Origin of the sequence: Roseovarius sp. MBR-6, from assembly GCF_040547525.1 — a bacterium.
In the GTDB taxonomy this organism is placed as follows: Bacteria; Pseudomonadota; Alphaproteobacteria; order Rhodobacterales; family Rhodobacteraceae; genus Roseovarius.
Genome location: NZ_JBEPPW010000006.1, coordinates 54042 through 108791, shown reverse-complemented (window position 1 = coordinate 108791; position 54750 = coordinate 54042). Strand labels below are relative to the sequence as shown.

57 protein-coding genes, 1 tRNA gene and 1 riboswitch (2 of these 59 running past the window's edge) are annotated in these 54750 nt (G+C 67.4%); of the genes, 31 read left to right on the top strand and 27 right to left on the bottom strand.

Annotated elements, in window-relative coordinates:
• The 6 genes from ABIE57_RS09965 to ABIE57_RS09940 all read left to right on the top strand — a co-directional run.
• A protein-coding gene (locus tag ABIE57_RS09965; protein ID WP_354538863.1) for an N-formylglutamate amidohydrolase crosses the window boundary here: on the top strand, window positions 1-722 show its 3' portion. The gene continues 10 nt to the left of window position 1, outside the view; only the last 722 of its 732 coding nucleotides appear in the window; its start codon lies beyond the left edge, outside the window; its stop codon occupies window positions 720-722.
• Between the two features lie 56 nt (window positions 723-778).
• Window positions 779-1093: a DUF1244 domain-containing protein gene (locus tag ABIE57_RS09960; RefSeq protein ID WP_354538862.1), complete on the top strand. Its 315-nt coding sequence runs from the start codon at window positions 779-781 to the stop codon at window positions 1091-1093.
• A 15-nt stretch (window positions 1094-1108) separates the two neighbouring features.
• Window positions 1109-1786 (top strand): glutathione S-transferase family protein, encoded by a 678-nt coding sequence (locus ABIE57_RS09955; RefSeq protein ID WP_354538861.1) that lies wholly within the window; start codon window positions 1109-1111, stop codon window positions 1784-1786.
• Window positions 1787-1884: 98 nt separating this feature from the next.
• Entirely contained in the window at window positions 1885-3258 is a 1374-nt protein-coding gene (locus tag ABIE57_RS09950; protein ID WP_354538860.1) for an L-serine ammonia-lyase, read from the top strand.
• A 56-nt stretch (window positions 3259-3314) separates the two neighbouring features.
• Complete coding sequence (locus ABIE57_RS09945; protein WP_354538859.1) at window positions 3315-3806, top strand: Lrp/AsnC family transcriptional regulator; 492 nt, start codon at window positions 3315-3317, stop codon at window positions 3804-3806.
• 160 nt (window positions 3807-3966) lie between these two features.
• Window positions 3967-5124, top strand: a complete 1158-nt coding sequence (locus ABIE57_RS09940; protein WP_354538858.1) for a glycine cleavage T C-terminal barrel domain-containing protein — start codon at window positions 3967-3969, stop codon at window positions 5122-5124.
• 81 nt (window positions 5125-5205) lie between these two features.
• Here ABIE57_RS09940 and ABIE57_RS09935 read toward each other — a convergent pair whose 3' ends face one another.
• Together ABIE57_RS09935 and ABIE57_RS09930 are read right to left on the bottom strand one after the other, a co-directional pair.
• Window positions 5206-5586: a hypothetical protein gene (locus ABIE57_RS09935; protein ID WP_354538857.1), complete on the bottom strand. Its 381-nt coding sequence runs from the start codon at window positions 5584-5586 to the stop codon at window positions 5206-5208.
• 83 nt (window positions 5587-5669) lie between these two features.
• Window positions 5670-6929, bottom strand: a complete 1260-nt coding sequence (locus ABIE57_RS09930) for a glycerate kinase type-2 family protein (protein WP_354538856.1) — start codon at window positions 6927-6929, stop codon at window positions 5670-5672.
• Between the two features lie 119 nt (window positions 6930-7048).
• Window positions 7049-7250: riboswitch (cobalamin riboswitch) on the top strand.
• A gap of 75 nt (window positions 7251-7325) precedes the next feature.
• Here ABIE57_RS09930 and ABIE57_RS09925 point away from each other — a divergent pair.
• Window positions 7326-7592 carry a hypothetical protein gene (locus ABIE57_RS09925; protein ID WP_354538855.1) on the top strand — a complete coding sequence of 89 codons (267 nt, stop codon included), beginning with the start codon at window positions 7326-7328 and terminating at the stop codon, window positions 7590-7592.
• A 222-nt stretch (window positions 7593-7814) separates the two neighbouring features.
• On the opposite strand, the gene ABIE57_RS09920 is transcribed toward ABIE57_RS09925, so the two are convergent.
• Window positions 7815-8039 (bottom strand): DUF1127 domain-containing protein, encoded by a 225-nt coding sequence (locus tag ABIE57_RS09920; RefSeq protein WP_354538854.1) that lies wholly within the window; start codon window positions 8037-8039, stop codon window positions 7815-7817.
• A gap of 297 nt (window positions 8040-8336) precedes the next feature.
• On the opposite strand from ABIE57_RS09920, the gene ABIE57_RS09915 reads away from it, so the two are divergent.
• Window positions 8337-8843 (top strand): L,D-transpeptidase family protein, encoded by a 507-nt coding sequence (locus ABIE57_RS09915; RefSeq protein ID WP_354538853.1) that lies wholly within the window; start codon window positions 8337-8339, stop codon window positions 8841-8843.
• Here ABIE57_RS09915 and ABIE57_RS09910 read toward each other — a convergent pair.
• The gene (locus ABIE57_RS09910; RefSeq protein ID WP_354538852.1) at window positions 8834-9487 is read right to left on the bottom strand and encodes a YggS family pyridoxal phosphate-dependent enzyme; all 654 of its coding nucleotides are present in this window, start codon (window positions 9485-9487) and stop codon (window positions 8834-8836) included. The two genes, ABIE57_RS09915 and ABIE57_RS09910, sit on opposite strands and share 10 nt — an antisense overlap.
• Before the next feature lie 133 nt (window positions 9488-9620).
• Between ABIE57_RS09910 and ABIE57_RS09905 the strand changes: the two genes are divergently transcribed.
• On the top strand, window positions 9621-10100 hold the full coding sequence (locus ABIE57_RS09905) for a DUF3576 domain-containing protein (protein ID WP_454283731.1): 480 nt from the start codon (window positions 9621-9623) through the stop codon (window positions 10098-10100).
• 6 nt (window positions 10101-10106) lie between these two features.
• Here ABIE57_RS09905 and ABIE57_RS09900 read toward each other — a convergent pair whose 3' ends face one another.
• Entirely contained in the window at window positions 10107-11345 is a 1239-nt protein-coding gene (locus tag ABIE57_RS09900) for a glycosyltransferase (RefSeq protein ID WP_354538850.1), read from the bottom strand.
• A gap of 149 nt (window positions 11346-11494) precedes the next feature.
• On the opposite strand from ABIE57_RS09900, the gene leuS reads away from it, so the two are divergent.
• The 3 genes from leuS to holA are packed head-to-tail and all read left to right on the top strand — an operon-like array spanning window position 11495 to window position 15541.
• Window positions 11495-14041 carry a leucine--tRNA ligase gene (gene leuS, locus ABIE57_RS09895; RefSeq protein WP_354538849.1) on the top strand — a complete coding sequence of 849 codons (2547 nt, stop codon included), beginning with the start codon at window positions 11495-11497 and terminating at the stop codon, window positions 14039-14041.
• The gene (gene lptE, locus ABIE57_RS09890; RefSeq protein WP_354538848.1) at window positions 14028-14519 is read left to right on the top strand and encodes an LPS assembly lipoprotein LptE; all 492 of its coding nucleotides are present in this window, start codon (window positions 14028-14030) and stop codon (window positions 14517-14519) included. Before leuS ends, lptE begins: the two co-directional genes overlap by 14 nt.
• Window positions 14516-15541, top strand: a complete 1026-nt coding sequence (gene holA / locus ABIE57_RS09885; RefSeq protein ID WP_354538847.1) for a DNA polymerase III subunit delta — start codon at window positions 14516-14518, stop codon at window positions 15539-15541. Before lptE ends, holA begins: the two co-directional genes overlap by 4 nt.
• Before the next feature lie 507 nt (window positions 15542-16048).
• Here holA and ABIE57_RS09880 read toward each other — a convergent pair.
• The 4 genes from ABIE57_RS09880 to ABIE57_RS09865 form a co-directional block, all read right to left on the bottom strand.
• Window positions 16049-16148 (bottom strand) — tRNA-Pro (locus tag ABIE57_RS09880).
• Between the two features lie 71 nt (window positions 16149-16219).
• Window positions 16220-16735: a hypothetical protein gene (locus ABIE57_RS09875; protein WP_354538846.1), complete on the bottom strand. Its 516-nt coding sequence runs from the start codon at window positions 16733-16735 to the stop codon at window positions 16220-16222.
• A 281-nt stretch (window positions 16736-17016) separates the two neighbouring features.
• Complete coding sequence (gene rsmD / locus ABIE57_RS09870; RefSeq protein ID WP_354538845.1) at window positions 17017-17574, bottom strand: 16S rRNA (guanine(966)-N(2))-methyltransferase RsmD; 558 nt, start codon at window positions 17572-17574, stop codon at window positions 17017-17019.
• On the bottom strand, window positions 17571-18773 hold the full coding sequence (locus ABIE57_RS09865) for an NAD(P)/FAD-dependent oxidoreductase (protein ID WP_354538844.1): 1203 nt from the start codon (window positions 18771-18773) through the stop codon (window positions 17571-17573). The genes rsmD and ABIE57_RS09865 overlap by 4 nt, the downstream gene beginning before the upstream one ends.
• A 90-nt stretch (window positions 18774-18863) precedes the next feature.
• Between ABIE57_RS09865 and ABIE57_RS09860 the strand changes: the two genes are divergently transcribed.
• Window positions 18864-19352, top strand: coding sequence for a peroxiredoxin (locus ABIE57_RS09860; RefSeq protein ID WP_354538843.1), 489 nt, complete (start codon window positions 18864-18866; stop codon window positions 19350-19352).
• A 50-nt stretch (window positions 19353-19402) separates the two neighbouring features.
• Here the strand turns inward: ABIE57_RS09860 and def (ABIE57_RS09855) are convergent, their stop codons facing one another.
• On the bottom strand, window positions 19403-19891 hold the full coding sequence (gene def, locus ABIE57_RS09855) for a peptide deformylase (protein WP_354538842.1): 489 nt from the start codon (window positions 19889-19891) through the stop codon (window positions 19403-19405).
• Window positions 19888-20406, bottom strand: coding sequence for a peptide deformylase (def, locus tag ABIE57_RS09850; RefSeq protein WP_354538841.1), 519 nt, complete (start codon window positions 20404-20406; stop codon window positions 19888-19890). The genes def (ABIE57_RS09855) and def (ABIE57_RS09850) overlap by 4 nt, the downstream gene beginning before the upstream one ends.
• A 96-nt stretch (window positions 20407-20502) precedes the next feature.
• Here def (ABIE57_RS09850) and ABIE57_RS09845 point away from each other — a divergent pair, with 96 nt between their 5' ends.
• The gene (locus tag ABIE57_RS09845) at window positions 20503-21672 is read left to right on the top strand and encodes a MalY/PatB family protein (protein WP_354538840.1); all 1170 of its coding nucleotides are present in this window, start codon (window positions 20503-20505) and stop codon (window positions 21670-21672) included.
• Window positions 21673-21734: 62 nt separating this feature from the next.
• Here the strand turns inward: ABIE57_RS09845 and ABIE57_RS09840 are convergent, their stop codons facing one another.
• Together ABIE57_RS09840 and ABIE57_RS09835 are read right to left on the bottom strand one after the other, a co-directional pair.
• Window positions 21735-22508 (bottom strand): EcsC family protein, encoded by a 774-nt coding sequence (locus tag ABIE57_RS09840; protein WP_354538839.1) that lies wholly within the window; start codon window positions 22506-22508, stop codon window positions 21735-21737.
• A gap of 51 nt (window positions 22509-22559) precedes the next feature.
• The gene (locus tag ABIE57_RS09835) at window positions 22560-23042 is read right to left on the bottom strand and encodes a GNAT family N-acetyltransferase (RefSeq protein WP_354538838.1); all 483 of its coding nucleotides are present in this window, start codon (window positions 23040-23042) and stop codon (window positions 22560-22562) included.
• Window positions 23043-23133: 91 nt separating this feature from the next.
• Between ABIE57_RS09835 and ABIE57_RS09830 the strand changes: the two genes are divergently transcribed.
• The gene (locus ABIE57_RS09830; RefSeq protein ID WP_354538837.1) at window positions 23134-23739 is read left to right on the top strand and encodes a flavin reductase family protein; all 606 of its coding nucleotides are present in this window, start codon (window positions 23134-23136) and stop codon (window positions 23737-23739) included.
• Window positions 23740-23847: 108 nt separating this feature from the next.
• On the opposite strand, the gene ABIE57_RS09825 is transcribed toward ABIE57_RS09830, so the two are convergent.
• The 7 genes from ABIE57_RS09825 to ABIE57_RS09795 form a co-directional block, all read right to left on the bottom strand.
• Complete coding sequence (locus ABIE57_RS09825) at window positions 23848-25512, bottom strand: ABC transporter permease (RefSeq protein ID WP_354538976.1); 1665 nt, start codon at window positions 25510-25512, stop codon at window positions 23848-23850.
• Between the two features lie 192 nt (window positions 25513-25704).
• Window positions 25705-26499: a DUF1217 domain-containing protein gene (locus tag ABIE57_RS09820; RefSeq protein WP_354538836.1), complete on the bottom strand. Its 795-nt coding sequence runs from the start codon at window positions 26497-26499 to the stop codon at window positions 25705-25707.
• Window positions 26496-26903 carry a flagellar biosynthesis repressor FlbT gene (gene flbT / locus ABIE57_RS09815; protein ID WP_354538835.1) on the bottom strand — a complete coding sequence of 136 codons (408 nt, stop codon included), beginning with the start codon at window positions 26901-26903 and terminating at the stop codon, window positions 26496-26498. Before flbT ends, ABIE57_RS09820 begins: the two co-directional genes overlap by 4 nt.
• Complete coding sequence (gene flaF, locus ABIE57_RS09810; protein ID WP_354538834.1) at window positions 26900-27277, bottom strand: flagellar biosynthesis regulator FlaF; 378 nt, start codon at window positions 27275-27277, stop codon at window positions 26900-26902. Before flaF ends, flbT begins: the two co-directional genes overlap by 4 nt.
• Before the next feature lie 77 nt (window positions 27278-27354).
• Entirely contained in the window at window positions 27355-28206 is an 852-nt protein-coding gene (locus ABIE57_RS09805) for a flagellin N-terminal helical domain-containing protein (protein WP_354538833.1), read from the bottom strand.
• A gap of 210 nt (window positions 28207-28416) precedes the next feature.
• Window positions 28417-28776, bottom strand: coding sequence for a flagellar protein FlgN (locus tag ABIE57_RS09800; RefSeq protein WP_354538832.1), 360 nt, complete (start codon window positions 28774-28776; stop codon window positions 28417-28419).
• Complete coding sequence (locus ABIE57_RS09795; RefSeq protein ID WP_354538831.1) at window positions 28766-29005, bottom strand: rod-binding protein; 240 nt, start codon at window positions 29003-29005, stop codon at window positions 28766-28768. Before ABIE57_RS09795 ends, ABIE57_RS09800 begins: the two co-directional genes overlap by 11 nt.
• Before the next feature lie 152 nt (window positions 29006-29157).
• Between ABIE57_RS09795 and ABIE57_RS09790 the strand changes: the two genes are divergently transcribed.
• A complete protein-coding gene (locus tag ABIE57_RS09790; RefSeq protein WP_354538830.1) occupies window positions 29158-30612 on the top strand; it encodes a flagellar hook-length control protein FliK in 1455 nt (484 codons plus the stop codon).
• 42 nt (window positions 30613-30654) lie between these two features.
• Window positions 30655-31323, top strand: coding sequence for a flagellar hook capping FlgD N-terminal domain-containing protein (locus ABIE57_RS09785; RefSeq protein WP_354538829.1), 669 nt, complete (start codon window positions 30655-30657; stop codon window positions 31321-31323).
• Between the two features lie 110 nt (window positions 31324-31433).
• Here ABIE57_RS09785 and ubiB read toward each other — a convergent pair whose 3' ends face one another.
• Both ubiB and ubiE read right to left on the bottom strand, forming a co-directional pair.
• Window positions 31434-32966: a 2-polyprenylphenol 6-hydroxylase gene (gene ubiB, locus ABIE57_RS09780; RefSeq protein WP_354538828.1), complete on the bottom strand. Its 1533-nt coding sequence runs from the start codon at window positions 32964-32966 to the stop codon at window positions 31434-31436.
• Entirely contained in the window at window positions 32963-33706 is a 744-nt protein-coding gene (ubiE, locus tag ABIE57_RS09775) for a bifunctional demethylmenaquinone methyltransferase/2-methoxy-6-polyprenyl-1,4-benzoquinol methylase UbiE (RefSeq protein ID WP_354538827.1), read from the bottom strand. Before ubiE ends, ubiB begins: the two co-directional genes overlap by 4 nt.
• Before the next feature lie 96 nt (window positions 33707-33802).
• Between ubiE and mutM the strand changes: the two genes are divergently transcribed.
• Both mutM and ABIE57_RS09765 read left to right on the top strand, forming a co-directional pair.
• A complete protein-coding gene (gene mutM, locus ABIE57_RS09770) occupies window positions 33803-34654 on the top strand; it encodes a bifunctional DNA-formamidopyrimidine glycosylase/DNA-(apurinic or apyrimidinic site) lyase (protein ID WP_354538826.1) in 852 nt (283 codons plus the stop codon).
• A 63-nt stretch (window positions 34655-34717) separates the two neighbouring features.
• Window positions 34718-35494: an enoyl-CoA hydratase gene (locus ABIE57_RS09765; protein WP_354538825.1), complete on the top strand. Its 777-nt coding sequence runs from the start codon at window positions 34718-34720 to the stop codon at window positions 35492-35494.
• A gap of 16 nt (window positions 35495-35510) precedes the next feature.
• Here ABIE57_RS09765 and ABIE57_RS09760 read toward each other — a convergent pair whose 3' ends face one another.
• Window positions 35511-36797 (bottom strand): DUF2793 domain-containing protein, encoded by a 1287-nt coding sequence (locus ABIE57_RS09760; RefSeq protein ID WP_354538824.1) that lies wholly within the window; start codon window positions 36795-36797, stop codon window positions 35511-35513.
• Between the two features lie 88 nt (window positions 36798-36885).
• Window positions 36886-37671 carry a hormone-sensitive lipase gene (locus tag ABIE57_RS09755; RefSeq protein WP_354538823.1) on the bottom strand — a complete coding sequence of 262 codons (786 nt, stop codon included), beginning with the start codon at window positions 37669-37671 and terminating at the stop codon, window positions 36886-36888.
• Between the two features lie 86 nt (window positions 37672-37757).
• Here ABIE57_RS09755 and ABIE57_RS09750 point away from each other — a divergent pair, with 86 nt between their 5' ends.
• Entirely contained in the window at window positions 37758-39230 is a 1473-nt protein-coding gene (locus ABIE57_RS09750) for an NAD-dependent succinate-semialdehyde dehydrogenase (RefSeq protein WP_354538822.1), read from the top strand.
• 111 nt (window positions 39231-39341) lie between these two features.
• Here the strand turns inward: ABIE57_RS09750 and ABIE57_RS09745 are convergent, their stop codons facing one another.
• Window positions 39342-39920 (bottom strand): DUF1285 domain-containing protein, encoded by a 579-nt coding sequence (locus ABIE57_RS09745; RefSeq protein ID WP_354538821.1) that lies wholly within the window; start codon window positions 39918-39920, stop codon window positions 39342-39344.
• Window positions 39921-39989: 69 nt separating this feature from the next.
• On the opposite strand from ABIE57_RS09745, the gene ABIE57_RS09740 reads away from it, so the two are divergent.
• Genes ABIE57_RS09740 through ABIE57_RS09725 form a run of 4 tightly spaced genes read left to right on the top strand, consistent with a single transcriptional unit; the run spans window position 39990 to window position 46675 of the window.
• Window positions 39990-40997, top strand: coding sequence for an AAA family ATPase (locus tag ABIE57_RS09740; protein ID WP_354538820.1), 1008 nt, complete (start codon window positions 39990-39992; stop codon window positions 40995-40997).
• A 1-nt stretch (window position 40998) separates the two neighbouring features.
• Window positions 40999-41880, top strand: a complete 882-nt coding sequence (locus ABIE57_RS09735) for a DUF58 domain-containing protein (RefSeq protein ID WP_354538819.1) — start codon at window positions 40999-41001, stop codon at window positions 41878-41880.
• Window positions 41877-44627, top strand: a complete 2751-nt coding sequence (locus ABIE57_RS09730) for a DUF4159 domain-containing protein (RefSeq protein ID WP_354538818.1) — start codon at window positions 41877-41879, stop codon at window positions 44625-44627. Before ABIE57_RS09735 ends, ABIE57_RS09730 begins: the two co-directional genes overlap by 4 nt.
• Window positions 44624-46675, top strand: a complete 2052-nt coding sequence (locus tag ABIE57_RS09725) for a hypothetical protein (RefSeq protein ID WP_354538817.1) — start codon at window positions 44624-44626, stop codon at window positions 46673-46675. The genes ABIE57_RS09730 and ABIE57_RS09725 overlap by 4 nt, the downstream gene beginning before the upstream one ends.
• A 9-nt stretch (window positions 46676-46684) precedes the next feature.
• Here the strand turns inward: ABIE57_RS09725 and ABIE57_RS09720 are convergent, their stop codons facing one another.
• On the bottom strand, window positions 46685-47257 hold the full coding sequence (locus tag ABIE57_RS09720) for a histidine phosphatase family protein (RefSeq protein WP_354538816.1): 573 nt from the start codon (window positions 47255-47257) through the stop codon (window positions 46685-46687).
• Window positions 47254-47775 carry a bifunctional adenosylcobinamide kinase/adenosylcobinamide-phosphate guanylyltransferase gene (gene cobU / locus ABIE57_RS09715; protein ID WP_354538815.1) on the bottom strand — a complete coding sequence of 174 codons (522 nt, stop codon included), beginning with the start codon at window positions 47773-47775 and terminating at the stop codon, window positions 47254-47256. Before cobU ends, ABIE57_RS09720 begins: the two co-directional genes overlap by 4 nt.
• A 97-nt stretch (window positions 47776-47872) precedes the next feature.
• On the opposite strand from cobU, the gene ABIE57_RS09710 reads away from it, so the two are divergent.
• The 7 genes from ABIE57_RS09710 to ABIE57_RS09680 form a co-directional block, all read left to right on the top strand.
• The gene (locus ABIE57_RS09710) at window positions 47873-48751 is read left to right on the top strand and encodes an RNA polymerase factor sigma-32 (RefSeq protein ID WP_454281260.1); all 879 of its coding nucleotides are present in this window, start codon (window positions 47873-47875) and stop codon (window positions 48749-48751) included.
• The gene (locus ABIE57_RS09705; RefSeq protein ID WP_354538814.1) at window positions 48748-49512 is read left to right on the top strand and encodes a ChaN family lipoprotein; all 765 of its coding nucleotides are present in this window, start codon (window positions 48748-48750) and stop codon (window positions 49510-49512) included. Before ABIE57_RS09710 ends, ABIE57_RS09705 begins: the two co-directional genes overlap by 4 nt.
• Before the next feature lie 68 nt (window positions 49513-49580).
• Window positions 49581-50774: a bifunctional phosphopantothenoylcysteine decarboxylase/phosphopantothenate--cysteine ligase CoaBC gene (coaBC, locus tag ABIE57_RS09700; protein WP_354538813.1), complete on the top strand. Its 1194-nt coding sequence runs from the start codon at window positions 49581-49583 to the stop codon at window positions 50772-50774.
• 36 nt (window positions 50775-50810) lie between these two features.
• Window positions 50811-51266 carry a dUTP diphosphatase gene (gene dut / locus ABIE57_RS09695; RefSeq protein ID WP_354538812.1) on the top strand — a complete coding sequence of 152 codons (456 nt, stop codon included), beginning with the start codon at window positions 50811-50813 and terminating at the stop codon, window positions 51264-51266.
• The gene (locus ABIE57_RS09690) at window positions 51266-52333 is read left to right on the top strand and encodes a HesA/MoeB/ThiF family protein (protein WP_354538811.1); all 1068 of its coding nucleotides are present in this window, start codon (window positions 51266-51268) and stop codon (window positions 52331-52333) included. The genes dut and ABIE57_RS09690 overlap by 1 nt, the downstream gene beginning before the upstream one ends.
• A complete protein-coding gene (locus tag ABIE57_RS09685; protein ID WP_354538810.1) occupies window positions 52311-54323 on the top strand; it encodes a M3 family metallopeptidase in 2013 nt (670 codons plus the stop codon). Before ABIE57_RS09690 ends, ABIE57_RS09685 begins: the two co-directional genes overlap by 23 nt.
• A 206-nt stretch (window positions 54324-54529) precedes the next feature.
• Window positions 54530-54750: the beginning of a tail protein X gene (locus ABIE57_RS09680; protein ID WP_354538809.1), read on the top strand. The gene runs 439 nt beyond the window's last position; 221 of the gene's 660 nt are visible here — the first part of the coding sequence; it begins with the start codon at window positions 54530-54532; the stop codon falls past the right edge of the window.

Here is a 54750-nt window from a genome sequence, read left to right as displayed (position 1 = left end):
CATATGACATCGCGGGCGCCGCGCGCCCCTCCCGCTGGCTTGTGACCTGCGATCACGCCACCAATACCGTGCCCGATTTCGTGGGTGGCGGCAGCCTTGGCATCGCGCCCGAGGACATGGCACGCCACATCGCCTATGACGTGGGCGCGGCGGGGCTGGCGCGGGGGCTGGCCGATGCGCTCGATGCGCCGCTGATCGCCACGAATTTCTCGCGCCTCGTGATCGACCCGAATCGGGGCGAGGATGACCCCACCCTGGTGATGAAGCTCTATGACGGCACGGTCATCCCCGCCAACCGCCATGTCGATGACGCGGATTTCATGCGCCGCCTCAACCGGCTCTACCGCCCCTATCACACCGCGCTGGCAGAGCTTGCCGCGCGCCGGAGCGACACCGCGATTCTCTCGATCCACAGCTTTACCCCGCAATTGCGCGGCCGCCCGCCGCGCCCGTGGCATGTCGGCCTGCTCTATGCCGCCGATGAGCGCCTGGCCAAGCCGCTGCTGGCGCGGCTGCGGGCCGAGCCGGATCTTTGCGTCGGCGATAACGAGCCCTATGGCGGGCACCTGCCCGGCGACAGCATCGCGCGCCACGCCATCGCCCATGAGCGGCCCAATATCCTGATCGAGCTGCGCAACGACCTCATCACCACACCGGCGCAGCAAGAGGCCTGGGCTGCGCGCCTTGCACCGATGCTGCGCGAGGTTCTGGATCATGTCTGACCCCTTGCGCCCCGGCGCATCGGGCCGCATCTTTGGACAAACGACAGGAGAGAGCCATGGACGACCAGACCCGTATCGAACTTGAGGCCGCCGCCTTTCGCAAGCTGCGCCATCACCTGATGGAGAAGCGCACGGACGTGCAGAACATCGACCTGATGAACCTTGCGGGCTTTTGCCGCAACTGCCTGTCGCGCTGGTATCAGGAGGCCGCGCATGAGAAGGGCCTCGGGATGACCAAGGACGAGGCGCGCGAAATCTATTACGGAATGCCCTATCCCGAATGGAAATCGCGCTACCAGACCGATGCCGATGCCGAGAAGCAGATCGCGTTTGACGCCGCCTTCGCCGCCAATGTGGGTGACAAGGCCTGAGCGCGCGCCCGCGCCATGCCCTACCGGCTGCATTACGCGCCCGACAACGCCTCGCTGGTGATCCGGCTGGCGCTGGAGGGCATGGGCGCGCCCTATGAGACCGTGCTGGTGGACCGTGCCACGCGGGCGCAGAAATCCCCCGCCTATCTCGCGCTCAACCCGGCGGGGCTCATCCCCGCGCTGGAAACGTCCGAGGGCGTTCTCTTCGAGACCGGGGCCATTCTTCTCTGGCTTGCAGACCGCCACGGGCAGGGCGCGCCTGCGCCCGATGCGCCCGCGCGGGGCGATTTCCTCAAATGGCTGTTCTACCTCTCCAACACCCTGCATCCCACCCTGCGGATGAGCTTTTACCCCGAGCAATATCTGGATCACAGCGCCGGGGCGCTCTGCACGGCGGCGCAGGCGCGCTTTGCGGGGCAACTGGATATTCTCGAAACCCGTGCCGCGCCCTGGTTCGGGGCCGATCACCCCTCAGTGCTCGACCCCTACCTTGCCTGCCTGATGCGCTGGCGCGCGCTCTATCCCGCCCGCGACCCCGGCCATGATCCGCGCCGCTGGCCGCGCCTTTATGCCATGCTTGAGCGGATCGAACGCAGCCCCGCCACACGCGCCGCCATCGCCGCCGAGGGGCTGGGGCCGCACCCCTTCACCGCACCCGCGCCCCCTGATCCGCCCGAGGGCAGCGCGCTCTGATCGCCCATATGTCACCGCGCGCCCCTTGAAGCGTCGCTTTTGGGCGCGTAGCTCTGGTAAGGTGCGACGATAAGCGCCGCATATCAGGGGGGCGTGCGATGTTTCTGTCGGTTTTCGAGATGTTCAAGGTCGGGATCGGCCCGTCGTCGTCGCACACCATGGGGCCGATGGTGGCCGCCGCGCGGTTTCTCGACCGGATGCGCAATGAGCCGTTCCACTATGCCGGGTTGCGCGGTTCGCTGCATGGCAGCCTCGCCTTTACCGGGGTGGGGCACGCGTCTGACCGCGCCACCATCCTTGGCCTTGCAGGCTTCCTTCCCGAAACCTATGACCATGACCGCGCCGAGGCCACGCTCGACGCCATCCGCGACAGCCACACGATCACGCCGCCCGACCTGCCCACGCTCCGCTTCAGCCCGAAAGAGGACCTGATCTTCGATTTCGGCCCCAACCTGCCCGGCCATGCCAATGGCATGATCCTCATGGCCACCGACGCGCAGGGCGATGTGCTCCTGCAGGAGACCTATTATTCCATCGGCGGCGGATTTGTCATGACCGAGGCGGAACTGTCCGCAGGCAAGGCCACCGACGAAGGCCCTCCCGTGCCCTATCCGTTCAAGTCCGCCGCCGAGATGCTCGACATGGCCGAGCGGTCCGGCAAGACGATCGCCGAGATGAAGCGCGCCAACGAGATTTCGCGGCGCGGGCATGACGGGCTGCGCACCGGCGTGGCCCGCATCTGGCAGGTGATGAACGACTGCATCGAGCGCGGGCTGGAGGCGGAGGGCACGCTTCCGGGCGGCCTCGGCGTCAAGCGCCGCGCCAAGGGCATCCGCGACGCGCTTCTGGCCGAGCGCGGCACCAACCTCACCGCGCCGCACAAGATCAACGACTGGATGAGCGCCTATGCCATGGCCGTCAACGAAGAGAACGCCGCCGGCGGTCAGGTGGTGACCGCCCCCACCAACGGCGCGGCGGGGGTTGTGCCCGCGGTGATCCGCTACTGGCTCGACCATGTGCCGGGCGCGCATGAGGGGCGGGTGGAGGAATTCCTGCTGACCGCCGCCGCCATCGGCGGGCTGGTGAAATTCAACGCCTCGATTTCCGGAGCCGAGGCAGGCTGTCAGGCCGAGGTGGGCAGCGCCGCCGCCATGGCCGCCGCCGGGCTCTGCGCCGTGCTGGGCGGCACGGCGCAACAGATCGAGAACGCCGCCGAAATCGCGCTCGAGCATCATCTCGGCATGACCTGCGATCCGGTCAAGGGCCTTGTGCAGGTGCCCTGCATCGAGCGCAACGGGCTGGGGGCCATCAAGGCCGTCTCGGCCGCCTCGCTCGCGCTGCGCGGCGACGGCACCCATTTCGTGCCGCTCGATGCCTGCATCGAGACCATGCGCCAGACCGGCCTCGACATGAGCGAGAAATACAAGGAAACCTCGCTTGGCGGCCTTGCCGTCAACGTGCCCAATTGCTGAGCGGCGGCACCCGCGCCCCGCACCTGCCTGACATAAACCCGCACACAGGCCCGACGATGAAGAAAACCGGTCTCGATGCCATCGACCTGCGAATCCTCAACGCGGTGCAGCGGCACGGCCAACTCAGCAAGACGCGGCTTGCCGAGATCGTGAACCTGTCGCCCACGCCGTGCTGGGCGCGGCTCGACCGGCTCAAGGCTGCGGGCTTCATTCGCGGCTATCACGGCGATATCGCGCTCGAGCGGGTCTGTGACGTGACCGAGGTTGTCGTCACCGTCTCGCTGTCCCATCACCGCAAGGCCGATTTCGACCGGTTCGAAACGCATATCCGCACCATCGACGAAGTCACCCGTTGCGTGGCCACGGGCGGCGGCGTCGATTACATCCTGACGGTGGCCACCCCCTCGATGGCGGCCTTCCAGACGCTTATGGAGGCCCTGCTGTCGGCCGATCTGGGGATCGACCGTTACATGACCTATTTCACGACCCGCCGAATCAAGTCCACCCAGCCCAACCTCCTGAAACTGGCGCGCGGAGAGGCCCCATAGGATCATGCGACCGGATGTTCCGGGATCGGGGCGAAAATCAGCCCGATCAGTCGCGTTCGAGGGCCATTTTCGGCCCGCGCCGACGCCGCCTCCGATGATATCACCCCGGCCAGACAGACACTGTGCCCGAAATCCGGGCACCTGACCGGGAGGTGACGACATGATGCACTCTGACGATTTCGGCTTCGGCACGCAGATCCGCAAATCCCCGTTCTTCGACGCCACCGTTCGGTGGGGCGCGCAGGGATTTTCGGTTTATAATCATATGTATATTCCGCGCGATTTCGGCGATCCGGAGCAGAACTTCTGGACCCTCGTCAATGACGCGATCCTCTGCGATGTGGGTGTGGAACGGCAGGTCGAGATCACCGGGCCGGACGCCGCGCGCTTCACCCAGATGCTGACGCCGCGCGATCTGTCGGGCATGGCTGTGGGACAGTGCAAATACGTTCTGATCACAAACGCGGAGGGCGGCATTCTCAACGACCCGATCTGCCTCCGGCTGGGCGAAAACCATTTCTGGCTGTCGCTCGCCGACAGCGACATCCTGCTCTGGGCGCAGGGGGTGGCGGTGCATTCCGGGCTGGACGTGACGATCCGCGAACCCGATGTCTCGCCCCTGCAATTGCAGGGTCCGAAATCCGGCGAGATCATGCGTGCGCTCTTTGGCGACGAGATCATGGACCTGCGCTATTACTGGCTGCGCGAGATGGAGCTTGACGGCATTCCCCTGATCGTCTCGCGCACCGGCTGGTCAAGCGAGTTGGGCTACGAGATCTACCTGCTCGACGGCACCCGCGGCGACGCGCTGTGGGAGCGGATCATGGCCGTGGGCCTGCCGTTTGGCCTCAAGCCCGGCCACACCTCGACGATCCGGCGCATCGAGGGCGGGATGCTCTCGTATCACGCCGATGCGGACATGCACACCAACCCCTACGAGCTTGGCCTTGATCGGCTCGTGAACCCCGACATGGAGGCAGAGTTCATCGGCAAGTTTGCCCTGCGCCGCATCCGCGACAGCGGTGTGACGCGCAAACAGGTGGGCCTCGTGATCGACGGCCCGCGCCTTGCCGGACCCAATACGCGGTTCTGGGATGTCGCGCAGGATGGCACGACCGTGGGGCGCGTGACGTCGGCGGTTTACTCGCCGCGTCTTGACCGGAACATCGCGCTTGCGATGGTCTCGGTCGACTGCGCCGACCTGGGCACTCGACTTGATGTCACGACGCCGAGCGGACCGGTCTCGGCCACGGTGGTGGAGAAACCCTTCTTCGATCCGAGGAAAGAGCGCGCAGTCACCGACGCCCGCGTGGGATGATCCCGGGCGCTGTCAGGCGCTGTGCATCACATCGGCCTGCGCGCCCCCGCGTGCAGGCCGCCGCCGGGACAGCGCCCCGCGTCACTCGACCTGCCGCCCCTCCAGCACCCGGAACGGCTCCAGCCGGTCGCCGTTGACCCAGGCCAGCCCGCCGTCTTCGGTGCGCACCAGCGCATAGGGCGTCCAGCCGGTGCTGCGCCACCAGCTCTCGTAATCGTGGGTCTCGGGATTGGTGCGCCAGCGCCCCTCGTCGGGCTTGCCGCCCTCGGGCACATAGAGCGTGGTGCCATCCGGGGCGAAATACTGGCGATAGGACGTGCCGGACCAGGTGCCGACGATGGTATTGCCTGCCAGCAGCGCCTCGACCTCGTCGGCGCCGAGCTTGACGATGGCGGCGCTCACAGGCTGCGCGATCGCCAGCAACGGCGCAGCCAGAAGTCCGAAAATGGCGCGGCGTTTCATGGGCAATCTCCCTCAAATTACTTGTGCAGTATCGCAAAAGCGGGCCCGGGATGCGACTCGATTCCGCGCGCGCGCGCGGAACGTCAGGCGGGCGCAATCAGGATCGCGCGGAAATCATTGACATTCGTCAGCGTCGGCCCGGTTACCACCTGCCCACCAACCGCGCCGAAAAACCCGTGCGCGTCATTGCTTGCCAGCGCCGTTTCGGGGTCTGCGCCCGCCGCGCGCGCGCGCGCCAGGGTCTGTGGCCCGATGACCGCGCCGGCCACCTCGGCCGCGCCATCCACCCCGTCGGTATCGCAGGCAATCGCGTGGATGCCCGCCGCCCCGCCAAGGGCCAGCGCCAGTGCCAGCGCATATTCGGCATTCGGCCCGCCCACCCCGTCGCCGCGCCGCGTCACGGTCAACTCGCCCCCCGAGAGCAGCAGCACCGGTGCGTCACCGGCCTTCAGCGCGCGTTGCACCGCCCGCGCCCGCGCGGCATGGTCACGCGCCACCTCGCGCGCCTCGCCTTCCAGATCGTCGCCCAGGATCTCCACCCGCAGCCCCTCGGCGCGCGCCAGATCCGCCGCCGCCGCCAGCGATTGCGAGGGGGCGGCGTAAATCACGTTTTCCACCCGACTGAGGCGCACATCCCCCGGTGCGACCACCCCTGTCGGGCCGCGCAGCACCGCCTCGGCCGCATTGGGCAGCACGATCCCGTAACGCGCCACGATGGCGCGCGCGTCCTCGGGCGTGCTGGCCTCGCCCACCGTGGGGCCAGAGCCGATCATCCCCGGATCATCCCCCGGCACATCGGAAATCATCAGCGCCAGCATCCGCGCAGGAAAGGCTGCGGCGGCCAATTGCCCGCCCTTCACCCGGCTCAGATGCTTGCGCAAGAGGTTCATTTGACCGATGGGAGCGCCCGAGGCCAGAAGTGCCGCGTTGACCGCCTGTTTCTCGGCCAGCGTGATCGCGCCCGCAGGCTGCACCAATAGCGCCGAGGCGCCGCCCGAGATGAGCGCCAGCACCGTGTCGCCTTCGCCAAGACCCTCGACCAGCCGCAGCATCCGCGCGGTCGCCGCCAGCCCCGCCGCATCGGGCACCGGATGCGCGGCCTCGACGATCTCGATGCCCGCGCAGGGCCGCGCGTAGCCGTAGCGCGTGATCACCAGCCCCTCACAAGGCCCCCATTCGGCCTCCACCGCCTCGGCCATGCGCGCGCTTGCCTTGCCCGCGCCAATGACCACCACGCGGCCCTCGGGGCGGGGCGGCAGATGCGCGGCGAGGCTCTGCATCGGGTCGGCCACGGCCACGGCACGCGCGAAGAGTGCGCGCAAGAAGGTCTCGGGATCGGTCACGGGCGGGCTCCTGAGTTGGGTGGCTCACGCTAGCGTGGGCACGGCCCCTGCAAAAGAGGGCACACGCCGGTTTCTGTCCCGTGTCGCCGCATTTGCGCTTGCCGGGAAAAAACACGCTGGTAGCCTGCGTGGGTCAGGGTGCCGCCCCTCGGGGCGGAGAATTGGGAAGCCGGTGAGAGACCGGCGCTGCCCCCGCAACGGTAAGGGAGGGCGTTTCGGCACGATGCCACTGGGACCACGGGTCTCGGGAAGGCGCCGAAGCGCACGGGCCGGACGGCCCACCCCCCAAGCCCGGAAACCAGCCCCGGCACTGTCGCAATCGCGGGGGGCGATTCGGGCGCGCGCGCCCTTCCCCCTCGCCCCATCCGGTCCGGGGTGCGACCGGGGAGAACCACCATGACACTGACCCGAATCATCGACGCGCTCGAGGAAAGCCCCGCCATCGGCGCACAGGCGCAGGCGCTTGCGCGGCTGGGATTTCTTGAATGGGTATTTGCCACGCCCGGCCCCGTCACCACCGACACGGCGCGCGAGGCGCTCACGAGCGATGCCGCCCAGGGCGCGCAAAGCGCGGCGGCCCGCGCCTTTGTCGATTTTTTGAGCACGGCCGCCCTGCCCTGCCCCGCACCGATGCGGCGCGGGCGCGCGCGCTGGCTCAACTGACGAAAAGCAACCCGGAAAAAGGAAAAGCGGCGACCCCAGGGAGGAGGAGGGGGCCGCCGCTTCCTGACACGTCCGGCCCAGGGAGGAGGAGAGGGCCATTCGCGATCTTGCGGGGCTTGCGCCCCGGTCTTCCGGTCGCGGGCTCCAGGGAGGAGGAGAGGGAACCCGTGACCGTGTCGGCTGCACCCGGGAGGAGGAGAGGTGCCGCCGATCTCTTGAGGTTCAGGCGCGCGCGCCGTAAACCGATTCGTAAGCAACGCGCCGGATTTCGCTGTGATGCAGGCCGAGATCGGCCAGATCATGAGCGCTCAGTTCCGACAATTCGCGGATCGTGCGCCGGTAGGCACGGTAATCGGCGAACCGCTGCATTGCGGCATGGATGGCCCGGCGCAGCTCTTCGCCGACCGAGACGGCGGCGCTGTGGCGCGTGACAATCGACTGTGCCATTTTCGTATCCTTGCGTTTCGTTTCGTTAGAGGGGCAAACCCGCGTCTGCCGCCCTTCGTTGAGACAAAGATAGCTTGTTTCTGCACCTGCACAATACCCACCGTGAACATTTCTGCCATGCAGAAAACGCATGGGCGAAAATTGACCTAAGGTTAACCAATTGAACAGTTTTCAGGCGCATCCGCTGCCTATTTAAGCACAGCACGTATAGTTTGCATGTGCAGCAATAGCGCTAATAAAGGGATGTTCGTTCCCGAAACCGCTGGACCGGCGCACAAGACATGCTAGCAAAAGGGCATGACACCGAAGGATCTGGTTCTCACCCCGCTTGGCCTGCGCTTTCAGGGCCGCCTCTATCCCTGCACCATCGGGCGCGGGGGCATCAGCGCCGCCAAGCGCGAGGGCGACGGCGCGACGCCCGCAGGCAGCCACCGCATCGTGGGAATGCTCTATCGCCCCGACCGCATCGCGCGCCCCGCCGATTGGGCGGTCCCCATCCGCCCCGGCGATCTGTGGTCGGACGATCCGGGGCACGAGGATTACAACCTCATGGTCCGTGCCCCCTACCCGCACAGCCACGAGGCGCTGCGCCGCGCGGATCCGCTCTATGATCTGGTGATCGTCACCGACTGGAACTGGCCCTTTGCCGTGCGCGGGCGCGGGTCCTGCATCTTCATCCACCGCTGGCGGCGACCGGGCTATCCCACCGCGGGCTGCGTGGCGCTCGCCCCCGGCCACCTGCGCACCATCGCCGCCCGCCTCACCTTTGGCGCGCGGTTGATCGTGCGCGCCCCTCACCCGTAGGCGCGGGCGCCAAAGATTGCCGAGCCAACGCGCACATGGGTCGCCCCTTGCGCGATGGCGCGCTCGAAATCGTCGCTCATGCCCATCGAGAGGCCCGAAAGCCCGTTGCGCGCCGCCAGTTTCGCCAGCAGCGCGAAATGCAGGCTCGGCTCCTCGTCCACCGGCGGGATGCACATGAGGCCCACGACCGGCAGATCGAGCGCGCGACACTCGGCCACAAAGGCATCGGTCCCGCCCGGTGCGATCCCCGCCTTCTGTGCCTCCTCGCCGGTGTTCACCTGAATGAACACCTCGGGACAGCGCCCCGCCTCCTGCGCCAGCCGCGCCAGCGCCTGCGCAAGCTTTGGCCGGTCAACCGAGTGGATCGCGTCGAACATCTCCACGGCCTGCCGTGCCTTGTTGGTTTGCAACGGGCCGACAAGATGCAGCCTGACCCCTTGAAAACGCGCCTGAAACGGTGGCCAGCGCTCGGCTGCCTCCTGCACGCGGTTCTCGCCAAAGACACGGTGGCCCTGCGTCAGAACGGCCTCGACCCGCGCCTCGGGCTGCACCTTGGAGACCGCAATCAACGTCACGCTGCCCGGCGCGCGTCCGGCATCCGCCTCGGCCTGCGCGATCCGCGCGGTGATCTCGCTCAACCCCATGTCATGCCTCCGTTGCCCTTGATCCTGTCGCCTGAGTGCCACGCGCGGCGCGGCGCACGCAAGGCCCCGCGCATCGGGCTTGCCCCGGTTGACCGGCTTGGATACTAGGGTGGAAACAATACCGGACGATACCATGATCTCTTCGCGTCTCAAGTTTCTCGGCCTTGCAACAGCATGTCTCGCGGTGCTCGGCGGGTGCAGCGCCTTCCAGAACGCCCGACTGGATGAAGATGCGATGCGCGTCAAGTCGGGCCGCGAACGCACGGTCGATCCCGGCGAGGGCTCGTTGCTCGATGCGTTCCGGGGCGGGCGCGAAACCGTCAAGGTCAACCGGTTCCTGTGGACCGCGTCGCTGGAAGTGCTGAATTTCCTTCCCATTGAAGCCGCCGATCCGTTCACCGGCGTGATCTCCACCGGGTTCGGCGTGCCGCCGGGCGGTGGTCAGGCCTATCGCGCGACCGTGCTCATCAGCGATCCCGCGCTTGACGCGCGTTCGCTCAAGGTTGCGCTCCAGACACAGCGCGGACCGGTCGATGCTGCCACCACCCGCGCCGTCGAGGACGCGATCCTCAACCGTGCGCGGCAATTGCGCATTCAGTCCGGCAAGTTCTGATCCGGCCTACATCGCGGCAATATCCGTGACCCATTCGACCTGACGCGGCAGGCAGATGCCGCGCAGGTCATAACGGGCCTCTATGAGCCGTCGCGCCGCCTGACCGAGCGCGCGCCGCGCCTCGGCATCCTCCAAGAGCGCGCAGACCTCCGCCACCAGCGCGCCGGTGTCGAAGAAATCCACCAGCCGCCCGGTCTCGTCATGCGTGATCACCTCGCGCACCGGCGCGGTATCGCCCGCGACAATCGCCGCCTCGCAGGCCATCGCCTCCATCAGCGACCAGCTCAGCACGAACGGGTAGCTGAGATAGACATGCACGCGGCTCACCTGCAACAGACGCAGGAACCGGTCATAGGGAATGCGGCCAAGGAAATGCACCCGCGCCCAGTCCGGCGTGGCGATGCGCCCGCGCACCTCGTCTATGAAAATCTGCTTCCACGTCTGCCCCTTGGGCGGGCGCGCGCCATAGCTCACCTCGTCGCCCCCCACGATCAGCACCCGCGCGCGGGGCCGCTCGCGCAAAAGCTGCGGCAGCGCGCGCATGAAGATGTGATAGCCGCGGTAAGGCTCCAGATTGCGGTTCACGAAGGTGATCACCTCGTCGTCGCGGGTGAGCGTGCCCGCGCCGTCCACCTCCAGCCGGACATCGGGCATGGGGCAGGCGCTGAGCGTGTCGATGCCGTCATGGCTCACGGTGATGCGCTCGCGGAAGGGCGCGGGGAAGGTATCGGCCTGAAACACGGTCGGGCTGATCCCGGCATGTGCCTCGGCGAAATGCAGGAGGTTGTTGATGTTCTTCATGCGGATGCGCAGCGGCTCGGCCTCGGGGTCGCGGCTCGGAAACTCGGGATCGAAATTCAGGTGCGGCCAGTCGGCGAGATGGTAAAGCTCGCAATAAAGTCCCAGCCGCGCCTCGGGCCACAGGTCGCGCAGGAACAGCGATTCGCCCCAGCCGGGATGGGCAAGGATGAGATCAGGCACATAGCCGCGCTCTTTCAGCGCGCGCGCCGCGCGCCAGCACGCCTCGCCGCGCGTGAGCTTGGTGTCGAAATCCACCAGCCACGGATGGAGCGTCTGACCGTCCCGCTTGGGCAGGGCATAGGGGATCACCCGCACTCCCTGCCATGTCACTGCCTCCTTCACCCGGAGCGTAAGCGCCACGCAGTGATGCCCCTGTTTCGCAAGCAGGGGGGCCAGATGCTTGTATTGCCCCGGAAAATTCTGATGGATGAAGAGGATTTTCATGAACCTGCCCGCGCTGCCCGCCCAAGGGTTATAATCACCCGCCTGCCCCCCCGCAAACCCCCGGTTTCGGCACCTCGGCACTGGACCATGCGCGATGAAGCGCCTATCACCCCTGCCAACACCAAACGAGAGCAAGAAAGGCACGGCCCATGTCGCGCTATTCCCCCGCCGAGATCGAAGCGAAGTGGCAAGACGCCTGGGAAAAGGCCGGGATTTTCCGCGCCGCCCGCGATGAGACGAAGCCCAAATATTACGTGCTGGAAATGTTCCCCTATCCGTCGGGGCGCATCCATATGGGCCATGTGCGCAATTACACCATGGGCGATGTGGTCGCGCGCCACAAGATCGCCACCGGCCATAACGTGCTGCACCCGATGGGATGGGACGCGTTCGGGATGCCCGCAGAGAATGCGGCGATGGCGTCGGGCGGCCACCCCAAGGACTGGACCTACGCCAATATCGCCACCATGCGCGACCAGATGAAGCCCTTGGGCCTAAGCATCGACTGGAGCCGCGAATTTGCCACGTGCGACCCCGAATACTATGGCCAGCAACAGGCGCTGTTTCTGGATTTCCTCGAAAAAGGGCTGGTTTACCGCAAGGAGGCCGTGGTGAACTGGGACCCGGTCGATATGACGGTTCTGGCCAACGAGCAGGTGATCGACGGCAAGGGCTGGCGCTCGGGTGCCGAGGTAGAGCGGCGCGAGTTGACGCAATGGTTCTTCCGCATCTCCGATTTCGCGGGCGAGTTGCTCGATGCGCTCGACACGCTCGACAACTGGCCCGCCAAGGTGCGGATCATGCAGGAAAACTGGATCGGGCGCTCGCGCGGGCTGCAATTCGCCTTCTTGCTCATCGACGGGCCAGAGGGCCATGACCGGATCGAGGTCTATACCACGCGGCCCGACACGATGATGGGGGCCTCGTTTCTCGGCATTTCGCCCGATCACCCGCTGGCCAAGCGGCTGGAGGCCGAGAGCCCGCAGGTGGCCGCATTCTGTGCAGAGGCACGGCGCGGCGGCACCACCGAAGAGGCCATCGAGAAGGCCGAGAAGCTCGGGTTTGACACCGGCTTGCGCGTGCGCCATCCGTTTGACAATGACTGCGAATTGCCGGTCTGGATCGCCAATTTCATCCTGATGGACTATGGCACCGGCGCGATCTACGGCGTGCCCGCGCATGACCAGCGGGACCATGATTTCGCGGTGAAATACGGGTTGCCGATCATCGACACGTTCCAGCCGCGCGAGGGCGCGCATGACGTGGCCGCCAGCCCCTATATCCCGCCCAAGCCCGAGGTGGTCCGCTATACCCGCGCCATCGCGGGCGAGGAGATGCAGACCGGGGCCGAGGCCATCGAGGCCGCGATTGCGGTTTGCGAGGCGAATGGCGTGGGCCAGGGCGTGACCAAGTTCCGCCTGCGCGATTGGGGCCTCTCGCGCCAGCGCTATTGGGGCTGCCCCATCCCGGTGGTGCATTGCGATTCCTGCGGCGTGGTGCCCGAGGCCAAGGAAAACCTGCCCATCCGCCTGCCCGACGATGTGAGTTTCGATCTGCCCGGCAACCCGCTCGACCGGCACCCGACATGGCGGAATTGCACCTGTCCGCGCTGCGGTGCGGCGGCAACGCGCGAGACCGACACGATGGATACCTTCGTCGATTCAAGCTGGTATTACGCCCGCTTCACCGCGCCCCACGCCGCCACGCCCACCGATCTGGCCGAGGCCGCGTATTGGATGAACGTGGACCAGTATATCGGCGGCATCGAGCACGCGATCCTGCACCTGCTCTATTCCCGCTTCTTCGCCCGCGCGATGCAGATTTGCGGGCATCTGCCCCCGAGCGCCATCGAGCCGTTTGACGCGCTCTTCACGCAGGGGATGGTGACGCATGAGATTTACCAGACCCGCGACGCAGCAGATCGCCCGGTCTATCACCTGCCCGAGGAGGTGAGCGAGGGCCGTCTTGCGGACGGCACGCCGGTCGAGATCATCCCCTCCGCCAAGATGTCGAAATCCAAGAAGAATGTCGTCGATCCCTCCACCATCATCGCCCAATACGGGGCCGATACCGCCCGCTGGTTCGTGCTCTCGGACAGCCCCCCCGAGCGCGACGTGGAATGGACCGCCTCGGGTGCCGAGGCCGCGCATCGTCATCTTTCCCGCGTCTGGCGGCTGGCATCCGAGGTCGAGAACACCCCCGAGACGGCCACGCCAGAGGCCGACGAGGCGCTCCTGCGCGAGATGCACAAGGCGATTGACGAGGTGGCCAAGGGCGTTGAGTCCTTCGGTTTCAACGCGGCCATCGCGCGGCTTTATGCCTTTACCAACACGCTGATGAAATCGCAGGCGGGACGCGGTGCCAAACGCGCGGCCGCCCGCACATTGGCACAACTCATGGCCCCCATGACCCCGCATCTCGCGGAGGATATCTGGGCCATGCTGGGCGGCGCGGGCCTTGTCGCCACGGCACCCTGGCCCGTGGCCGATCCCGCCATGCTGATTGACGAGACGGTGACCCTGCCCATCCAGATCAACGGCAAGCGGCGCGCGGAAATCACCGTGCCGCGTGACATGGCAAAATCCGAGGTTGAAAAGACGGCCCTTGCGCTTGATGCTGTGCAAAAGGCGCTAAACGGGGCCGCGCCGAAAAAGATCATCGTTGTCCCCGGACGGATCGTCAATGTCGTCATCTGACCGCCGCCTCTTTCTGCTCTCGGGCCTTGCCGCGCTGGCGGGGTGCGGATTTGCGCCCGCCTACGCGCCCGGCGGCGGCGGCGCGGCCTTGATGGGGCGCATAGAGATCGCGCCGCCCGACACGCGCCCGGGCTTTCTGCTCACGCAAGAGCTTGAGGGACGGCTGGGTCGTCCGGCGGATGCGCGCTATGTCCTGACACCCGCGATCAGCCTGCAAAAACGCTCCATCTCGATCGACCGCAGCAACATCACCTTGCGCTTCAACCTGTTGGGGCGGGTGGATTACACCGTGCAGGACCGCCAGACCGACGCGGTCGTGACCCGTGGCACGGTCGAGAATTTCACCGGCTATTCCACCTTCGACACGCCCGTGGCCACGCAGGCCGCCGAGCGCGATGCCGAGGCGCGGCTGATGACCATGCTGGCCGATCAGCTTCTGACCCGGCTTGCCGCGACGGCGCGCACCCTGCCGGAATGAAACTCTCGGCCCGCGATGCGCCGCGTTATTTCTCGAGGCCCGATCCGGGGCGCGCGGGCCTCTTGATCTATGGTTCGGACGCGATGCGCGTGGCGCTCAGGCGGCAGGAGGTCATCGCCGCCCTGCTTGGCCCCAATGCAGAGGAAGAGATGCGCCTGACGCGCCTGCCTGCCGCCGATCTGCGGCGCGATCCGGCGGCTTTTCTGGATGCGGTGAAAGCGCGGGGCTTTTTCCCCGGCCCGCGCGTGGCCTTTGCCGAGGACGCGACCGAGGCGCTGGCCGAGCCGATCCTTGCCGCGCTGGCCGACTGGCAGGCGGGCGACGCGCAGATCGTCGTGACCGCCGGTCAGCTCAAGGCGACCGCCAGGCTGCGCAAGGCGTTCGAGAGCCACCCCAACGCCTATGCCGTCGGCATCTATGACGAACCGCCCTCCCGCGAGGAGATCGAGGCGGTGCTGGCCCGCGCCGGGCTGCGCGATATTCCGGGGCCGGTCATGGGCGATCTTCTGGCGCTGTCGCGCGCGCTCGATCCCGGTGACTTTCGCCAGACGGTCGAGAAACTGGCCCTTTACAAGACCGGCGATCCCGCGCCGCTTTCGGCCCGGGACATCAGCGCCTGCGCGCCTGCCTCGACCGAGGCCGATCTGGACGAGGTGCTGGCCATCGTGGCCGAGGGGCGCACGGGCGAGATCGCACCGGTCCTGCGGCGTCTGAAGGCGCAGGGCGTGCAGCCCGTGGGCCTCTGCATCGGGGCCGCGCGCCATTTCCGCGCGCTCTATATGGTGGCGGCCGATCCCGGCGGGGCAGGACAGGGTATCAACCGGCTGCGCCCGCCGGTCTTTGGCCCCCGCCGCGACCAGATGCTGCGACAGGCGCAAAACTGGGGCGCGGCGCGGCTGGAACAGGCGCTTGGCATCCTGACCGAGACCGACCTCACGCTCCGCTCCGCCGCGCAGCGCGCCCCCGAAATGGCGCTGGTGGAGCGCGCGCTCATTCGGCTGGCGATGCTGGCGGCGCGGTGAGGGGGTCCGCATTGCCGTGCAAATCATGGTTAATGCGCTGACATCGCATGCAATTCAGGATCGGTATCGCGTCGGTATTGCGTCGGTGCGGATTTGGGCAGGGCCGGGATTAACACGGCGGACGCCGGACTTGGGGGAATGGGCCCGAGATGACCCGAGTTGTGGCATGCGCGAAGATCGGCGGATGCTGAGTGCTCTGAACGGGGGGGGCATATTATTTTAGTAAGATTGTGGGTGCGGTGGTAATGTCGTCGACCACGATTGGCAGCGGCGCTATTGGCACGCGGCACTCGTCCGTGACACTAAAAATGCTGTTTGTCAACCGCAACCAACAAGCGCCCTCACCACTATACTGGTGGTTTTGAGTTTTTCTATAACAACTGTGAGCAGTATAGCGTACAGGCGCAGAGAACGTTGGCCTCACGTTACGCGCCATTGCAAACAGACGCCTTCCGTATGTACAGACACGCAAATGATTGCATGGCATGTTCATCCGGTGTATAAGCGTGGTGCGGATGGCCGGACTTGAACCGGCACGGGGCAATGCTTTCGACTGCGGCCCCCGTGGCTTCCAAAGCCACTGTGTCTACCATTTCACCACATCCGCGTGGTGGCCGCCCCTCGACAGGATATCCCTTGTCAGGAGCGGGGTCAGATCGGTGCTACCGATCTAAAAAGTTACGGCGGGGGCATGGATTTACCTCCTTTGTCATCGTCGTTTCCCGAAGCAGAGGACTGTACCCGCAAAGCGCCGTCCTCTGCTTCAAACCCTTCTGCAAGATGCCAGAGCCCGTCGATTTCAATGTAACGGCCTTCCTCTTGCCCTCGCCGAAGTTCTGCGCGAACGGACGACACAGCAATCATCCGTTCAAATTCTGTTTCAGCAGCATCCAAAATTTGTTGTGGGGTTGCGCCATTAGAAAATTTGCGAAGCGCGCGAATGGTCAAAGCGCGAGGCAAGCCACGCGGCGCGCGCTTGCGTTCTTGAACCGCCTCGCTTCGCTCTGCGTCAGCATAAGGCGTGTGATCGCTCGGCGATGCGTTATCGAATACGGCCGCGTCCGCGCCTATCGCAGCGAGAATTTTTGCCTTGGCGCTATCAACGCCCTCGGCGTAACCGCGCTCAAAGCTCAATCTCTCCGCTTCGCGCAGAAGCTGGATTATCCGACCTTCGAAATCGTTTGCGTTCCTCATGGCGCGAATCTCCTTATGCAAAGTCTGCGCGTTTCATGCCTCAATATAACGAACGCGCTTACGGGGCGCAAGGGCGCTTGCGTTAATAACGTTACTATAATGGCGGGAAACAGGAATTCTAACTCGACAAGCTTAAAGAAGTCGCCCGCAAGCTAAGAACGAGCGCCGATGAGTAAGGGGGAGCAGAAGGCGGGCCTTGGGCGGCCAAGGTGTATTCCGAGATTATGTCTGGAAATTTGTGGGGATTGGGCGGCGGTGTGCCGCCAAGCTGAACCCCGCCCCTACCCCGCCTCCAGAAACCGGATCATCGTCGCCCCATAGCGCCGCTCCTCGATGAGGCGCAGCGCCTCTGGCGGCGCGATGGCGGCGCTTTCTTCCCAGACGATCAGCGCGCCGGGCGCGATCCAGCCGCCTGCCAGCGCCGCCGAGAGCGCCGCCTCGCCCAGCCCCTTGCCATAGGGCGGATCGAGGAAGATCAGGTCGTGCGGCGCGCCGGGGTTGTCCCCCGGCCCGCGGGCATCCGCCGCGACCACCCGGCACGCCGCCTCGCCCCGGCACAGGGCGATATTCTGCCGCAGGATGGCCAGCGCCTTGCGCCCGTTCTCGATGAATGTCGCCGACTCCGCCCCGCGCGACAGCGCCTCCAGCCCGAGCGCGCCGGTGCCGGCAAAAAGATCCAGCACGCGCGCGCCCGTCACCGGATCGCCATAGCCGCCCGCCAGCACGTTGAAGAGCGCCTCGCGCACGCGGTCCGAGGTCGGGCGCAGATGCGCGCCCGCGTCCCCCTTGCCGACGCTGGCGAGCGCCCGCCCCCGATGCGCGCCGCCGATGATCCTCACCCGAGCAGCGCCTTGAGATCGGCCGCGGGATCGGCCACGCGGCCCGGATCGGCGCTTTGGCCCGCTTCGATCAGCCGCTTGCCCACCATATAGGCGCGCGGGTCGTTCATCGCGTCCACGGCAGCCAGGTCCGCGCCCCGGAAATACCAGACCGAATACGCCCCCCCCGCCGCGCGCGTCACCACCCGGTCATATCCGGTATTGAGCCCCGCGATCTGCAATTTCACGTCGTATTGATCCGACCAGAACCACGGTTTCGGCACATAAGCGGCACCGCGCCCCAGGATGTTTCCGGCCACGCACTCGGCCATGTCGATGGCATTGGGCACGCTTTCCAGCCGCAGCCGCCCGCCCCGATACGGGAAAGCGGCGCAATCGCCCGCCGCCCAGATCGCAGGGTCGGAGGTGCGCCCCTGCGCGTCCACCGCGATGCCGTTGTCGATCACGAGCCCCGCCGCCTCGGCCAGCGCTGTATCCGGCGCGATACCGATGCCGACGATCACCATGTCGGCGGCGATCTCGCGGCCATCCGAGAGCCGCGCGGCGCGCACTTGGCCTTCGCCGAGGAGGCGCTCCAGCCCCACGCCTTCGCGGATCTCAACACCGTGACGGGCGTGCAGCGCCCGGAAATAGTCCGAGGTCTCGGGCGCGGCGACGCGCCCCAGGATGCGGGCGGCCATCTCGATCAGCACGACCCCCATACCGCGTGACGCCGCCACCGCCGCCGCCTCCAGCCCGATATAGCCGCCCCCCACGATCAGCACCCGCGCGCCCGCGACGAAGCCCGGTGCCATCGCATCCACATCCGCCAGACTGCGCACCACATGCACGCCCCCCAGATCGCCTCCCATCGCAGGTGGCAGACGGCGCGGGACCGAGCCGGTGGCCAGCACCAGATGCGCGTAGCCAATGCGCCCCGCACCCGTCACCACCTCCTGCGCCGCGCGGTCGATGGCGGTCACGCGCGTGTTCAGACGCAGCTTGATCCCGGCTTCGGCATAATAGCTCTCGGGCCGCAGATAGAGCCGCTCCAGCGCCATCTCGCCCAGCAGGTATTTCTTCGACAGCGGCGGGCGCTGATAGGGCGGCACCGGTTCTTCGCCGATCAGCGTGATCGCGCCGTCATATCCACCGCCCCGCAACCCGGCCACCAGCGCGGCCCCCGCCTGCCCCGCCCCGATCACCACCACACCCGCCATCGCGCGCCCCCTCGTTTTACCGTGGCCCCTTGCCTAGCACCGGCCTATGGTTACATCCAACCGCAAACACATCTCAGGAGGGATTCGACCATGACCATTTCCACCAACGACAAACTGCCCGATGCCACGCTCTTGCGTCTCGGCGCAAGCGGCCCCGAAGAGGTGAGCCTTGCCAGCCTGACCAAGGGGCGCAAGGTGGTGATCTTCGCCGTGCCGGGTGCCTATACGCCCACCTGTTCCGCGGCCCATGTGCCCAGCTTCATCCGCACCAAGGCCGCGTTCGACGCCAAGGGCGTGGACGAGATTGTCTGCGTCTCGGTCAATGACCCCTTCGTGATGAAGGCCTGGGGCGAGGCCACAGGGGCCACAGAGGCCGGGATCACCATGCTGGCCGACCCGCAAAGCGCCTTGACCTCGGCAATCGGGATGGAGTTCAGCGCACCGCCTGCGGGCCTTCTGGCGCGCTCCAAGCGCTATGCCATGGCGGTCGAGGATGGCACCGTGACCGTGCTTCATGTCGAGCAAAGCCCCGGCACCTGCGAGGTAACGGCGGGCGAATCGCTGCTCGCCGCGATCTGAGCAAGGCAGCGCGCGCGCTGCCCTGCGGCGGGCGCGCGCCCCTGACCACGTCAGCCCGACTTGCGGGCGCGCCGCAAAAGCATGTCGCGTTTGACCCGGCTCAGCCGGTCGAAAAACATGCGCCCCTGCAAGTGGTCGATCTGGTGCTGCACGGATGTGGCCCAGAGACCGACGAAATCGCGCTCCTCGACCGCGCCCGCCGCAGTCAGATACCGCACCGTCACTGCGCGGGGCCGCGTGATCACCGCCGATACACCGGGCAGGCAGGGGCTGGCCTCCTCGTGGTCGCGCAACTGCGCGCTGGCGTGAAGGATCTCGGGGTTGGCCATGCGCACGACTTGACCGCGCGCCTCGCTGGCATCGACGACGGCAAGGCGCTGCATCTCGCCCAACTGCACCGCCGCAAGGCCCACACCCGGCATTGCCTCCATCACCTCGATCATCTCGTCCCAGAGCGCGCGCACCGCGTCGGTGATCCCGGCCACCGGCTCTGCCGCCCTGCGCAGCCGCGCATCGGGCCAGCGCAGCACCGCCCTCACGCGCGGGCCTGCTCGCGCTTGAGCTTGACCATGCGCCTTGTGATCAGCTGCCGCCGCATCGCGCCCAGATAGTCGATGAAGAGCTTGCCGTTGAGGTGGTCGATCTCGTGCTGCACGCAGGTGGCCCAGAGCCCGCCGAACCCCTCACGATGCTCAGTCCCGTCGATACCGGTCCAGCGCAGTTCGACCTCCGCGGGCCGCGTCACCTCGCCATATTGCTCGGGGATCGACAGGCACCCCTCCTCGTAGACGCGCGTCTCCTCGGACGCGGCCACCACCTCGGGATTGATCATCACGATGGGGCGCGGGGCCTCCGCCTCTCTCTTTACACAATCAAGCACGATGAGCCGCGTCAGCACGCCCACCTGCGGCGCGGCAAGGCCGATGCCGGGCGCATCATACATGGTCTCGAGCATGTCGCGCGACAGGGTGCGCAGATCATCGGTGATCTCGCTCACCGGCGCGCAGACCTTCTTGAGGCGCGGGTCGGGGTGTATGAGGATGGGCCGTTTCATGGTGGCTGATTTAGGGGATCAAAGCGGCTTGCGCAACGTCCTTGCAGCCGCCGCCCAATCGTCTAGCCTGCGCCCGTGCAATCCACGGAGACCCCCATGAATTTCGACGAGATCATCGACCGGCGCGACACCCATTCCGACAAATGGGACATGATGGAGGCCAAATACGGGATCTCGCCCGAGGACGGAATCGCCATGTGGGTGGCCGACATGGATTTCCGCCCGCCCGCCTGCGTGACAGGGGCGCTGCGCGCGATGACCGATCACGGGATTTACGGCTATTACGGCGACGATACGGGCTATCGCGCCGCGATTCAGTGGTGGATGGAGACGCGCCACGGCTGGCAGGTGGACCCTGACGCGATCTTCACCACCCACGGCCTCGTCAACGGCACCGGGCTTTGCGTCGATGCCTTTACAGCGCCGGGGGACGGCGTGGTGATCTTCACCCCGGTCTATCATGCCTTTGCCCGTGTCATTCGCGCGGCGGGGCGCGAGGTGCGGGAATGTCCGCTGGTCAACACTGCGGGCCGCTACGAGATGGATTTCGACGCCTATGACAGGCTGATGACGGGCCGCGAGCGTATGCTGATCCTGTGCTCGCCGCACAATCCCGGTGGCCGCGTCTGGAGCCGCGCGGAATTGCAGGGCGTGGCCGATTTCGCCCGCCGCCACGATCTGATCCTTGTCTCCGACGAGATCCATCATGACCTGCTGATGCCCGGGCAGCGCCATATCCCGATGGCGCATATCGACGGGATCGCGGACCGGCTGGTGATGATGACCGCCACCACCAAGACCTTCAACATCGCGGGCGGGCATACCGGCAATGTCATCATTCCTGACGAGGGGCTGCGCGCGCGCTTCGCGGTGCGGATGGCGGCGCTTGGGCTTTCGCCCAATTCCTTCGGGATCGCTATGGCAGAGGCCGCCTATTCGCCCGAGGGCGGGACTTGGGTCGATGCGCTCTGTGCCTATCTCGACGGCAACCGCACGCTGTTTGATGCCGGCGTGAACGCCATTCCCGGCCTGCACTCGATGCCGCTGGAGGCGACCTACCTGGCCTGGGTGGATTTCGCGGGCACCGGCATGGACCGCGCCGAGTTCACCCGCAGGGTGGAGCGCGAGGCGCGCATCTGCGTCAACCACGGGCCGACCTTCGGCACCGGCGGCGAGACATTCCTGCGCTTCAACATCGCCACGCCGCGCGCACGGGTGGCCGAGGCGGTGGCGCGGCTCAGGGCGGCGTTTGCGGATTTGCAGTAGCGGTTTGCCCGCCGTCATCCTCGGGCTTGCCCCGAGGATCTCCTGAACGAAAGTTCCTCCGGTCAAGCCGGAGGATGACGGTCGATCTGCGTCGCCCGTTCGCGGAACGCCGCCACCATCTCGTCCATCTCGCGATCCGCGTCGATGGCAAGGCGGCGCAGGCCGAAATGGACATGGGCCATGTCCTGATAATAACGGGTATAGGCGTAATTCGTGGCCGCCCCCGCCGCCGCCCCCAGAACCGGCACCGTCTGCGCCGCAAGCTTTTGCCCCAGCACCGTGGCAAGGCGCGGTGCCACTCGCGCAATGAGCGCCCTCAGCGCAGCACCAGTCAGCGTCACCCGCGTGCCGATGAGGCCGAGATTGGCCCCGTCATCGCTGGCCAATGGCCCCGCGCTCCCGAAAACCGCGATGGAATCGAACCGCACCCCCGGCTCGGCGGGGTCAAATCCGTGATCGGCGGCCACGTCCTGAATGGCGCGCATGAGCACGGTCACAGTCACCGGCAGTTCCGCCAGCGCCGTGGGCAGGCCGCCCATGCCGCCCGCCGCCCCCATCGCCGTGGTCAAAAGCCGCGCGCGCCAGCCCGGCAGGTCCGGCACCGCAGCCCGTGTGCCATGCGCCGCCTCTGCCGCGTGATGGAGCGCGCGCTCGGTCACCGTGCCGATGCGGGTGCGCGCCTCGGGCGGCAGGCGGTCCAGCAACCCCTCGGCCTGCGTGCCGATGAGGTTGAGCACCTCCATCACGCCGCCGCTGGCGCGCGCATTGCGCGCCACCAGCGCGTCAAGCCGCGCGTCAAATGCGGCCCTCTCCGGCGGTCTGCCCAATATTTCCATCACGTCGCCCTCGCCCAGCCTTGCTAGAGATGACCGCGCGCAGCCCCGATTTCAAGCGGCCCGCGTCACGGCACCCGCGATCCCGTCCCAGGCACCGGGGACAAGCGCCAGCCCCAGCACGCGCGCCGGGTTGGTCGGCGGCGGCATCTCGACCGCCGCGAGCCGCGCAAAGCCGAAGCGCCCGTAATAGGGCGCGTCGCCCACCAGCATCACCCGCGCCCAGCCACGCGCGCGCGCGCGCTCGAGGCTCTCGCGGATAAGCCAGCCGCCAAGCCCCTCGCCCTGATGGGTGGGATGCACCGCGACCGGCCCCAGAAGCAGCGCCTCCGCGCCGCCCACCCGCACCGGCCAGTAGCGGATCGCGCCCGCCACGATCCCGTCCTCGCGCGCGACAAGGCAGAGCTCCGCCACCGGGGCCACCCCGTCACGCAACCGGTAGGACGACAGCGCCTCGCGCCCCGGCGCGAAGCAAAGGTCATAAAGCGCCTCGACCTCCCACAGGTCCGCAGGCTCTTCGTGCCGCAATTCGATCATGGCGCGCCCGCGTCCCCCCGAGAATCGACTGGCCAAGCGCCTAGCACGGCGTTAGCTCTGGCACAAACCGCCCAAGCCCATGGAGTGACACATGTTCTACCGCCCCGAGGATGGCCACGGCCTGCCGCACAACCCGTTCAACGCGGTGGTGACGCCGCGCCCCATCGGCTGGATTTCCTCGCGCGGGGCGGACGGGCACGACAATCTCGCGCCCTATTCGTTCTTCAACGCCGTGGCCTATGTGCCGCCGCAGGTGATGTTCGCCTCGACCTCGGTCAAGGAGGACCGGGGCGACACCAAGGACAGCGTCGCCAATATCCGCGAGACCGGCGTGTTCTGCGTCAATATCGTCAGCGAGGCGCTGACCGATGCGATGAACCGCAGCTCGGGCGCATGGGATCGCGGCGTGGACGAGTTTGTCGATGCCGGTCTCGAAAAGGCGGAGTGCAAGAGCATCGCCTGTTCCCGCGTGGCCGCGGCCCCCGCCGCCCTCGAATGTCGGCTGACGCAGATCGTGCAATTGCCCGGTGAGGCGAATTTCGTCGTCTTCGGCGAGGTCACAGGCGTGCATCTGCGCGACGACTGCCTTGTGGACGGAATTTTCGACGTGACGCGGTTCAACCCGCTCACGCGCCTTGGGTATCAGGATTACGCCGTGATCCGCGAGAAATTCAGTCTCCGCCGCCCCGGAGAATAGCCCCGCTTCAAGCGTTTCGGTCTTTCGTTGAAACATCGAAACGCCTTGCGACCTTGTTTCGCGCAATTGTCACACCGGAAAAGTCTATCGACTTTTTCTGAAATTGCTTCACCCCGCCGAGATCGCCGCACCCAGCCGCGCCGCGCGCTCCGAGCGCCCGTCACGGCCGAGCGTCCGGCACAGGATCAGCACCGGCACAAGGCCGAACGCCACCAGCACCAGCGACGGCACCGCCGCCTCGGCCAGCCGCTCATCGGCAGCAAGCCGGTGCGCCTGCACCGCGAGCGTCTGAAAATTGAACGGATGCAGGATAAGCGTGGCGGGCAGTTCCTTCATGACATCGACAAAGACGATAAGCAGCGCGGTCAGCACCGAGGCCCGCGCCACCGGCAGATGCACCCGCGCCAGAAGCAGCGGACCCGGCTGGCCCAGAGAGCGCCCGATCGCGTCGAAATGCAGCGGCACCGTCGCCATGCCGCTGTCATAGGCGTTGAGGGCGGCGGCCATGAAGCGCACCACATAGGCCATCACCATGAGCCAGATCGACCCGGTGATCAGAAGGCCTGTGCGGATGCCGAAGGTCTCGCGCATGAAGGCGTCAAGCACATTGTCGAAGGCGGCCATCGGCACCATCAACCCCACCGCGATCACGCCCCCCGGGACCGCATAGCCGAGCCCCGCCCCAAGCACGAGCCCGCGCGAGACACGCCCCGGCCGCGTGCGGGCGCGAAACCCCACAAGGATTGCCCCCAGCACCGTCAGGACCGAGGCCACGGCGGCAAGCGTCAGCGAATTCGTCATGAACCCGAGATAGCGCGGCGACAGCAGGTCCTGCCCCGATCCCAGGGCCATCACGCCCAGCATGATCACCGGCAGGACGAAACCCAGAAGCACCGGCAGAAAGCACAGCGTGAACGCCCCCGCCGCCGCCAGCCCGGTGAGGCGCGGGCGCTCCATCGTCTCGAACCGCGCGCCGCGCCCGGCGGTGCGCATCCGGCCCCGGCTCGCGCGCTCGAGACCCGCCAGAAGCAGCGCGAAACTCAGCAGGCAAAGCGCCAGTTGCGCCGCCGCCGCCCGGTCGCCAAGGCTGAACCAGGCCTGGTAGATGCCGGTGGCGAAGGTCTGCACATTGAAGAAGGCGACGGTGCCGAAATCCGCGATCGTCTCCATGATCGCCAGCAGCGCGCCACCTGCGATCGCGGGCCGCGCCATCGGCAGGGCCACCCTGCGGAACGCGTATGCCGGCGAGCGTCCCAGCGTGCGCGCCACCAGAAACGCATTGGCCGATTGCTGGCGGAACGACGCGCGCGCCAGAAGGTAGACGTAAGGATAAAGCACGATGCTCAGCATCAGCGCCGCGCCGCCAAGGCTGCGCACCTCCGGGAACCAGTAATCGCGCGGCCCCCAGCCGGTGAGCGCACGCAAGGCGGTTTGCACGGGGCCGGGATGGTCGAGCAAATGGGTATAGGCGTAGGCCATGACATAGGCCGGAAAGGCCAGCGGCAGCGCCAGCGCCACCTCCAGCACCCGCACGCCGGGAAAGCGATAGACCGTCACCAGCCAGGCGGTGAGCGATCCGATCACCGCCGTGCTGACCCCCACGATCACCACCAGCTTCAGCGTGTTGAGGGTATAGCGCGGCAGGACGGTTGCCAGAACCGTGCGCCAGGTTTCGAGATCCCCTGACAGCGCCGCCAGCACCGCCGCGACAATCGGCGCGAGGCAGAGCGCCACGACGACCCAGGCAAGGCGATGAAGAAGGCGTTCGCCCATGACGTTGGCGCTCCGATCCTTGTTGGCGCGTGGCCAGGGGGCCTGCGCCGCCGACTGATACACGTCGCCCCCTGCACCTGCCAATTGCGTCCCGCCCTGTCAAGCCGATCACGATGACCGGCGGCCCGCGATCGACATGACCGATCACGCGCGCTGGTGTGCCGCAATGGCCCTGCATGCAATCACGCCCGGTCATCGGCCCCCTTGCAACAGGCTCAGCGCTATGGCTTGTGAGGACAGAACCGCTGTGGACGAAATCTGATCGCGCAGGAGGAACTGCCGCAAAAGTCCCTCACGCAGGTCATTGTCCACAAGGTCTCTGGGACTTTCGATGTTCAGTTGCCGCGCCGCACGGGTGCGCAGTTCGTCCAGCTGACGATCGATATCGATCTGGGCAAAGCTGGACGGCAGGCCAAGCGCGGTCTCGAACACGCTCCGGAGCGGCGGGGTGCCGAGGATGCGAAACCACAGCGCGTTGTCGGACTCCGCATCGGTCCCGAACGCCGAAAGCTCGCGATCCGCATTCAGGGCGAGGCGCAGCGCGGTATCCTGTTCACCCACTGCGACCTCGAATTCGCGCCGCCGGAATTGCTCGATGATCTGCGCCGCAAATCCCGCGTCGCCCGTGCGCGGCCCGTCGGGCGCGGCGAAGCCGAACGCATCGGCAAAGCGGCGATAGCGATCGTCCGACAGGCGGTTGGCAAGCGCCTTGTCGTCCTCGGTGCCCTGTTCGAGGATCGCGCGAACAAAGGCGCGGCTGTCGATGTCGTCCTGAAGGCCGAACGCGCCGAGCGCCACGCGCAAGAGGCGGCGATCCGCGACGAGATCGGCCGCCGTCTGAACGCCCGCGATGGTCTGCGCGAAATGATCGGTATCGCGCCGAAGCGCCGGGGCGGCGTTGAAAAGCTCGGTCTGCCGGTCAAGCGTACGGCTCAGAAGGGCAAAGCCGACGAGGCCACCCAAGGGGACGACCGGCGCGAAGGTCATCTTGGACCGCCATGGGCCATAAGCCGCGCTTCTCTGGGCAAAAGCGCGCGAAGCGCCTTCAGGCAGGCATAGTGCTCTTCGGCCAGAAGCGCCTCGCTGGCACGGGTCAGCAGCGCGCGGCTGTCGGGGTCGCGCAAAACCTGACTCAACTCCTCTATGCGGCGCAGCATCTGCTGGCGCATGTCACGAGGAGCGGCGTCACCCGAAAGCACGAGTTGCGCCGCGAAGCAGGCGCGCCTCACAGGCGTAGTGGCCTCGTCGGGATGGATCGCGTCACGCAGGCGCAAGATGCGCGCATCCGGGGTCATCACCGACAGGCGCGACCGGCGATCCCCGTTTTCGATCACCGCGCCGTTCACGAGGACACGTTCCTTGGGGGCCAGCTTGAGGATGAGACGGCTCATTGCGTGGCTCCCGCACCCGAAAGACCACGCATCACGGCGGTGTTGATATCCACCAGCGGATCGACGGATGCCGCTTCGCGCAGAACTTGACCGCTGTGCCTTCGCGTGAATTCCGCCAGCGAGAGGATCTGCGCACGTAACGGCACGGACAGCCCGTTTTGCGGATCGGCCACGTCAACCGCGAAGATGGTCCACAAACGCTGATTGTCGTGGATGGCGGCGGCCAGCTGACCGAAATCCGACGCGCGGGTCTGCTCGGCCATCCTGAGACGGCGCGTGACGCGGGCGAGCGCGTCGTATTCCTGCGCGCGGGCGGTCCGCACGGTTTGACCCTGAGCCCTGTAGGCGGCCTCTGCCTTGAAAACTGCGGTCACGTTCTGTCCTTCCAAAACTGCGCATGACATCCGGCGGTGGGGTCAGGGGGCACCCTTTGGGGCGCCCCCTGATGGATTTACCGGAACAGCGACAGGATCGACTGCGGTGCCTGGTTGGCGATCGACAGCGACTGCGTGGCCAGCTGCTGCTGAACCTGGAGCGCCTGAAGCCGCGCCGAGGCTGCCTCGAGATCGGCATCGACCAGCGCGCCGACACCCGATGTGAGCGAATCGGTCAGCTTGGAGACGAATTCACTCTGGCTGTCGATCCGGCTGGCCGCAGCCCCGAGGGACGCGGCACCGGTCACGGCGGTCTGGATGAAGGTTTCGATTTCACCAAGAGCGGTAGCCGCGGTGGTGGTGTCGGTGATGGCGGTCAGGTTGGTGACAAGATCGAGATTCGCCTCGAAATCCACGCTCGCCACGGAGATATTGGTGGGCGCAGGCGCAGCCGTGCCCACCCGGTCCAGCGAGGCCAGAACATTGAAGGTGGTCGTGCCGGCCCCGGCACCATCGACATCGGTATTCAGCAGGTTGGTGCCGTTGAACTGCGCGGCGCTGATCACCGATGCGATCTGGGCGGTGCGCTGAGAGATATCCTCCTGGATCTTGGCGTGATCGACGTTCTCGCTCTGGGCGGAGACGATAAGCCCCTTGATCCCGTTGAGTTCCTCGACGATCTGCTCGGCCGCCGATGACGCCACGGCGACGGTCGCCTGCCCGAGGGACAGGCTGTCGGAAATCGCCTTGAACCCGGCGATATCGGATTCCATCACCTTGGAAATCGCGAAGATCGCCGAATTGTCCTTGGCCGTCGCGATATCCTTGCCGGTCGAAATCGCATCCTGCGTATTGGCAAGGTTCTTGTTCACGCTTTGCAGGGTCTGAAGCGCCACCATGGCGCTGTTGTTGGTCAGAATGCTGGACATGTGTTTTCCTTTTCAGATGCGGCGCGTTTGCGCCTGTTGGCATGACCTGCCCGCTCGGGCGGCCCGGAATGTCTTTCTGACGTGTGCAACCGGTGCCCTTTCGTTCCGGCGGCGCCACCCGTTTGCGGATGCCCGCCCAGATTTGCCCGCCAAGTCCTAAGGGAGTGCTAATCGCGCCAGAAAACTTCGGTAGGATTTGACGCAACCGGCTCAGGCCCGTCGCTCGAGACGGTGCACGACCGTCCCGGCGATGGTCTCCTTGCGCCCCTGCGGATCATAGGTCTCGATGGACCGGCGCACCTGCCGATAGGCGCTCAGCCGTGCGCTGACACGCCGGATCCCCTGCATCGCGGCATCCAGAAGACGCTCGTTGCGCGCGGCCCGCTCACGCAGCGCCGCAAAGATCGCAGACTCCGGCGCCCCGACTTTGCGCAACCGCGCAAGATGCGCCTCCTTTTCCTCCGCCAGGCCCGCGAGCGCCGCCAGGTCACCGCGGAGCAGACAGGCGTGCTCACGCTCCAGAAGCGTCTCGACGTCGCGAATCAGTTGCCTGTCGGCGTCAGTCGTCATGGCCGCGCTCCCGCAAAGAGGCGGCAATCATCCCGGCAAGGCCGAGGCCACCCTTGCGGGCAATCGCCTGCGCCAGTGCCTCGCGGTGGAACGAGGCGAATTGCGCCTCCCCCGCGCTGCCACTGAAGCTGTTGGTCTGTTCGCCAAGCCCCGAAAACTTGAGCATTTCCGCCAGAAAACCGGCCTCGAGCGCCTCGGCGGCGCGCTGAAGGCGGGGATGTGGCTGCATCACCGCTCTCGGGTTCGGGGGGGAAATCGGGTCTGTCACCTGGATACCTCGAATTGTTGGAATTTCAGCCAAGGAAACCGCAAAGCCGTAAAGAACTGGTAACCGGCTTGCGGATATCTTTGCGGGACGTTGAACCGGATCGGACCGCCTGCATGATGATCGTTTCCGAACACCACACTTCGCTGCCTGTCGTGCGGCGCGACGCCTCGTCGATCACGACGGGACAAGCGTTTTCCGCCTTCATGACGATGGAGCAGGCGACCCCGTCCGAGGGGGTCGATCCGGTCGGACAACAAGCGCTGCAGGGCACGCCGCCCGACGCCACCGAATCATCCACCATCAGCACTGATGCGGATCCGGCCGGACCGCCGGTGCCCCCCCCCGGCACGGCGACGACAGGGATCGGACACGGGCAGGGCCGCGCCGATCAGGACACCGGGACGGACGACCTCACAGTCGTCGCGCAGAGAGCGGTGCTGGCGGCGAAGCCGATGGCGGCGGACCTCGAAGTCATGTCGAACGTGCCGGACGCGGGCCCTGCCGGGGCCCCGCGCGGCGCACGCCCGACGCCCATGCCCGACGGCCCGGCGACACTACCGCGCGAGACCACACTACCAACGGACCTGCCTCATGCGGCACCTCATCCGGTATCCGGCCGGGCAACCGTGACAGCGGGGCATCTGCACGCCCGCGCAACAAACGCGCACGGCCTCCAAGCTACCGGGGCAGGCGACATGCCCCCCATGCAGTCGGCTTCTTCGGGACCGGAGCCTCTTGCCGCGCCGGAGAGGCCCTCGGCGACGGCACTGGAACCGCAAGGCGCAACCGCAAGGACCCTCGGCACCGGCATCGTGTCATCCGATGGGGTCCGCATTGCGGCGCAAGCGGCGCCCATGCCCTCGGCAATCGAGGCCGCATTCCTGATCCCGGCGCGTCCCGAGCACAGGCACGACGCGCTCACGCCACCGGATGTGCGGCAGAAAGCAAGCACAGCCGCCGCGCCGGTAACGGGCACCGTCACACTGCCCGCACAGCGCTTCGGCGCCTTTGTCAACCCGGCCGGGAACCGCACCGCAGACCCCGCAGCCGACCTCATGGCCATCGCCGAGCCGGAGGCGGACGGCACCCTGCGCCTTGCGGCGACTGAAACAGCCTCGTCGGCGCTTCGCGGCACAACCTCCGCGTTCACACATTTCGCGCCGCCGCAGAACACGGGTCAGACCACGACGCAGATCGTTGCCGCAATCTCGCGGGCGTCGGTGGACGGGCAAAAAACCACCGAGATCGCCCTCAACCCCGCGGAACTCGGCCGCGTGCGGCTTCATCTTGCCACGACGGACGGCGTGATGATCGTCATGGTGAGTGCCGAGCGCGCCGAGACGATGGAGCTTTTGCGCCGCAACATCGACACACTCACGAACGACCTCAAGGAAACAGGCTACGATGGCGCGCAGATCGTTTTCTCGCAAGACGGGAGCGGCGCGCGGGACAAGGAGGCGCGCGCGCCCGTAACCGCACCCACCCACGGGCCACCTGCGGCAAGCACCCCGGACACGCCGCCGCCCGTGCTGGTCATGCTGGGCGACCGGCTCGATCTGAGGGTCTGAACCGATGGCCCGGACATCAAGACCTCACCGAAAGGAGTGCTTATGGAACCTCTGACCGGCATTGCGCCGACGCTGCCCCCCGCCCCCCCCTTACCCGCCGCCCCCCGAAACGGAGCGCTCAGTTCGGATTTCGAGACCTTCCTGAAGATGCTGACCACCCAGATGCGCAACCAGGACCCGCTCAACCCGATCGATTCGGCTGATTTCGCGGTGCAGCTGGCGACCTTCTCGTCGGTCGAACAGCAGGTGCTCACCAATGACCTGCTTTCGGGGCTTGGCGCGCAGATGGCCACGCTTGGCATGGGACAGCTTGCGGGCTGGATCGGGCTCGAGGCCGAGATTGCGGCCCCCGTGCGCTTTGCCGGTGCGCCCGTCTCGCTCAGCGCGACCGTCGCGCAGGGGGCCGATGCAGCGGAGCTGATCGTGACGAACGAGCAGGGTGTGATCGTTCAGCGCCTGCCGATCGCACCGCAAAGCGGCCCGGTTCTCTGGGAGGGACGCGACTCGCTCGGCCTGCCGCTGGTGACGGGCACCTATCGGGTGACGGCGCATTCGCTGGCGCGGGGAGAGACGATCGCGCGCCACGAGGTGCATCTTCACGCCCGAATCGACGAGGCGCGTCTGGACGGCGGCGCGGTCCGGCTTGTGCTTGAGAACGGTCAAAGCGTCGGCGCGGAGGAGGTGCTCGGCCTGCGCCCGCCCGCGCCATGACCTCTCACCCAAAGCGATTTCTGAAAAGTCTGATGGACTTTGCCGGTTCGAAATTGCGCCAGATCAGAGCGTCAACTCGTCTCGGCGTTTCAAGGAGACACCGAAACGCTTCAGAACAGCGCCAGTGCCAGCGTCACGACGGCACCGCCCGCCACCGCCCCCGCCCCGGACCAGAGCAGCCGCCCGGGCCAGTGCCGCGCCGGCGGCGGCGCGGGCGGATGCGCCTGCCGGATCAGGACCGCCTCGAGCAGCCCCGGCAGGCGCGGACCGTAGCGAGACAGCACCATCGCGGTGCGCCCCAGATCGCGCAGCGCCGCGCGCGGACCCATGGCGTGGCGGATGTAATCCTCGACCACGGGACGGGCCACCTGCCAGATGTTGATCTGCGGATCGAGCGAACGCGCGACCCCCTCCACCACGACCATCGTGCGTTGCAGCAGGATCAGTTCCGTCCGCGTCTCCATCCCGAAACGCTCTGTCACTTCAAAAAGATAGCTGAGCAGGCTGCCCATCGAGATGCGGCTTGCATCCATGCCGAAAATCGGTTCTCCCACGGCGCGCAAAGCGCGCGCGAACGCATCCACATCGCGGTCGCCGGGCACATACCCCGCCTCGAAATGGACCTCGGCCACGCGCCGGTAATCGCGCTTGATGAAGCCGTAAAGGATCTCGGCATAAACCCGACGCGTATATTCGTCGATATGCCCCATGATCCCGAAATCATAGGCGATGATGTCGCCATTGGCGGCCACCTTGAGATTGCCCTGATGCATGTCGGCGTGGAAATAGCCGTCGCGCAGCGCATGGCTGAGGAAAAGTTGCAGCACCCGCGCCCCAAGCGCCACCCGGTCATGCCCCGCCGCATCGATGGCGGCATTGTCGCCCATGGGCGCGCCATCGGCCCATGCCATCGTCATCACCCGGCGCGAGGACAGGTGCCAATGCACGCCGGGCAACTGAAACCCTGCGTCGCCCTCGGTATTGGCCGCGAATTCCGAGGCCGAGGCGGCTTCGAGCCGCAGGTCGAGCTCGCCCATGACCACGCCCTCGAAATGGGCGATCACATCCGTGGGCCGCAACCGGCGCGCGGACGGCGCAAGCAGTTCGACCATGCGCGCCGCGAAATAGAAGGCGTCGATATCGCGGCGAAAGGCGCGCTCGATGCCCGGGCGCAGCACCTTGACCGCCACCGCCTCGCCGGTCTCGCGCAGCCGCGCCCTGTGCACCTGCGCGATCGAGGCCGCCGCCACCGGCGGGCTGAAGTCATCGAAGATCTCGGCCACCGGGCGGCCAAGCTCCTGCGCGACGGCCATTTGCGCCACCTCGACCGGAAAAGGGGGCAGCTTGTCCTGAAGCACGCGCAATTGCGCGGCGAGATCCTCGCCCACCAGATCGGGCCGCGTGCTGAGGATCTGGCCGAACTTGATATAGGCGGGCCCCAGAGCCGTCAGCGCGCGCACGGCGGGCGGCATGGCCGGATCACCCCGGTCGCCCAGCCACTGAAATGGCCACGCCAGCGCGCGCATGGTCGCGCGCACCAAGGGCGGCGCCTCGAACGCCGCCATGATCAGGCCCATCGCGCCGGTGCGTTCCAGCGTGGCCCCGGTGCGGATCAGACGGATGAGGTTATGCGGCCCCCTCAAATCTTCCACCCCGAATGCAGGCAGGCGATGCCCATGGAAAGATTGCGGTATTTCGCGTTTTCGAAGCCCGCGTCGCGCACCATCCCGAGGAATGTCTCCTGATCGGGGAAGCGGCGGATCGATTCGACAAGGTATTGATAGCTGTCGCGGTCCCGCGCGATCACCTGCCCCAGACGCGGGATGATATTGAACGAATAAAGGTCATAGATTTTCTGCATCAGGTCATTCGGGATCTGGCTGAATTCCAGCACCATCAGCCGCCCGCCGGGCCGCAGCACACGAAACGCCTCGTTGAGCGCCTCTTGCGGGCGGGTCACGTTGCGGATGCCGAAACTGATCGTGTAGACGTCGAAACTGTTATCCTCGAAGGGCAGCGCCATCGCATCGCCCACCACCCAGTCGAGACTATCCGCCAGAGCCTCGGCCTCGGCGCGCTTCTGCCCCTCGACCAACATCGGCTCGGTCAGGTCGAGCACCGTGGCATGACCGCGCCCCGCGCGCCGCAGGAACCGGAACGAGATATCGCCGGTGCCCCCCGCCACATCGAGAAGCCGCTGACCGGCGCGCGGCGCGAGCCAGTCCATCATCGCATCCTTCCAGATCCGGTGGATGCCGAAACTCATCGCGTCGTTCATTACATCATAGTTCGACGCGACCGAGCCAAAGACGCCGCGCACGCGCCCCGCCTTCTCCGCCTCGGGCACGTCCTGAAATCCGAAATGGGTGGTTTTCTCGCTCATGCCGCACTCCGGGGCTTGCTCATCCTGGGTCCCGCCTTTCTTATAGGTCGCTCACCGGGGGTTACAATGCGCCGCTTGCGCGCGCCGAGGTCCGTCATGCCCGAATTGCCAGAGGTCGAAACCGTCCGAAGCGGCCTGGCCCCCGTCATGGAGGGGCAGGTGATCGCGCGCGCGCAGGTGAACCGCCCCGATCTGCGCTGGCCCTTTCCGCCAGACATGGCCGCACGGCTGACGGGCGCGCGGGTGCTCTCGCTGCGGCGACGCTCGAAATACCTGCTGGCCGATCTCGACCGGGGCGAAACGCTGCTCGTCCATCTGGGCATGTCGGGGCGGATGCTGGTGTCGGGGGCGCGGGTGGGGCAATTCGTCCACGATCACCCCGCGCCTGCGAAACACGACCATGTGATCGTCGACATGGCGGGCGGCGCGCGGATCACCTTCAACGACCCGCGCCGTTTCGGCGCGATGGATCTGATGGCGACGGCCGGTGCCGAGGCCCATCCGCTGCTGGCGAAACTCGGGCCGGAACCGCTTGGCAACGGGTTTCACGAGGCCCATCTCGCCGCCGCCCTTGCCGGACGGCGCACGCCCGTCAAGGCGGCGCTTCTCGATCAGCGGATCGTGGCCGGTCTGGGCAATATCTATGTCTGCGAGGCGCTTTTTCGCGCAGGGATCTCGCCGCGCCGTGTGGCGGGCAGTCTCGGGCCTCGGCGCATCGCGCGGCTCACCGGTGCCATTCGCGCCGTGCTGACCGAGGCGATTGCCGCAGGCGGTTCGTCCTTGCGCGACTACCGGCAGGCCGATGGCGAGCTTGGCTATTTCCAGCACGCTTTTGACGTCTACGGGCGCGAGGGCGCGCCCTGTCGCAAACCCGGCTGCGACGGCCGGATCGCCCGCCTCGTGCAATCCGCGCGCTCCAGTTTCCATTGTCCGCGCTGTCAAAGATAGGTTGAAAGGCGTCCCCGACATGGTAATGACTTGGGCCGAGCGAAACCAAGGAAAGCTGAATTCATGGCCTATGAGACGATCATCGTCGAAATAGAAGACCACGTCGCCCTCATCAAACTCAACCGCCCCGACGCGCTCAACGCGCTCAACGATCAGTTGATGTCGGAACTGGCCGAGGCACTGGCCGACGCGCAGGGCAACGACAAGGTGCGCTGCATCGTGCTGACCGGTTCGGAAAAGGCCTTTGCCGCCGGGGCCGACATCAAGATGATGAGCACGAAAAGCTTTGTCGATGTCTTCACCGAGGACCTCTTCACCGCCGACAGCGACGCCATCGCCCGCATCCGCAAGCCGATCATCGCCGCCGTGTCGGGCTACGCGCTTGGCGGCGGCTGCGAGCTGGCGATGATGTGCGATTTCATCATCTGCTCGGACACGGCCAAGTTCGGCCAGCCGGAAATCAACCTTGGCGTGATCGCCGGGCTTGGCGGCACGCAGCGCCTGACGCGCGCCATCGGCAAGGCGAAGGCGATGGACATGAACCTGACGGGCCGGTTCATGGATGCCGAAGAGGCCGAGCGCGCCGGTCTGGTGAGCCGCATCGTGCCTGCCAAGAAACTGATGGATGAGGCGATGTCAGCGGCCCAGAAGATCGCCGAGAAATCGCAGGTCACGGTCATGGCCGCCAAGGAGGCGGTCAACCGCTCGTTCGAGACCACCTTGCGCGAGGGGCTGTTGTTCGAGCGGCGCGTGTTCCACTCGCTCTTTGCCACCGAGGACCAGAAAGAGGGCATGGCCGCCTTCGCGGAGAAGCGTCAGGCGCAGTTCCGCGACAAGTGAGCGGCGCGCGCGGGCCTCAGGCCCAGCGCCCAACAGCCGTGACCACCACCTCGGGCGCACTGCCCTGCGCCTGCGCTGCCATGGCGCGCAGCGCGCCCGAGGTGGCATCGCCCGCCCGCGCCGTGACCCAGACCCCCGCCGCCGTTGTGACACTTGCCGTCAGGGTGGGGCGCGTGCCGGGGGCAAAGACGGCGGGATAGGTCCAGACCGTCTCGGCCCCGCCCGCAAAAAGCGCACCCGCCGCCACGTTCGGCGCGTCGAGCACAAGCACATGCTGACAGATCTGCGTGCCGTCCGGCGTGCGCACGACCTCGCCCGCAGGCCCGCTCACCCGGCTCACGTTGTGCCCGCCATGGAGCGCCTGCCACGCCCCCCAGACGCCCCCCATTCGCAGCCGGAACGCCAGCACATCGCCGCCCGCGCCGAAAAACACCTGCGCCAGATCGCCCGCCCCCTGCCGAAGCACGAGACAGCCGCCCGTTCCCGCCCCGGCGGGGCGCGCGCCCTGCGTGGCCGCACTGACCACGTAGCTGCCGGAGGGCTGCGCGGGATCGTCGAGATCGGCCAGCTCGGGGCCCGCCTGCGCCCCGTCCTGCCCCCAGCCGAACGCCCCCGTGCGCAAGAGCCGCCCCGGCGTGGCATCCGCCGCAGCCACCTGCACCGCCGCGCCGCTGGCCAGCCCGCTTGCCGCGTCAAGGCGCAGCGCCGTGTGCCAGCTTCCGCCATCGGCGCTCACCTTGATGGCGAAATCGTCATTGCCGCTCGTGCCCATCTCGGCGCGCCCGCCAAAGCCGGTCTGGAACAGCAGGCTTGCCGTCTCGCTCGCCGCCGCCTTGTTGATCTTGACCTGATGGCCCCCGCCCTCGTGGTTGAAGAGCGTCGCCGGGGCCGAAACCGCCAGCCGGTTCACGGAATCATGGCTCGCGTTGATCCCCACACCATCGAGATTGTCGAGCACGGGCGGTGCGATCGCCACCCAGTCAGCACCCGCGCGCCGGAAAAGCCGCCCGTCGCTCTTGTCGAGGGCCAACCACCCCTCGTCCGGCGCCATGAAAAGCCACGCCTCGTTCATGAACCCCGCGAGCATTCCCGCCTGCCCGGCCCATGCCCCGGTGGGTGCCGCGCCCAGCGCCCAGATCTGCCCCTCTTCGGGCAGGGCCGGGGGCGTGGCGGCGCCGATCCCCTCCACGGCCAGTTGCACGGCCATGTCGAGACGGCTCAGCGCCTCGTTATGGGTGACGTGCTTTTGTGCCTGCGAGGGCAGGATGAAGGGCAGCGCAAGGCGCGGGGACTGATCTTGCATCGGGGCACTCCGGGTTCAGGGCATGACTTGGACGCGCCCAAATTCCGGGCGAGGTCTTGCCAAATCCTGAACGCCCCGTGCGCGCCCCTCAGCCCAGAAGCCGCGCCACCATCGCGCTTGCCGGATCGGCCAGCGGCTCGATGACGTTGAAATGGTGCTCGCCTCGCACAATCTCGAGCGGCGCGCTCCATGCCTTGGCGAGCCAGCGCGCCTGATCGAGAAAGACCGGGCGTTCATCGCCGCCCACCCAGACGGTGACCGGCACGGCCATGGGCTGCATCAGCACCGGGCTTTCCGCCTCGGCACCCGCCATATCAAGGCCGAAATCGGCGTTCATCGAGGTCTGCAACAGGGGCCGCAGGTCCGACACGGGCGAGATCGGCATGACATGCGAGAGGCGCGCCGCCACCCCCGATGGCAGCACCCCCGGCACCGCCATGCGCGCCACCAGATGACCGCCCGCCGAGTGACCGGCAAGGGCAACCGGCCCCGCCACGCGCCCCGCCGCCACCGTGACGGCCTGCGCGATCTGCCGGGTGATGTCGGCGATGCGCACCTCGGGGCAGAGATCGTAGGACGGCATGGCCACCGCCCAGCCCTTCGCCAGCGGCCCCGCCGCCAGATGCGACCAGAGCGAGCGGTCGAATTTCAGCCAATAACCGCCATGCACAAAGATGCACAGCCCCCGCGCCTCTCCCGCCGGATGGAAAAGGTCGAACACCTGCCGCGCGCCCTCGCCGTAGGGCAGGCCAAGCTCTGCCCGCGCGCCGATCCGCGCACGAAACGCCTCTGCCGCCACGCTCCAGCGTGCCGGATACTGCGCGCCGCCCGGGATATAGGGCACATTCGCGTAATCGTCGTCCAGTTCCGCCATTCGCTTCCCCTCCTCTGGGCCTAGACATTCCTACCGCAAGCTGGTCTGTCTCCGCGAGACCAAAAGACATGACGGAGGACGACGCCATGACCACGACCGATCTGAAATCCATGCTCAAGGATCCCAGCCTTCTGGCCGAACGTGCCTATGTCGGCGGGCAATGGGTCGATGGCGACAACGGCACCTTCGAGGTGACGAACCCCGCGCGCGGCGATGTCATCGCCCATGTGGCCGATCTCAGCCGCGCACAGGTGGCCCATGCCATCGCCACCGCCGAGGCCGCGCAGAAGGAATGGGCGCAATGGACCGGCAAGGAACGCGCCGCCGTATTGCGCAAATGGTTCGACCTTATGATGGAGAACCAGCACGATCTGGGCGTGATCCTGACCGCCGAACAGGGCAAGCCGCTGGCCGAGGCCAAGGGCGAGATTGCCTATGGTGCCTCGTTCGTCGAATTTTTCGCGGAAGAGGCCAAGCGCATCTATGGCGAAACCATCCCCGGCCACCAGCGCGACAAGCGCATCACCGTGATCAAGCAGCCCATCGGGGTGGCCGCCTCGATCACGCCGTGGAACTTTCCCAACGCGATGATCACGCGCAAGGCCGCGCCCGCACTTGCCGCCGGTTGCGCCTTCATCGGGCGGCCCGCGACCGAAACACCGCTGTCGGCCACCGTTCTGGGCGTTCTGGCCGAGCGCGCGGGGATCCCTGCGGGCGTGTTCAACATCGTGCCCTCGTCGCGCTCCTCCGAGGTGGGCCGCGAATTCTGCGAAAACCCCGGCGTGCGCAAGCTCACGTTTACCGGCTCCACCGAGGTGGGGCGCATCCTGCTGCGGCAGGCCGCCGACCAGGTGATGAAATGCTCGATGGAATTGGGCGGCAACGCGCCGTTCATCGTCTTTGACGACGCTGATCTCGATGCCGCCGTCGAGGGCGCGATCCTGTGCAAGTTCCGCAACAACGGCCAGACCTGCGTCTGCGCCAACCGCATCTATGTGCAAGCGGGCGTCTATGACGCGTTTGCCGCCAAGCTCAAGGTCGCGGTGGAAAAGCTGCGCATGGGCGACGGTTTTGACGAGGGCACAACGCTCGGGCCCCTTATCAATGCCGACGCCATCACCAAGGTGCAGGAACATGTCGCCGACGCCACCGCCAAGGGGGCCAAGGTGGTGATGGGCGGCGGCACGCCGGTGCAGGGTCAGGGCCATTTCCTGCCGCCCACGATCCTCACGGGCGTGACGCAGGAGATGCTTGTCGCCACCGATGAGACCTTCGGCCCCCTCGCGCCGCTCTTCCGCTTCGAGACCGTCGATGACGTGATCGCCATGGCCAATGACACGATCTTCGGCCTTGCCTCCTATTTCTACGCAAGCGATCTGAGCCGCGTCTACAAGGTCGCCGAGGCGCTCGAATACGGGATCGTCGGCGTGAATACCGGTATCATCTCGACCGAGGTGGCCCCGTTCGGGGGGGTCAAGCAATCCGGGCTTGGCCGCGAGGGCAGCCATCACGGCATCGACGAGTTTCTCGAGATGAAATACATCTGCATGAGCGTGTGAGCCGCTCCGGCGACAACGCAACACCATGTCACCCTCGGGCTTGCCCCGAGGGTCTCCTCCTGCCAGAAGATCCCCGCCTGCGCGGGGATGACGACGCGCAGGCCTGACCTCTCAGGGCAAGTCCGCCTCCGGGATGACCCGGAAAAACGCGCCCCCCGACCAGAGGCCGAACCAGCCGTCGTGCCGCGCACCGATCTCCACCAGCCGGTAAAAGCTCTTGCGGTCGATCAGCGCCTCGAGGTTCGCGCGCACCAGCACATAGGGCGCGGGCTCGCCGGTCTCGGGGTCGCGCTCGACCCTGATTGGATGCTCGGGCCCGGCGGTGACGTGATCGCCCACATTGGTCTCGAAAAGCAAGGCCCGATCGCGCCCCTCCCCCTCCGCCTCGAAATCGACGGCCACGAACGGCGCGTCATCGACGGTGATTCCGACCTTTTCCACCGGCGTGACCAGGAAATATTTCTCGCCATCCTTGCGCAGGATCGTGGAGAAAAGCCGCACCAGTTCGGGCCGCCCGATCGGCGTGCCGAGATAGAACCACGTGCCATCCCGCGCGATGCGCATGTCCAGATCGCCGCAAAAGGGCGGGTTCCACAGATGCACCGGCGGCAATCCGCGCCCCTTGGCGGCGGCGCGGGCGGTGGCGGCGATGCCTTCGGCTGACGGGGTTGTGACGGTCCTTGCGCTCATTGCTTTTGCCATTTCCATTTCGCACGATACATTCCACCATAAGGATATAGGTCTGACGGGAGTTTTGCCATGACCGAGGATACCGAACTTCTGGCCGGTCTCGAGGCGCTGGAGGAAAAGCTGGCCCGCGCGCGGGCCTCGATCACGCGGCGTTTCATCGGGCAGGCGCAGGTGGTCGACCTGTCGCTCTCGGCGCTTTTATGCGGCGGGCACGGGCTTTTGATCGGCCTGCCCGGTCTCGGCAAGACCCGGCTGGTGGAAACGCTCGGCACCGTCATGGGGCTGGCCACGAACCGGGTGCAATTCACGCCTGACCTGATGCCCGCCGACATTCTTGGCTCGGAAGTTCTGGAAACCGCCGCCGATGGCAGCCGCGCGTTCAAGTTCATAGACGGGCCGATCTTCTGCCAGCTTCTGATGGCCGACGAGATCAACCGCGCCAGCCCGCGCACCCAATCGGCGCTGTTGCAGGCGATGCAGGAACGCCGCGTCACCGTCGCGGGCGCGACGCGCCCCCTTGCGCCGCCCTTCCATGTCCTTGCCACCCAGAACCCGATCGAGCAGGAGGGCACCTATCCCCTGCCCGAGGCGCAGCTTGACCGCTTCCTTGTGCAGATCGAGGTGCCCTACCCCGACCGCGACACCGAGCGCGCGATCCTTCTGGCCACGACCGGTGCCGATGAGGACGAGGCGCATGAGGTGCTGACGCCCGAGGAACTGATGGCTGCGCAGCGGATGCTGCGGCGGATGCCCGTGGGTGAGAAAATCATGGAAATGATCCTCGATCTGGTGCGCAGCGGTCGCCCCGAGGACGCCAGCGCCTCGGACCTGGTGCGCGAGAGCGTGGCCTGGGGGCCGGGGCCGCGCGCGGCGCAGGCACTGATGCTGACGGTGCGGGCGCGGGCGATGTTGCAGGGCCGGCTTGCGCCGGATGCCAGCGACGTGGCCGCCATGGCGCAGCCGGTGCTCGGGCACCGCATGGCGCTCAACTTCGCGGCGCGCGCGCGGGGCGAGAGCCTGCCCGCGCTCATCGCGCGGCTGGTCGAAGAGACGACGCAGATGCAGGCCGCCGCCTGACATGGCAACCGCCACCCAACCCCTGCGCCCCCGCGCCGAGGCCGAGGCCGCCCGCCTGCCGCCGCTGCTGGCGCGGGCCGAGCGGCTGGCGCGCACCGTGCTCATGGGCGAGCACGGGCGCAGGCGCGCGGGCGCGGGCGACGATTTCTGGCAATACCGCCCGGTGCAGGCGGGCGACAGCCGCACCATGATCGACTGGCGGCGCTCGGCCCGCTCGGACGCGCAATTCGTGCGACAGCGCGAATGGCAGGTGGCGCAAAGCGTGATGCTCTGGGTCGATCCAGCCGCCTCGATGCGCTTTGCCTCGGACGCCGCCCTGCCCGAAAAGGCCGACCGTGCCCGCCTTCTGGCGCTGGCCGTCGCGCTGCTTCTGGATCGGGGCGGCGAGCGCGTGGGCCTGACCGGGGGTGCGCTGCCGCCCCGGCGGGGGGCGGCGCAGATCGCGCGGCTGGCCGAGGCGCTGACCCGGGACAGCGATGCGGAATATGCCGGCCCCGACATGAGCGGGCTGGTGCCCCATGGCCGCGCGCTGCTCATCTCCGATTTTCTCGGCGACCCGGAGCCGGTGCGCGCAGCACTCACGGCGGCGGCGGATCGCGGGGTGCGCGGAGTCATTTTTCAGGTGCTTGATCCTGCGGAAGAGGCCTTTCCCTATCGCGGGCGCACCATCTTCGAGAGCATGGGCGGCGGATTGCGGCATGAGACGCTCAAGGCCGCCGACCTGCGCCCGCGCTATCTCGAACGGCTCGCCGCGCGCAAGGACGACCTTGCCCGCCTCGCCGCTGCGACCGGCTGGACCCATGGCTGCCATCACACCGATACCAGTGCGCAATCGGCCCTTCTCTGGCTCTACCGCGCCATGTCCGAGGGAGGCCGCGCATGACCCTTGGTGCCATCGGCTTTGCAACACCCTGGCTGCTGTGGGCGCTCCTGGCGCTGCCGGTGCTGTGGATCATCCTGCGCGCCGTGCCCCCCGCCCCGGTGCGGCGGCGCTTTCCGGGTGTGGCGCTGCTTCTGGGACTGCGCGACGAGGACAGTGTCAGCGACCGCACACCCTGGTGGCTGCTCCTCTTGCGGATGCTGGCGGTGGCGGCGGCCATCATCGGGCTGGCCGGACCGGTGCTCAATCCCCGCGACGCGGGCGAGGCGGCGGCGCGCGGCCCGCTCCTGATCGTGGTCGAGGATAGCTGGGCGGCGGCCCGCGACTGGCAGGCGCAGCGCGGGGTGATCGACGCGCTTCTGGCCGAGGCCGCGCGCGACGGACGCGTGGCCGCCCTTCTGCGGCTGAGCGCGCCCGAAGCGCCGGCGTTTCAGGCGGCGCAAGTGATCCGCACGCGCTTGCCGGGCCTAGCCCCCGAGCCTTGGACCGCCCGGCCCGACACCTATACCGGGGCGGTGGCGATGCTTCCCGAGGGTGGTTTCGAAACCCGCTGGTTTTCCGACGGTCTCGCCCGCGAGGCGCGCGCGCCGCTGCTGGCCGCGCTCGAGGCGCGCGGCCCCGTCACCGTGCACGAGAGCGCGCGCCCTCTCATGGTCCTTGCCCCGCCCGTGCTGCGTGACGGCGTGGTCGAGATGACCGCTCATCGCGCCCGACCGGGCGCGCCGCGCGAGATATCCGTCACCGCCCATGGCCGCGACCCTTCGGGCGCGGAGCGGGTGCTCGCCTCGCTGCCCCTGACCTTTGCCGAGGGCGCGCCCGAGGCCACGGGCGGGCTGTCGCTGCCGCCGGAGCTGCGCGCGCGCGTCACCCGGTTCGAGATCGCGGGCGCGCGCCATGCCGGGGCCGTGAGCCTGACCGATGACGGGCTCAAACGCCGCGAGGTGGCGCTGATCGCGGGGCGCGAGGACCGCGAGGGGCTGGAGCTTCTGTCGCCGCTCCATTACCTGCGTCAGGCGCTTGTGCCGACGGCAGACCTGCTCGATGGCGCGCTCCTCGACATCCTGCCCGCCAATCCCGACGCCATCGTGCTGGCCGATGTGGCGACGCTCTCGGGGGCGGAGGAAAGCGCGCTTCTCGACTGGGTCGAGGGCGGGGGCGTGCTGTTGCGTTTTGCCGGACCGCGCCTTGCCGCGAGCGACGTATCGCGCAGCACCGAGCATCCGCTGATGCCGGTGCGGCTGCGCGCGGGCGGGCGCACCGTGGGCGGCGCGATGAGCTGGGGCGAGCCCAAATCGCTTGCCCCCTTCCCCGAGGGCAGCCCGTTCCAGGGCCTTGCCATTCCCGCCGATGTGGCCGTGAACGCGCAGGTCATGGCGCAACCCGATCCCACCCTTGCCGAGCGCGTGATCGCGCAACTGAGCGACGGCACGCCGCTGGTGACGCGCAAGCGCATCGGGAGCGGTCAGGTCGTGCTTTTCCACGTCACCGCCAATGCCGAATGGTCGTCGCTGCCGCTCTCGGGTCTTTTCGTGCAGATGCTGGAGCGGCTGGCGATTTCCTCGGTGAGCGCGCCGCCCGATGGCTCTGAGCTGGCAGGCACCACTTGGCAACCGGTGCATGTGCTCGACGGGTTCGGGCGCATGACCGAGGCGGGCACGCGCGCGGGCGTGCCGGGTGAGCGGCTGCTGGACGCGGCGCTTGGGCCCGACCTCTTGCCGGGGCTTTACGACGGGCCGGAACGGCGCGTGGCGCGCAACGTGATCACGCCCGAGACCATGATCGCCCCCGCCACCTGGCCCGCGCGCATCCCCGTCGAGGGGCTGGAGCGCGCGCCGGAACTGCCGCTTGGCGGCTGGCTTCTGGCAACGGCGCTCGTGCTCATGACCGCCGATATCATCGCCGCTCTGGCGCTCTCGGGCAGGCTCTGGCGCGCGGGGGCCACCGCGCTCATCGCGCTTGCCCTCGCGCTGCCGCAGCACGCCCGCGCGCAGGATGACGCCCGCGCCATGGAGGCCACCGCCGAGGTTGTCCTCGCCCATGTCCTGACCGGGGATCGCGCGGTGGACGACACCGCCCGCGCCGGGCTCCGCGGCCTCGGGCGGGTGCTCAGCTTCCGCACCTCGGTGGAACCGGCAGACCCGCTTGGCGTTGATCTCGAGCGCGACGAACTGGCCTTTTTCCCAATGCTCTACTGGCCCGTGACCGCGAATCAGCCGCTGCCATCGGCCGAGGCCTATGCGCGGCTCAACGCCTATCTGCGCTCAGGCGGCATGATCCTCTTTGACACGCGCGACGCCGATATTGCCGGTTTCGGTGCCGCCTCGCCCAGTGGTGCGCGGCTCCAACGGCTGGCCGCGCCGCTCGACATTCCGCCGCTGGAGCCGGTGCCCGAGGATCACGTCCTCACCCGCACCTTTTATCTGCTGGCCGATTTCCCGGGCCGCCACATGGGCCGCGCCGTCTGGGTCGAGGCCGCCCCCCCCGATGCCGAGCGCATCGAGGGGATGCCGTTTCGCAACCTCAATGACGGGGTGACACCGGTGGTGATCGGCGGCAATGACTGGGCCGCCGCATGGGCCGTGAACGAGCAGGGCGATCCGCTCTTTCCGGTCGGGCGCGGCTATGCGGGGGAGCGGCAGCGCGAACTGGCCTATCGCTTCGGCGTCAATCTGGTGATGCATGTGCTGACCGGCAATTACAAATCCGATCAGGTCCATGTGCCCGCACTTCTGGAAAGGCTGGGGCAATGACCGGCACCATCGTCTTTGACCCGCTTCTGCCGCTCTGGCTGATTGGCGCGCTCGGCGCGGTGGCGGTGGCCGGTCTGGGGCTGGCGATGTGGCGCGGGCTGGCGGGCTGGGCGCTGCGGGCATTGGCGGCAGTGGTGATCATCGGCGCGCTGGCCGGTCCCGCCTACCGGCAGGAGGAGCGCACGCCGCTTTCGGATATCGTCCTGCTGGTCGAGGATGAGAGCGCGAGCCAGCACCTCGCCGCCCGCGCCGGGGACACGGAGGCCGCCGCCGAGGCCCTCGCCGCGCGCCTCGCTGCGCGCGAGAATACCGAAGTGCGTCGCGTCACCGTGGGCGACGCGCCCGAAAACGGCGGCTCGCGCGTCATGGGCGCCCTGGCGGAGGCCATGGCCGAACTGCCGCGCGGGCGCATCGCGGGCGCGATCCTGCTCTCGGACGGGCAGGTCCACGATATCGAGGCCGCCCCCGAGATGCCCGCGCCGCTGCACCTTCTGCACACCGGCCGTGCGGGCGACTGGGATCGCCGCTTGCGCATCGACAACGCTCCTGCCTTCGCCATCCTCGGCGAGGAGGTGCAGCTGACCCTCACGATCACCGATGACGGGGCCGCGCCCGAGGGGGTGAGTTCGGTGCCGCTCGACATCGCCGTTGACGGGGCCGAACCTATGCGCTTCGAGGTGCCGCTCGGGCAGGAGATGACGCTGCCGCTCACCCTGCCGCGCGGCGGGCGCAATGTGCTGCAGTTCTCGACCCCCGTGGCGGAGGGCGAGTTGACAGACCGCAACAATACCGCGCTGGTGCAGATCAACGGCGTGCGCGACCGGCTGCGCGTGCTGCTTGTGTCGGGACAGCCCCATGCGGGCACGCGGACCTGGCGCAACCTGCTGAAATCCGACAGTTCCGTGGACCTGGTGCATTTCACCATCCTGCGCCCGCCCGAGAAGCAGGACGGCGTGCCGGTGCGGGAATTATCGCTCATCGCCTTTCCCACGCGGGAATTGTTTCTCGACAAGGTGGACGAGTTCGATCTGATCATCTTCGACCGCTACCGCCGCCGGGGCATCCTGCCGACGGTCTATCTCGAGAATGTGCGCCAATATGTAGAAGGGGGCGGCGCGGTGCTTCTCGCGGCCGGTCCGGACTTCGCCGGGGCGGAAAGCATCTATCGCGGCCCCTTCGAGGCAATGGTCCCCGGCCGCCCCACCGCGCGCGTGGTCGAGGAGGGTTTTCGCCCGCGCGTCACCGATCTGGGGCGGCGGCACCCGGTCACGGCGGGGCTGCAAGAGGCGTTCGGCGGCGAATGGGGCCGCTGGCTGCGCCAGATCGAGGTGGAGGCCGCCGAGAGCGGCGATGTTGTCATGTCGGGCGCGGGCGAGCGCCCGCTTCTGCTGCTCGACCGGGTGGGCGAGGGGCGCGTGGCGCTGCTCACCTCCGATCAAGCCTGGCTCTGGGGACGCGGCTATGAGGGGGGCGGGCCGCAGCTCGAATTGCTGCGCCGTCTCGCCCACTGGATGATGAAGGAGCCCGAACTGGAGGAAGAGGCGCTCTGGGCCGAGGCCAGCGGCCAGCAGATGCGCATCATCCGCCGATCGCTCTCGGGGGATGTGCCCGAGGTGACGATCACCACCCCCTCGGGCGCGGTCGAGACGCGCGCCCTTGACGAGGTGGAGCCGGGACGTTTCGAGACCGTTTATGAAGGGGCAGAGATCGGGCTTTACCGGCTGGAGAACGGCGACCAGAAGGCGGTGATCGGCCTTGGCCCCGCCGCCCCGGTGGAGTTCGAGCGCACGCTGGCGACCGACCGGGTCCTTGCCCCGGTGATCGAGGCCACCAATGGCGGCGCGCTGGCGCTCGAAGGCGGGCTTCCCGCCATCCGCGACGTGCGCGCGGGCCGCCCCGCCGCCGGACGCGGCTGGATCGGCCTTACCCCGCGCGGGGCCTTTGAGACCGCGAGCGTGCGGCAGATGGCGCTCCTGCCGCCATGGCTCGTGCTCCTGCTGGCGGCGGGTTTCCTCATCGGCGGCTGGCTGCGCGAGGGGCGGCGCTGACGCGGTCTCTCATGGACGATGATTGACCGCCACGGCGCGCCAACCGTCATCCGTCCAATGCAATTCCGTCACCGACAGGTTGTCGATGACCTGCCCTAGCGCCTTGTAGGCGGTCACGCGCCGCGCCGCCTGCACCTGTGTCAGGATCGTGCCCATGTGGGCCACCGCCACGATATCGCGCCCCGGATGCGCCGCCCGGAGGCGCGTCACCGTCTGTCCGACACGCACCGAGAGGTCATCCCAGCTCTCGCCCCCCGGCGCGCGCAAGGCACCGGGCCGCTCCCAGAAGGCACGCAGCGCGGCAGGGTCGGCCACGCTGTCAAAGCCCTGCATCTCCCACGCGCCGAAATGGATTTCGCGCAGATCCGGCTCGTCGGGCAGGCGCGGACGCGGCCCGGCGATGGCCTCTGCGGTGGCGCGTGCGCGACTGAGGTCCGAGGAGACGACAAGCGCCCCCTCCGGCAGATGCGCCGAGAGGCGCGCCAACCGCGGCGTATCGCTCAGATCGGCGGGGATGTCGGTCCAGCCGACCATGGCGCGGGCATGGGTCGGGCCGTGACGGACCCAGAAAAAGCGGCTCATGGCAGCGTGCCCTTGAGCACCATGGGCAGCCCCGCGATCACGTTGACAACCAGCCCCGCTTTCGCCGCAAGGCATTGATTGAGCGCGCCCTGGGCAGTCTGAAACCGGCGGGCAAGGGCGTTGTCGGGCACGACCGACAGCCCCACCTCGTTCGAGACCACCACCACCGGTGCGCGACAGGCGTCGAGCGCGGCAAAAAACGCTGCCTCGGCCCGTGGCAGATCGCTTTCGGCCAGCAGATGATTGGAAAGCCACATCGTCGCGCAATCCATCAACACCGCTTCACTTGCCGTCATCGCGGCAAGCACCGGGGCCGGATCGCGCGGGGCCTCGATGGTCCGCCACACCGCCGCGCGCCGCGCGCGGTGCCGCACCAGCTTGGCGCGCATCTCGTCATCAAATGCCTCGGCCGTCGCCAGATAGACCGGCGCGCGCCCCGAGCGCAGCACAAGCCCCTCGGCAAAGACCGACTTCCCCGAGGCAGCCCCGCCCAGAACCAGCGAGAGGCGCGGTAACATGACTTGGAAACTCCTGAATTTTGATCCGGTGTGATCGCCCCTGCGTAGCAAAGTGTGCAAGGCTCAGAAAGAGCGCATCCGCAGACAGGGGGAAATCATGCCGCTCGATGCACCGCAGACAAGTTCGATGTCCCGCAACGCGATGAAGGCGGAGATGCTGGACGCCGAAACCGAACTCGCGCTTGCCTATGCCTGGCGCGACCACCGCGACGAGGCGGCGCTGCATCGGCTGATCACGGCCTATATGCGGCTGGCCATTTCCATGGCCTCGAAATTCCGCCGCTACGGCGCGCCGATGAACGACCTTATCCAGGAGGCGGGGCTGGGCCTGATGAAGGCCGCCGACAAGTTTGACCCGGATCGCGGCGTGCGGTTCTCCACCTATGCGGTCTGGTGGATCAAGGCCAGCATCCAGGATTACGTGATGCGCAACTGGTCGATGGTGCGCACCGGCTCCACCTCCTCGCAGAAATCTCTCTTTTTCAACATGAAGCGCGTGCAGGCCAAGATCGAGCGCGAGGCCATGGCCAATGGCGAGACGCTTGACGGCTACCAACTGCGCGAGATGATCGCGCATGAGGTCGGCGTGCCGCTTCGGGACGTGGAGATGATGGAGGGGCGGCTTTCGGGTGGAGATTTCTCGCTCAACGCCACCCAATCGACCGAGGATGACGGGCGCGAATGGATCGACACGATCGAGGACGAGGGCGAGCGTGGCGACGAGATTGTCGAGCGCGACCACGATCACCGCGCGCTGAGCGACTGGCTGGGTGCGGCGCTGACCCATCTGACCGAGCGCGAACGCTTCATCGTGCGCGAGCGCAAGCTGATCGAGGTGCCGCGCACACTCGAAAGTCTGGGCGAGGAATTGAACCTCAGCAAGGAACGCGTGCGCCAGATCGAGGCGGCGGCCTTCCAGAAGATGCGACGCTATCTTGAAAAACACGCGGGCGAGGTGCAAAGCCTGCTGGCATGAGCCTGCGCCTTGCCCTTGCCTTTTGCCTGATCGCGCTGCCCGCGACTGCGCAGGATATCGTCATACTGGGCGAAGTGCATGACAACCCGGCGCACCACGCCGAACAGGCGGCGCGGGTGGCGGCACTGAACCCGCGCGCACTGGTCTTCGAGATGCTGACGCCCGATCAGGCGGCGCGCGTGACCCCCGACCTCATTGCCGATCCCGAGGCCATGGCCGAGGCGCTCGGCTGGGCTGAAAGTGGCTGGCCCGATTTCGCCATGTATCACCCGATCTTCGCCGCCGCCCCCGAGGCCGCCATTCACGGCGCGCTCGTGACGCGCGAGGCCGCGCGCGCGGTGCTCAGGGACGGGCCCGTCGCGGCCTTCGGCGAAGATGCGGCCGCCTATGGGCTGACAGAACCGCCGTCCCCCGAGGAACAGGCCACCCGCGAGGCGCTGCAACTGGCCGCCCATTGTGATGCGCTGCCGGTGGAGATGCTGTCCGGCATGGTCGCGGTGCAGCGCCTGCGCGATGCAACCCTCGCGCGCGCGATGGTGCGGGCCATGGCCGGGACCGGCGGCCCGGTGGCCGTCATCACCGGCAATGGCCACGCGCGCCGTGACTGGGGCGTGCCCTCATACCTTGCCCGCGTGGCCCCGGATCTGGAGGTGTTCGTGCTGGGCCAGACCGAGGACGGTGCGCCGCTTCAGGGCGGCTTTGACGAGGTGCTCTCTTCCCCGGCGGTCGCGCGCCCCGACCCCTGCGCCGCCTTTCGCTGAGCCGGGTGCGGCCCTTGCGCCGGCCCCGCGCACGCCCTAGGCTCGCCGCGCATATGTTGGAGAGGCCCATGCCCGGCGCGTCACGCATCCTTCTGATCATCGGCGGCGGCATCGCGGCCTTCAAGACGCTCGACCTGATCCGGCGGTTGCGCGAACGCGGCCACAGCGTGACGCCCGTGCTGACCCGCGCAGGCGCGGAGTTTGTCACGCCCCTGTCGGTCTCGGCGCTGGCGGGGCGCAAGGTCTTCTCGGATCTGTTCGACCTGACCGACGAGGCCGAGATGGGCCATATCGAACTGAGCCGCTCTGCCGATCTCATTGTCGTGGCCCCGGCAACCGCCGATCTGATGGCGAAAATGGCGCATGGCCATGCCGATGATCTGGCCTCGACGCTTCTTCTGGCCACCGATACGCCCGTATTGCTTGCGCCCGCGATGAACGTGCGCATGTGGCAGCACCCGGCAACGCAGCGCAATCTTGCCACGCTCCATGCCGACGGCATCGGATGTGTCGGCCCGAATGAGGGCGACATGGCCTGCGGCGAGCATGGCCCCGGCCGCATGGCCGAGGTGCCCGAGATCCTGGCCGCCATCGCGGCGCGGCTGACGGATGGCCCACTTGCGGGGCGGCGCGTGCTGGTCACGTCAGGGCCGACGCATGAGCCCATAGACCCCGTGCGCTATATCGCCAACCGCTCTTCCGGGGCGCAGGGCACGGCGATTGCCCGGGCATTGGCGACGTTGGGCGCAGAGGTGGTTTTTGTCACCGGCCCCGCCTCGGTGCCGCCCCCGGACGGCGTCGAGGTGATCCGCGTCGAGACCGCGCAAGAGATGCACGACGCGGCACTGGCCGCCCTGCCCGTGGATGCCGCCATTTTCGCCGCCGCCGTGGCCGATTGGCGGATGGCAAACGCAAGCGACCGCAAGATGAAAAAGACCGCAGGCGGGCTGCCGGTGCTGGAATTTGCCGAGAACCCGGACATTCTGGCGACGGTGAGCCGGATGGCCGCAGGGCGACCGCCCCTGGTGGTGGGCTTTGCCGCCGAGACGCATGACGTGATCGAGAACGCCACCGCCAAGCGCGCGCGGAAAGGCTGCGACTGGATCGTGGCAAACGATGTGAGCCACGCCACGGGCATCATGGGCGGGACGGAAAATGCGGTGACACTCATCACCGGGGACGGCGCGGAAAGCTGGCCGCGCATGGGCAAGGCCGAGGTGGCGGCGCGTCTCGCCGAACGGATCGCGCGGGCCGTGGCCTGAGAATTCGAGTATTTGCAGAACGATGAAAGGAAAGCGATGCTGAGCATCGAACTGGCATGGGAGGACGGCGCGGACCGCGCACTTGGCCTGCCCGCCTATGCGACGCCGGGCGCGGCGGGGGCCGATCTGCGCGCGAATTTCCCGGATCGCGGCGTGGTGATGCTGGAGCCGGGGGCGCGGGCGCTGGTGCCGACGGGACTTCGCATCGCCGTTCCCGCAGGCTACGAGGTGCAGCTCCGCCCGCGGTCGGGACTGGCGCTCAAACACGGGATCACCCTGCCCAACAGCCCCGGCACCATCGACAGCGATTATCGCGGCCCCCTCGGCGTGATCGTGATGAACGCAGGCCACGAGCCGTTCGAGATCGAGCATGGCGCGCGCATCGCGCAAATGGTGGTGGCCCCGGTGGTGCAGGCGCGGTTTGTTGCAGTCACCACGCTGGACGAAACCGCGCGCGGCGCGGGCGGCTTTGGCTCAACGGGATTGCGCTGATGCTGCTTGTCGGGGTCATGGCCGCCGTGCTCTGGGGCATCGGGGCCGTCATGGGCACGCCGCGTCGGCTTCGCTGGGGGATGATCGTGGCGCTGTGGTGCGGGGTGGTGCTGGCCCATGTGATTCTGCCCGAGGGCCACCCGATCCGCATGGCCACCGGCGAGAGCCTCGCGCTCTGGCTGCTTCTCGGGGGGGCGGCGGCGCTGGTTCTGGGCTATCGCGCGGGGTTGGTCGCCTTGCGCAGGCGCGCGACCGCGGCACCCGCGGGTCCGGTAAAAACACCGCTCTTCACCGAGACCGAGCTTGACCGCTATGCCCGCCACATCGTGTTGCGCGAGATCGGCGGGCCGGGGCAGAAGGCGCTGAAACAGGCGCGGGTGCTGGTGATCGGCGCGGGCGGCCTCGGCTCTCCGGTGCTGTTGTATCTGGCGGCGGCGGGGGTGGGAACGATCGGCGTGATCGACGATGACGCGGTGGATAATTCCAACCTGCAACGGCAGGTTATCCACAGAGATGAGGATATCGGTTGTCCAAAGGTGGAATCGGCCCTGCGAGCGATGCTGGCGCAGAATCCCAATGTCATCGTGCGCCCCTATGCGCGCAGGCTCTCTCCCGAGATCGCCACCGACCTGTTTGCCGAGTATGATCTGATCGTGGATGGCACCGATAATTTCGCCACGCGCTATCTGGCCAATTCCACCGCAGCTTCGCAAGGCAAGCCTTTGATTTCCGGCGCATTGTCGCAATGGGAGGGGCAGGTGAGCGTGTTTGATCCCGCGCGCGGCGCGCCCTGTTATCAATGCATCTTTCCCGAGGCCCCGGCACCGGGGCTTGCGCCCTCCTGCGCCGAGGCGGGGGTTTTGGGCCCCCTGCCCGGCGTGGTCGGTGCGATGATGGCGGCCGAGGCGATCAAGCTCATCACCGGGGCGGGCACGCCGCTTCGCGGGGAGATGCTGATCTACGACGCGCTTTATGGCGAGAGCCGCAAGATTTCGCTCAGCCGCCGCCCCGATTGCCCGATCTGTGGCGACAAAGGAGAGACAGATGACCAACCCGTTGCTGGCTGAGTGGCAGACGCCCTTTGCCCTTGCCCCCTTCGACACCATTTCGGACGAGGATTTCGCACCTGCTTTCGACGCCGCGATGAACGCGGCGCGGAGGGAGGTCGAGGCGATTGCCGAGAGCCCCGATGCACCCACCTTCGCCAACACGATCGAGGCGCTGGAGTCCTCGGGGGACGCGCTCGACAAGGTGCTGTCGGTGTTCTTCACCGTGGCGGGGGCGGACAGCAACCCGCGGCGGCAGGCGTTGCAGCGCGATTTCGGGCCGAGACTGGCCGCCTATTCCTCGGAATTATACGGAAACAAACAGCTCTTTGCGCGGGTCGAGGCGGTCTGGCAGGCGCGGCAAACGCTCGACCTGACGGCGGAAGAGCAGCGCCTCTTGATGCTCACCCATCGCGGATTTCGTCGCGCGGGGGCCGCACTGACCGGCGCCGAAGAGGCGCGGATGCGCGCGATCATGGCACGGCTGGCGGAACTGGGCACGGCCTTCACGCAGAACCTGCTGGCCGATGAGTCGGGCTGGCAGATGGAACTGGGCGAGGGCGATCTGGAGGGGTTGCCGGGGTTCGTGATCAGCGCGGCCCGCGCGGCGGGACAGGAGAAAGGGGCGGATGGCCCGGTCATCACGCTCTCGCGCTCGATCATCGTGCCGTTTTTGCAATTCTCTGCGCGCCGCGACCTGCGCCGCCGCGCGTATCAAGCCTGGGTCGCGCGCGGGGCCATGGGCAGCGAGACCGACAACCGCGCGATAGCCGAGGAAATCCTGGCGCTGCGGGCCGAGCGCGCGGCGCTGTTGGGTTATGACAGTTTCGCCGACTACAAGCTGGAAACCGAGATGGCCAGGACACCGCAGGCCGTGCGCGATCTGCTGATGGCGGTGTGGGAGCCTGCGCGCGCGCAAGCCGAGCGCGATGCCGTCACGCTGACCGCGATGATGCGCGAAGACGGGATCAACGGCGAATTGGAGCCGTGGGACTGGCGCTATTACGCCGAAAAGCGGCGGCAAGCGGAGCATGATCTGGACGAGGCGGCGGTCAAGCCCTATCTCTCGCTCGATGCCATGATCGGCGCGGCATTTGATTGCGCGCATCGCCTGTTCGGGCTGGACTTCGCGCCCCTTGACGTGCCCCTCTACCATCCCGATTGCCGCGCCTGGGAGGTCACGCGCGCGGGGCGGCACGTTGCCGTCTTTATCGGCGATTATTTCGCGCGCGGCTCCAAACGCTCGGGCGCGTGGTGTTCTGCGATGCGCGGGCAGGCGAAGCGACCGCAGGCGCAGGCCCCGGTGGTCATCAACGTGTGCAATTTCGCCAAGGGTGATCCGGCGCTGCTCAGCTATGACGATGCGCGCACGCTGTTTCACGAGTTCGGCCATGCGCTGCATCAGATGCTGTCGGATGTGACCTACGAAGCGCTGTCGGGCACCAATGTGGCGCGCGATTTCGTGGAACTGCCCAGCCAGCTCTACGAGCATTGGCTTGAGGTGCCCGAGGTGCTTGGCCGCCACGCCCGCCATGTGGAGACCGGCGCGCCGATGCCGCCCGACCTTCTGGACAAGGTGCTGGGGGCCGCCAATTTCGACATGGGCTTTCAGACGGTGGAATACGTGGCCTCCGCCTTGGTCGATCTGGCCTTTCACGAGGGTGCCGCCCCGGCGGACGTGATGGCGCGCGAGGCGGAGGTGCTGCGCGAGATCGGGATGCCGCCCGCGATCACCATGCGCCACGCCACCCCGCATTTCGCCCATGTGTTCGCCGGTGACGGCTATTCCTCGGGCTATTACAGCTACATGTGGTCCGAAGTGATGGATGCCGACGCCTTTGCCAGCTTTGGGGAAGCGGGCGGGGCGTTTGATCCTGACCGGGCCCGGGCGCTTGAGCGTCATATCCTGTCACGTGGCGGCACCGAGGAGGCCGCGACGCTCTACGAGGCGTTTCGCGGACGGATGCCGGGTGTGGCGGCCCTGCTCAAGGGGCGGGGCCTGGCGGCCTGAGCGCAAGAGTATTGCGTTTTTCGCGGTTCTGACGAAGGCGATTGTTGACCGATTCGCGCAAAACGGTCTATATCTTGCCAACGTTGACAAAGCGGCCACGATTTTCTGTGGCAACCCATAGATGAAGGGGGATTGACGGCGCGCGCATCTGCATATGCGCAGCGCTGGGGTGCCACCGGATATGGGCGGGTGGATGGAGGTGTGCGATGGTGCGGATGGTTCTGATCGTGGCGGCGTTTCTGGCGGTGACGATTGCCATCGTGCTGGTGCAGCCGGGAACGTCGAGACGCGCGGCCACAGCCGATGCCGCGCCGGACGTGGTCACGCGCGGCGAGGTCACGGACCTGTCTGCGGTCAGCGCGCCTGACATGCGCCTTGACCGCGCCGCGCAAACCGATCCCTTGCAGGACGCCACGCGCCTGCTGAC

Coding starts and splice junctions, on each gene's coding strand:
- ABIE57_RS09860 (WP_354538843.1), top strand. CDS start 18,864: ATGACCATTTCCACCAACGACAAACTGCCCGATGCCACGCTCTTGCGT.
- ABIE57_RS09790 (WP_354538830.1), top strand. CDS start 29,158: ATGATGATCGTTTCCGAACACCACACTTCGCTGCCTGTCGTGCGGCGC.
- ABIE57_RS09945 (WP_354538859.1), top strand. CDS start 3,315: ATGAAGAAAACCGGTCTCGATGCCATCGACCTGCGAATCCTCAACGCG.
- ABIE57_RS09730 (WP_354538818.1), top strand. CDS start 41,877: ATGACCCTTGGTGCCATCGGCTTTGCAACACCCTGGCTGCTGTGGGCG.
- ABIE57_RS09755 (WP_354538823.1), bottom strand. CDS start 37,671: ATGGCGGAACTGGACGACGATTACGCGAATGTGCCCTATATCCCGGGC.
- ABIE57_RS09840 (WP_354538839.1), bottom strand. CDS start 22,508: ATGGAAATATTGGGCAGACCGCCGGAGAGGGCCGCATTTGACGCGCGG.
- ABIE57_RS09925 (WP_354538855.1), top strand. CDS start 7,326: ATGACACTGACCCGAATCATCGACGCGCTCGAGGAAAGCCCCGCCATC.
- ABIE57_RS09875 (WP_354538846.1), bottom strand. CDS start 16,735: ATGAGGAACGCAAACGATTTCGAAGGTCGGATAATCCAGCTTCTGCGC.
- ABIE57_RS09760 (WP_354538824.1), bottom strand. CDS start 36,797: ATGCAAGATCAGTCCCCGCGCCTTGCGCTGCCCTTCATCCTGCCCTCG.
- lptE (WP_354538848.1), top strand. CDS start 14,028: ATGTCGTCATCTGACCGCCGCCTCTTTCTGCTCTCGGGCCTTGCCGCG.
- ABIE57_RS09690 (WP_354538811.1), top strand. CDS start 51,266: ATGCTGCTTGTCGGGGTCATGGCCGCCGTGCTCTGGGGCATCGGGGCC.
- ABIE57_RS09835 (WP_354538838.1), bottom strand. CDS start 23,042: ATGATCGAATTGCGGCACGAAGAGCCTGCGGACCTGTGGGAGGTCGAG.
- ABIE57_RS09750 (WP_354538822.1), top strand. CDS start 37,758: ATGACCACGACCGATCTGAAATCCATGCTCAAGGATCCCAGCCTTCTG.
- ABIE57_RS09865 (WP_354538844.1), bottom strand. CDS start 18,773: ATGGCGGGTGTGGTGGTGATCGGGGCGGGGCAGGCGGGGGCCGCGCTG.
- ABIE57_RS09710 (WP_454281260.1), top strand. CDS start 47,873: ATGCCGCTCGATGCACCGCAGACAAGTTCGATGTCCCGCAACGCGATG.
- dut (WP_354538812.1), top strand. CDS start 50,811: ATGCTGAGCATCGAACTGGCATGGGAGGACGGCGCGGACCGCGCACTT.
- ABIE57_RS09845 (WP_354538840.1), top strand. CDS start 20,503: ATGAATTTCGACGAGATCATCGACCGGCGCGACACCCATTCCGACAAA.
- flbT (WP_354538835.1), bottom strand. CDS start 26,903: ATGAGCCGTCTCATCCTCAAGCTGGCCCCCAAGGAACGTGTCCTCGTG.
- ABIE57_RS09785 (WP_354538829.1), top strand. CDS start 30,655: ATGGAACCTCTGACCGGCATTGCGCCGACGCTGCCCCCCGCCCCCCCC.
- ABIE57_RS09830 (WP_354538837.1), top strand. CDS start 23,134: ATGTTCTACCGCCCCGAGGATGGCCACGGCCTGCCGCACAACCCGTTC.
- ABIE57_RS09765 (WP_354538825.1), top strand. CDS start 34,718: ATGGCCTATGAGACGATCATCGTCGAAATAGAAGACCACGTCGCCCTC.
- ABIE57_RS09910 (WP_354538852.1), bottom strand. CDS start 9,487: ATGGGGTTGAGCGAGATCACCGCGCGGATCGCGCAGGCCGAGGCGGAT.
- ABIE57_RS09685 (WP_354538810.1), top strand. CDS start 52,311: ATGACCAACCCGTTGCTGGCTGAGTGGCAGACGCCCTTTGCCCTTGCC.
- ABIE57_RS09950 (WP_354538860.1), top strand. CDS start 1,885: ATGTTTCTGTCGGTTTTCGAGATGTTCAAGGTCGGGATCGGCCCGTCG.
- leuS (WP_354538849.1), top strand. CDS start 11,495: ATGTCGCGCTATTCCCCCGCCGAGATCGAAGCGAAGTGGCAAGACGCC.
- ABIE57_RS09740 (WP_354538820.1), top strand. CDS start 39,990: ATGACCGAGGATACCGAACTTCTGGCCGGTCTCGAGGCGCTGGAGGAA.
- ABIE57_RS09900 (WP_354538850.1), bottom strand. CDS start 11,345: ATGAAAATCCTCTTCATCCATCAGAATTTTCCGGGGCAATACAAGCAT.
- ABIE57_RS09905 (WP_454283731.1), top strand. CDS start 9,621: ATGATCTCTTCGCGTCTCAAGTTTCTCGGCCTTGCAACAGCATGTCTC.
- ABIE57_RS09955 (WP_354538861.1), top strand. CDS start 1,109: ATGCCCTACCGGCTGCATTACGCGCCCGACAACGCCTCGCTGGTGATC.
- ABIE57_RS09725 (WP_354538817.1), top strand. CDS start 44,624: ATGACCGGCACCATCGTCTTTGACCCGCTTCTGCCGCTCTGGCTGATT.
- ABIE57_RS09960 (WP_354538862.1), top strand. CDS start 779: ATGGACGACCAGACCCGTATCGAACTTGAGGCCGCCGCCTTTCGCAAG.
- ABIE57_RS09720 (WP_354538816.1), bottom strand. CDS start 47,257: ATGAGCCGCTTTTTCTGGGTCCGTCACGGCCCGACCCATGCCCGCGCC.
- holA (WP_354538847.1), top strand. CDS start 14,516: ATGAAACTCTCGGCCCGCGATGCGCCGCGTTATTTCTCGAGGCCCGAT.
- coaBC (WP_354538813.1), top strand. CDS start 49,581: ATGCCCGGCGCGTCACGCATCCTTCTGATCATCGGCGGCGGCATCGCG.
- def (WP_354538841.1), bottom strand. CDS start 20,406: ATGAAACGGCCCATCCTCATACACCCCGACCCGCGCCTCAAGAAGGTC.
- ABIE57_RS09940 (WP_354538858.1), top strand. CDS start 3,967: ATGATGCACTCTGACGATTTCGGCTTCGGCACGCAGATCCGCAAATCC.
- ABIE57_RS09800 (WP_354538832.1), bottom strand. CDS start 28,776: ATGACGACTGACGCCGACAGGCAACTGATTCGCGACGTCGAGACGCTT.
- ABIE57_RS09935 (WP_354538857.1), bottom strand. CDS start 5,586: ATGAAACGCCGCGCCATTTTCGGACTTCTGGCTGCGCCGTTGCTGGCG.
- ABIE57_RS09795 (WP_354538831.1), bottom strand. CDS start 29,005: ATGCAGCCACATCCCCGCCTTCAGCGCGCCGCCGAGGCGCTCGAGGCC.
- ABIE57_RS09915 (WP_354538853.1), top strand. CDS start 8,337: ATGACACCGAAGGATCTGGTTCTCACCCCGCTTGGCCTGCGCTTTCAG.
- ABIE57_RS09825 (WP_354538976.1), bottom strand. CDS start 25,512: ATGGGCGAACGCCTTCTTCATCGCCTTGCCTGGGTCGTCGTGGCGCTC.
- mutM (WP_354538826.1), top strand. CDS start 33,803: ATGCCCGAATTGCCAGAGGTCGAAACCGTCCGAAGCGGCCTGGCCCCC.
- ABIE57_RS09745 (WP_354538821.1), bottom strand. CDS start 39,920: ATGAGCGCAAGGACCGTCACAACCCCGTCAGCCGAAGGCATCGCCGCC.
- cobU (WP_354538815.1), bottom strand. CDS start 47,775: ATGTTACCGCGCCTCTCGCTGGTTCTGGGCGGGGCTGCCTCGGGGAAG.
- ABIE57_RS09705 (WP_354538814.1), top strand. CDS start 48,748: ATGAGCCTGCGCCTTGCCCTTGCCTTTTGCCTGATCGCGCTGCCCGCG.
- ubiE (WP_354538827.1), bottom strand. CDS start 33,706: ATGAGCGAGAAAACCACCCATTTCGGATTTCAGGACGTGCCCGAGGCG.
- ABIE57_RS09920 (WP_354538854.1), bottom strand. CDS start 8,039: ATGGCACAGTCGATTGTCACGCGCCACAGCGCCGCCGTCTCGGTCGGC.
- ABIE57_RS09820 (WP_354538836.1), bottom strand. CDS start 26,499: ATGACCTTCGCGCCGGTCGTCCCCTTGGGTGGCCTCGTCGGCTTTGCC.
- ABIE57_RS09735 (WP_354538819.1), top strand. CDS start 40,999: ATGGCAACCGCCACCCAACCCCTGCGCCCCCGCGCCGAGGCCGAGGCC.
- ABIE57_RS09805 (WP_354538833.1), bottom strand. CDS start 28,206: ATGTCCAGCATTCTGACCAACAACAGCGCCATGGTGGCGCTTCAGACC.